Source organism: Oribacterium asaccharolyticum ACB7 (assembly GCF_000238075.1).
Lineage (GTDB): Bacteria > Bacillota > Clostridia > Lachnospirales > Lachnospiraceae > Oribacterium > Oribacterium asaccharolyticum.
The window spans coordinates 49,927-107,597 of sequence record NZ_JH414504.1 but is presented as its reverse complement, the minus strand read 5'-3'; the positions used below and the strand labels follow the sequence as shown (position 1 = coordinate 107,597).

Below are 57,671 nucleotides of genomic sequence, written 5' to 3'. Positions count from 1 at the left end.
CACTCTCGGTACCGCCCCGGAAAGAGCCAAGGTCTGTAAAATGGATACGGAAGCCGCGGAGGACTGAATCAGCCCGGTGACAACCGCTCCGGTAAGAATACCCAGAATCGGATTTCCTCCCATAATCTGAAATGCCCTGGAAAAAACGGGGGAATTGGCATAAGGCGATACGGCGGAACTCATAAATTCAAGTCCAATAAAAATAAGCCCCACACCGACGCAGAAGTCCGCAAGAAGATCATCGTTTCCTTTTTTTCCGAAAAGCAGGCGAAAAGAGCCGAACCCCACGAGTAGCGGAGCAAAAAACTCCGGCTTGAAAATACTCAAGGCGGAACCGGACACCTGTGTCAAAGATACCATCCATGCAGTAATGGTCGTTCCGATATTGGCGCCCATAATAATACCAACGGATTGAGAAAGATTGAGAATACCGGCATTAACAAAGCCGACCACCATAACGGTAGTTGCAGAAGAAGACTGCACCAGGGCTGTAATGCCAGCTCCCAAAATAACCGCCATAACGCGATTTTCCGTTACAATATTTAAGAATTTGGACATTTTGGAACTGGCCGCCTTCTGCATACCGTCGCTCATCACGGTCATGCCGTACAAAAACATACCCAAGCCCCCAAAGAGGCTGAATAAACTAGAAAGATAACTCATAAACCTTCCTCACCCTTCTCCACAGGATAGACTCTTTTCTCCCAAAAAAATAAGCCCTGCTGTCTAATGACACCTTGGCTTAGTATACAAACGCTTTTTTGAAAATACAAGAACTAGTTCCGAAAAAGAAAAAAGCGAATTCTCTAAAAGAAAAAAAGCTGCCCTTTATGGCATAGAGCATACTATTCCTATAGCACTACCCTATATCCATCCTTGGATAATGGTCCCTTCATGGTCCCTCCACAAAAGCCAGCTTTTTACAATAGAAGGAGAAATATCACTTTGAGCGCGGCTTTCCATCCTTTCGAAATACCGAAGCGTCTTGCTATCCTCCTTTTAGAAAGAATAAATGAAAGCAAAATCTTACAAGATTTTGGGACGATCTTCTCTAAACAAAAATCGATTAGCTTTTTCCGTTCTTTTGTCTTTCGACACAGTTCTGAAAAAATATAAGAAAAAGAGCCTCAAAGAAGTTTTCTTCAAGGCTCTTAAGAATTTCCTTTTCAAAAAGCTTAAGATGTAAAGCCGTAATACTTATTGACTCCGTCCACCAAAGCATCTCCAAGAAGATTCAGCTGCTTTTCGCTGTGATCCGAAATCTTATCTCCAAGTTCAATGTCAACGGAAGGAACCGTCGAATAGGAGGTCTGTGTTAAATCCATATCCATACTGCCGCTTGAGAAAATCTTTACCCCTTTTCCCTTTAAGCCGGCAATTAAACTTTCTCCCAGCTTTTCATGACTTTCCCAGTGAGAAGCAACCGGCTCCATCTTCTTTAAGGAGTCGGGAACGGACATAAAAAATGCGCCTTTATCTTTTTCCGTGGAATCCCAGTGTAAGGCAATGTGTGCATCCGCCTTATTGTTAGCTAAAACGGTTCTGGCAACATTATCCAGCTGTACATCATCACCGTCACGAATGAGTAAAACATCATATCCGGCATCCAAGAGTTTTTTCGCAAAAATATGCCCCATCTGGCCGGTAACCGTAGCTTCTTTGGTGCCGTCCTTAAAGGTCATCCCGGAAGATACCGCCAAAGCCGTCGTAGAGCCTGCAGCATTGGTTCCGCCCGTAACCTTCCTTGTTCCATCCGGGTGGCAAAGGGTTCTGACCTTCTCTCCTCCCTTTGTTCCGTGTCCGGCATTTACGGCAATCGTAATCTTCTTCGGATTCTTACTGTCCGATGTATAAAGAATTGCCTTTCCTGTATTGATTTTCGCATTCTTTGCATATTTCCAATTTAAATTCAAGCCTATCTCCGTCGCTGCAAAACTTTGTATTGAAAGCACTGCAGAAAGCATAAGACCGACTACTATCGCTCTTCCCTTCATTTTATCCCTCTTTCCTATGGTTATGTTTTCCTTATTCTTCTTTATAAAGATACCGATTCCCCAAAAGAGATACAAGCCCCTTTCCATTACAGTGCTATTACGGTTTTCTTACAGGAGAAAACGGGAAACCAAAAACCACATCAGCATAATGCCGCCAAAGATAATCCGATAGTAGCCGAAAATTTTAAAGTCATGACTTCGAATATAACGAAGCAGGAATCGAATGCAGTACAAGCTGACAAGATATGCCAAAACCATGGAAAGCAGAAGTGTAAACCACTCCATTCCCGAAAAATGACCGCCGTGCTTTATGAGTTTCAAGAGGCTTGCTCCTGCCATAACGGGAACACTTAAGAAAAAGGAAAACTCCGTTGCCGCAACTCTCCCTACCGATAACAGCATGGCTCCGATAATGGTTGCCCCTGAACGGGAAGTACCGGGAATTAGGGCCAGACACTGAAAAAGACCGATTTCGAGACAAAGTGTCCAGGGTAAATCTTCAACCCTGTTGAACGCAAATTTGCGGCTTGCATTTCTCTGCTCCAAAACAATAAAAAATACGCCGTAGAGAATCAGCATCAGAGATACGACAAAACCGTTGTAGAGATATTGATCCAGAAAATCATCCAAGAGTAGACCGAAAACAGCCGCCGGAAGGCAAGCCAAAAGAACTTTTCCAATCAGAATCACCTTTTCTTCCTTCAGGTAGATTCCTCCACTCTTCTTTCTCTTTCCGAAGGGCCAGAGACGGAAGAAGAATTCCTGTACAACAGCCATAACAGCGCCTAGCTGTATTAAAACTTCAAAGGTGGAAAAAAACTCCTTTGTCCCTGCCAGAGGAATGATATTCTGTAAAAGAATCAAGTGCCCCGTAGAAGAAATCGGAAGCCACTCGGTAAAGCCCTCTACCAAGGAAAATACAATAACTTTTAAAAATTCAACAATATTCATAAAACTCCTTAAAACAAAATCTTCCGTATCAAACCGTAAAACACGGACTACCGTATAATCCTGCAAAATTGAAAATGCTTCCCTCGGCACTACTCATCCGATAAACGCCAATCTATCGGACTAAGCCCCTCCTGTTCCAGATAGGCATTGCATTTTGAAAAAGGCCTGGAGCCGAAAAATCCGCGATATGCACTCAATGGGCTGGGATGCGGCGCTGTTAAAATCAGCCTTTTCTTCTGGTGAATCATAGCTCTCTTCTTTTGCGCGGGGCTTCCCCAAAGAATATAGACCACCGGCTCTTCCTTTTCCTCTATTGCTCTTATCGTGGCATCGGTAAACTCCTCCCAGCCTATTCCTCTATGAGAAAAAGCCTGATGGGCACGTACCGTGAGGACGGTATTTAACAGCAGAACGCCCTGCTCAGCCCAGTGACTCAAGTCTCCGCTCTTTGGAATCGGATAAGAAAGGTCATCCTGCAGCTCTTTGAAAATATTTTGTAAGGAAGGGGGAAGAGCAATCCCTTTCTGTACGGAAAAGGACAATCCCTGCGCCTGTCCTACATTGTGATAAGGATCCTGCCCAAGAATAACAACCTTCAGCTTGTGAAAGGGGCAAAGATCATAGGCTTTGAAAATATCTCCGCTTTTCGGAAAAACCTGTTGTTCCTTATATTCCCTTACGACCGTATTGTATAGCTTTCGGTAATAAGGCTTTTTGTACTCTCCCTGCAGCTTTTCCGCCCAATCATTTTCAATCATAGCTTACTTTACTCCTTCTTTCCCTTCATTTGCTTGTATAAATCATAGAGAAGGGAACCTGTCTTTCCCTCCCTCGGATACTCGTGCTCTTCGATATCCAATACAAACTTATCATAAGCATTGATGATCCTCGTCCCGCTACTGTGCTGAAGCTCCCGCTTAAAAGCACTGCCGTAATTCCCGTGAACATGCCCGTGAATCATATATTTGGGTTTGTACTTCTGCAATAATTCTTCAAAAGCACAAAAACCCCTATGAGCAGGATCTTCCATATCTCCGTAACCTCGTACCGGCGAATGGGTAAGCAGAATATCAAAGCCGTTTTTTAACAAAATGTCCTTTTTCACTTTGTTAATCCGCCTTTTCATCTCATCTTCCGAATACATAAAGCTTCCCGGTTTATACCATGGAGCACCTCCCAGCCCCAAAATGCGCAAACCTTTAAAATCATATACTCGGTCCTCTACCGACTCGCAACCCAGGGGAGGCTTAAACGAATAGGACTCATCATGATTTCCATGTACATAGAGAAGCGGGGCTCGCCCCATGGTAACCAAAAACTGCAGATAGTCCGAACTCAAATCTCCTGCAGAGAGAATCAGGTCAATTCCCTCCAGTTTTTCTTTCTGAAAATGGTCCCAAAGGCCTCTGTTCTCTTCATCCGCTATGCAAAGAATTTTCATAATAGGAATCCTCCTGAAAGTATAGCTTCCTGTGATTCCTTCGTAAAAGATTCCAAAGGAGGAATTTCTCCCAAAACATTGTCATTTAACCAACGCATATCCACAATTTCTTCCATTTCCAGACTCTCTGTCCCCTCGCTATGGATTTTTTCCCGCTGACTGTGAATTTCTCCGGAAAATGGCAAGAGGCTTCCTTCCTTAATTTCTTTTTCCAAGATAGACACCAGTTTCTTCGAAGAGTAGCTCAGGTTTCGAGAAAGAATCACATCGATTACCCCCTCTTTTAAACCGTAATAATAGTTTAGCGCACTATAACTTTTTGCCAGATTGTTACTATGGTAGGAGCCTTCCAAGAAGGAATGTAAAATCAATTCATAATACCTTCCCCAGTTGTAGATAGAAACCGCAATATTGGATTGTACTTCCCCGTCTAAATTTAAATACAAGCCGAACTCTCTACTACGCTCGGAAGGCTTTGCGAACTCCGGCCCCGAAATCACGTGAATGCCCTTAGACTGAAAGACAGCCTTCCAATCCGCATTCTGTAAACCGCTCCAGGACAGGTGAACTCTGCTCCAGGGATTAATAAATTGCGCTCCGATGGCAAAGGCGTTGACATTCGCCAGTGTACCGTAAAGAGGGAACTGTTCCACATAGCCTAAATCATTTCCATCCGAAACGGAGGCGGCAAGCGCCCCCATAAGGAACTTGGCCTCATACATTCTGCCATAATAGGTCCTGATAGAATTATAAGAAGTATTAACCGAACAATTTAAGATAGAAACATCCGGATACTTAAGTGCCATTTTAATACTCTCCTGCGCCATAAAAGGAGCGGTCGTAAAAATGAGTCTGGCTCCCCAAGTGACAGCCTCTTCAATTGCCGCACGGACCTCTTCATCCGTACTGCAGTTTTCCATGGCTCTACTCTCTACCTGTTCTTTAAATCGATCCTGGATATAGTTTCTTCCGAGTTCATGTGCATAAGCCCAGGTAGAGCTTGCTACACTTCTTTCGTATAAAAAGGCTATTTTTAACTCTTTTTTCGCACCGGATAAACTTCCTCCCGAAAAAACGGTGAAGAAATTGCTTTCCTTCTTCATTTCCTCCGGATTTTGTATCAAAACCACTTCTCCGGCCGATTTCTTAAATTCGTTCCAGATCTTTTCCAGATTTTCTCGAATTTTATCCGTAGCATTTTCCAAAATGGAATGAATTCCATATACCGAAATATAAAGAAAAAAGGCATCCCCCACCGTGTTTTCCAGCCTTCTTCCCCCCATCGCAAAGTATAAATCCGAAAAACGGGAGAATGCCGCACGCACATCCTTGCAGAGTTCGGAAGACCAAATTTCTCCATTTTTCATTCCCAAAAACTGAGAAAAACGCTCATAAGCTCCCGGCTCCGAAAAGTAAATGCCGTAGAGTCCGGAAGATTTATAAAAATCCACAAACTCATAATACAGCTTATTCTCCTTCTCTTCCGTTCGCTTCGGCAAGATTCGAATAACCTTTGCCGGAATGGAAACCGCCTTATTGTACCGGCTTACGGAAACACGCTTATTTCCTTCCTGTACATAAAACCGATACATATACTCATAGACCAGAATAGGTTCCCGAACCCCTTCCTCCGTAATGGAATCGAAAAGATTGGCCCACTTCGAAGCAAATTCCGTTTTAGGACTGAGTATCGGCATAAAATTTCTGGCAAAGGATTGCTGTCTGGCCTTGGTTTTCGTGCCGGCTATATCTTGCAAGGGAATTTCCAACAGCCCCAAGACATTTTCGCCCTGTATATCCTCTTTTCCCAGTTTCTCGTCCAAGGCCTCCAGATACGGCGCCTGTCCGAAAAGAAGAGCATTTCTGTAAGCTCGATCTCCCAATTTTTTTGCTTCCATATAATCGTCCAGCATATGCAGTTCCTCCCAGCTTCTCTGTACCCTTTATGTGAAGAAATTTTATTACATAGAAAAAAAGAGGGCAAGCCTCTTTTTTCTCTAAAGCATATTTATTGCGGTCCGGTAGTACTTCCCGGCTGTATTGTTCCGCCGGAAGAAGCGTTGGGACTCGTTCCGGACGGTCCCTGCGCACTCGGTCCATCAGAACTGCTCTGGTTTGCGCTTGGGTTCGGACTCGTATTTGATTCGGTACTGCTGTTTCCTCCGGGACCGGTCACGCCGGGTCCTGCCGCTCCTGGCCCCTGACTGTTGTTGCTATTGCTGTTGTTATTGTTGTTATTCTGGGTATTTGCCTCTGTAAAGTTCAGATTGGAAGTATCCGAAGTACATACACCGTATTCATTAAAGCTGAAACTGCGTCCGTCCAAGGTTACCGTGGTGTTTGCCAGCATCTTGCCGTCTTCCAGATAGTAATAATGACCCTTCTCTTTCAGCCAACCTTTTACCATCTTTCCGTTATTTAAGAAATAATACCAAGCATTCTCTATCTGCTTCCAGCCGGTAGACATCTTTCCGTTTCCTAAATCCATGTAGTACTTGTTTCCGTCGGTATCGGTCTTCCAACCGGTTTCCATATTGCCATTCGCCGAGGAAAGATAGTAGTACTCTCCATTCAGATTCAACCAACCGCTCTGCATTGCACCGTCAGAACCGAAGTAATACCACTTATCGGAAATCTTAAGCCATTTCTGCATCACTAAAGAACCGTCTTCCGGATTAAAGTAATACCATTTGTCGGAAATCTTTCTCCAGCCCGTTGCCATCGCTCCGGAAGCCTTCAGATAATACCAGACATCCTTCCCGTCCTTCTGTAATTTTAACCAACCGGTCTGCATGGTTCCATCGGACTTCAGATAATACCACAGCTTGTCCACCTCTCTCCAGCCGGTCACCATCAGTCCCGACGGGCGAAAATAATGCCAAGAATTATTGATCTTCTTCCAGCCGGTCACCATATAGGTATCTGCACCGATATAATAGTACCCGGAGGAAGTGTGGATCCACTTTCCGCTAACCTTTTCATTATTCTTCGGATCAATGAAATAATATTTTCCTTTTTCCTGTCCCCAACCTGCGGCTAAAGCCGTCATCGAAAGACTGGCGATGCAAAGTCCTAACGCCAATGCTTTCAAACCGAATCTTTTTCCTAAATTCATATTTTCCTCCCTTTAAAGCGGATTCATTACAAGGCTATGAAAAAAGCAGCTCTCTTTTTCCTTAGAAAACTGCCCATTTTCGTCTTTTCTAAACTATAGCATAGCTTGCTTTCAAATTTCTATACTAAGCTCTTACTTTTCCTTAACAATTATACGAATTTTTTCTCCTTTTAATGCTTTTTTCTATTTTCAAGTTCTTTCCTTCCAAAAATGTTTCAAGAAAAAATGCTCAGACGTAAAGAGTCTGAGCATTTTTAGGTATAGTATATTTATAAAAAATACCGCGAATTATTTTTTCTTTCAGCACAATGGGAATCTTAGCCCTTTAAGCCCAACTCTTTATTAAGCCACTGCAAGCCTGCCATGGTTACATAGTTATACGGCTGATTAAAGTGCGGCATAAAGAACAGATCCACCAAGGGAAGCTCCGGCATGGTCAATCCCTTCTGAATAGCCAGAGAGAAGAAATGAATAATGGCAGTTGCATCGTAGCTGGATCCTAACTGGCAGCCCACAATCTTCTTATCATCCTTCTTGTAGACGATTCGAATCTTGACCTTCGGATTCTCCACTTCCATGAAGGCAGGGAACTGCGTGTCCTCATAATCCTCATAGGATACAGACATGCCTTCTCTCTCCGCCGCCGCTAAGGAAAGTCCGGTGCAGGAGAGCTTATAGCCGTAGATTCCCAAAGCACTGGAGCCCTGAACACCTAAGCTTTCTACAGGTGTTCCGCAAATGTTATGTCCTGCCACAACGCCGGAACGTACAGCATTGGTCGCCAAGGCTATATAGTTTTCTCTGCCTCTTGCATTGTCATAAAGGCTTGCACAGTCTCCGATGGCATAAACGGAAGGATCGCTGGTCTGCTGCTTTCTGTTTACCAGATAAGCGCCGTTTGCATACAGCTTTAAGTGGTCCGCTCCTAAGCTTGCATTCGGTCTGAAGCCCACAGCACAGATTACCATATCCGCATCATATACGCCCTTATCGGTCTTAACGCCGGATACCTTACCTTCTCCTAAGAACTCTTCTACCTTCTCACCCAAAGCAAGCTTAATGCCGTGCTCTTCCATTCTGTTCTTTAACTCATCGGAGAAGGGAGCATCAAAATAGCCTGCAAGAATACGATCCACCATATCGATTAAGGTTACTTCCAAGCCAAGACGCTGGAAGGCTTCTGCAAGCTCCACACCGATATAGCCTCCTCCCAGGACACATACCTTCTTGAACTCGCCCTTGTTCTTCAGTTTTTCAATGACTTCCTCGGCATTTTGATAAAGCTTTACCATCTGCACATTCTCCAAGTCAAAGCCCTTTACCGGGATTCTGTTGGGGATAGATCCTGTAGCAAAAACCAAATTGTCGTAGTGATCTTCAATCACCTGTCCGTCTTTAAGCTGTACCTTCACAGTCTTCTTGTCGTAATCCACGGAAAGGACCTGTGATTCCATGTTTACCTTTGCTCCCTTTGCCAGGAAATTCTCGGGCTTTGCATAAAACAAACCGTCTCCCGAATGAATCTGCTCTCCAATCCAGAGTGCCATTCCACATCCCAAAAAGGAAATGTTGCTGTTTTGGTCATAAATGGTAAGCTCCTGATTGGGATAAGACAGAATGGTGTTGGCGCAGGCCGTTCCTGCGTGATTTGCTCCTACTAAAATTGTTTTTGCCATGGGAATCCTCCTTGAATTTTAATCGCTCTTAAGCATTTCTGCTCTTATAATCTATTTTACTTCTTTTCCAAAGAAAAACAAGATAAATAATTGTTCTTAATTTTGCTTTTAGTAAATAGAATTCTCTTTTTCATCGACCTTTTTCAGCCTTACTATAAGCTTCTAAAGTTTGCAAAACGAGATATCGTGCGCCTATACACGATATCCCGTTTTACATAAAAAATCTTTTACAGTCCCAAAGTTTTCTTTGCCTCCTTAAAGTAACGAAGCATTTTCAAGCTGTATTCTCCGAATTCCTGCCCCTTTCGCATCTTATAGGCGCACCACAGGCTCCAAAGGAGACCGGAAAGCCCCATGTAAGCAACGAGAAGTTTTTCCAGTTGTTCTTTCGTTCTGCCGTGAAGAAGCAGAGGTTCTGCCACTTTCGCCTCTTCTGCCGCTAAGAGATAGTCCTCCAGCAAGCTCTTCGCTTCTTGAAAGTCCATATAGGAATAAATTGCTCCCATCGCAATATCCAGTAAAGGATCCGCCATACCTGCATATTCCCAGTCAATCATTTTCACGCCCTCTTTTGTGAAAATGAAGTTGTCCTGTACCGCGTCAATATGACAAAGACAAAGAGGCGGATTGGATTTCTCCGTAAACGAAAGCATTTTTTCTCTATCCGGCTTTATTTTTTCGTAATCCTGATAGGGAATTTCTCCCCCTCCTTCCAAACAAATCGCTTCATAATACGCTAATCTTTCCCTTAAAGAGAAGGGATGACCCACTGTTTTCTTTCCCTCATGAAGTTTCAGTAACTGCTTCATGCAGGCTCTTCTCTCTTCCTGCTTTGAAAAGTCCGCATTTCTTGCCTCTTCATAGTAGCGAGAAATTTTATAACCGTTTTCCGGATTAAAGTAGAGGAGCTCCTCGGTAATATGCAAATCCTTCACAATGCGGTAAATTTCTTCCTCTTCTTTTCGATTAATGAGCTTCCCCGTTCCCACTCCCGGGATGCGGCAGATAAAGTCCTTTCCGGCATAGTCCTTATTCCTACTCTCTTTATGGATCCGAAAAAGGAAGGATTGATTGGTCATACCGGCCTTCAGACAGCGAAGCTTCACAATTTCGCACTCAGGAATATGGAAAACGGCAGATATCAGTTCCATGGCTTCCGAACCGGAACTGTGATTGTATTTCTCATCGAAGGCACGTAACTCTTCCAGATTTTCAAATTCGTAAATCTGTCCATCCTTCTGCTCATTCCGATAAATCGGAGGTAAATGTTTTAAGGCCAGGCGAAGGACATCTTCCCAGTAAAAGTCTTCCGTTCCCGGTTTATGGTAGTATTCCTCCAGGTAAGGCAGGAAGGCGGAAAAGAATTCTTTCTTCAGAAATACCGGGCCGTACATACAATAGGCATTTTCTCCTCCAACCTCTACACTTTTAATTTGTCCGTCCTTCGCGCAATGTAAAACCCACTCCTTGGTCTCTCCCTCCATAAAGCTCGCCGCATACCAGGAAAGGGGTTCCACGCTATGGTACATATTTTCCCGCATCCAGTTATCGGAAGAAAGGATATAAAAGTTCTTCCCCTCCATGGCTTTTCTCGCATGATAAAGTGTCCCGAGCGTATTCTTCACAGAATACTCCGGATTATACAAAAGCTTTACTCCGTAGGCATCAATTAAGTAGTCGAATTTTTCCTTCAGATAGCCAACAACAATGGTAATGTCGTAAATTCCTACCTCATGAAGCTGCTTAATCTGCCGCTCTACCATTCTTTCGCCGAAGACCTCCAGGAGTCCCTTCGGGCATTCATAAGTTAAGGGCACAAAGCGGGAACCGAAGCCTGCCGCCAGGATAAGAGCCGCATCTACCTTATTCGCCTCTAAAAAAGCCTTTCCTTTTTCCGTAAGCATTCGTGACTGCCCCTTTTTAATTCGGTTTTCTGCATGGCTCTGTTTTTCGGTGGCATTTTGCTTTACGGAACGGCCTTCTACTTTGGATTCATTTGCTTTTTTTAAATAGCCTTGTTCTTCCCAATCTTTCAGACAACGATTCACTTTCCCGAGCGACATTCCTGTTCTCTCTGCCAACTGTCTTTGGCTAAAATCAGGATTTTCCATAATATTTCGCAATAAAATAGCACAGGAATTCATCTCTTCTCCTTTTCTATGTCCTAAACCATTCTGTTCATTTTCAAACAACAATAATATTTCATGAACAATATGATAACAAAAAAGAAGGCTTTTGTCCTGTACTACTTTCATTTTCTGCGTTTACGCATAGCAAAACAGCATGCTAAAACACAAGATAGCTCATTTTTTCAAAATCCCGTTTTCAGGTTATGGCTTCTAAATTTCAGACACCTCATACAAGAGGTCTCCATAACTCGGGAAGGGCCAAAGGCTCTTATCCATAATGGTTTCCAGAATATCACAAGGCTTTCTGAGTGCCTGCATAGCCGGAACAATCGTCTCATAGGCATAAAAAGCCTTTTCTTTCTCTGAAACACCTTCTCCGGAGTTTTCCAATTTGCTTAAAAGTTCTTCCCGCCGTCTATCTATCTCCTCCAAAAGAGAGGAAGTCTCATTCAACAATCGCTCTTCCGCATAAGTCGATGCAGTCTTCGAAACCTCTCGCACAAGCTTAAGGGCGGAGGCCAACTTCTCCACATATTGAACCGCTGCAGGAATAATCTGTTTCCCGCTGATGTTCACCATGGCTCTCGCCTCAATATGAATCACCTTCGTATAATGTTCATACTCAACCCGCTCTCTACTCAGAAGTTCAGACTCGGTATAAATGGAAAACTTGGAAAAAAGCGCAATAGCCTCTTTCTTACTGAGAGCGGAAAAAGCCTGTACCGTCGAGGAAAGGTTCGGAAGGCCTCTTCTTTCGGCCTCTTCTATCCACTCCTTCGCATAGCCGTTTCCATTGAAAATAATTCTTTCATGCTTGGTGAGAAGCTCCTTAATATAATCATGCACCGCAAGCTGGAAATTTTCCTGCTTCTCCAGAAAGTCTGCAGCCTTTTGGAACTGCTCTGCCGTAATCGTGTTTAAGATAATATTGGCACTTGCAATGGAATCGGAGGAGCCCAGCATACGGAATTCAAACTTGTTTCCGGTAAAAGCAAAGGGAGAGGTTCTGTTTCGGTCCGTATCATCAGCGAGAACATTCGGAAGCGCCCGCACTCCCATCGTTAAACTTCTCCCCTTTTGAGACGCCGTCGCATAACCTGTTCCAATGAGTTGCTCCACCACACCCTGCAACTGGCTTCCGATAAAGCAGGAAATAATCGCGGGCGGTGCTTCATCAGCTCCCAGACGATGATCGTTTCCGACATTGGCAGCAGACATACGAAGAAGCTCACTGTGTGTATCCACTGCAGCAAGTACACAAGCGAGTACCAGAAGGAACTGTATATTTTCGTGGGGACTTTCCCCCGGATTCATCAGATTGATGCCGTCATCCGTGGTAAGGGACCAATTGTTATGTTTTCCGGATCCATTCACACCGGAAAACGGTTTTTCGTGCAGAAGACACTCCAGACCATGTCGGGAAGCTACCTTTTTCAGGCTTTCCATAACCAGTTGATTGTGATCGAGAGAAATATTGGCCTCTTCATAAACCACAGCCAGCTCATGCTGGGAAGGTGCAACCTCATTATGTTCCGTCTTTACCGGTACTCCGAGGCTCCAAAGTTCCTCATCCAAGTCCCGCATAAATTCAGCTACTCTCTTTCGGATAATGCCGTAGTAATGATCATCGAGCTCCTGGCCCTTTGCCGGCATACTGCCGAAAAGTGTTCTTCCGGTATAAACCAGATCCTTCCTTTTCAAGTATTTTTCCCGATCTATGAGAAAATACTCCTGTTCCGCCCCTACAGAGGGCTTTACATAGCGACTTCCGGTATTGCCGAACAGGCGTAAAATACGTAGTGCCTCCCGATTAATCGCTTCCATAGAGCGAAGTAAAGGCGTTTTTTTATCCAATGCTTCTCCGGTATAAGAGCAGAAAGCAGTGGGAATACAAAGTGTAACCGTCTCTCCCTCTCTTCTTAAAAAGGCCGGACTCGTACAATCCCAAACCGTATAGCCTCTTGCTTCAAAAGTGGCCCGAAGACCTCCTGATGGAAAAGAGGAGGCATCGGCTTCCGAACGAACCAGCTCCTTACCGGAAAATTCAAGCATCACCTTTCCTTCCCCCACAGGGCTTAAGAAGGCTTCATGTTTTTCCGCCGTAATACCCGTCAAAGGCTGAAACCAATGCGTATAATGCGTAGCTCCCTGCTCAATTGCCCACTCCTTCATACCCTGTGCTACGGCGTCCGCAAGCTCAAGACTTAAGGAATTTCCCTCTTGAATAGCCTTTTTCAATTTCACATAGACATTTTTCGGAAGTCTCTCCCGCATCATTCCGTCATGAAAAACATTTTTTGAAAAATTATCCATGCCTTTTCCTTCCTTTTCCTGTCAGTATCTTTATAAAGGAGATGCCGTACGCTTCGCGCACGGCATGCAATAAGAATGAATATTTTGCAATATGAAAACAGATTTTTTCAACACCGCAAAAAATCAAAGATAAAATCATGATTTCGTATAAAATAACGCTTACGCCTTATTTGCACATCCGAAAAGGGCAATCTTCGCCTTACACTCTTCGATAATTGCATCAAAACCGGGCTTTAAAAGCTTTCTGGGATCGTATCCCTTACCCTTCTTGTCGGAACCTGCTTCAATATATTCTCTTGTTGCCTTGGCAAAGACAAGCTGCAACTCTGTATTGACATTGATTTTTGACACACCTAAAGAAATGGCTTTCTTAATCTGGTCATCCGGAATGCCGGAACCGCCATGCAGAACCAAGGGTAAGTTCTCTCCGATAGCCGCCTTAATGGCTGCCAAAGTTTCGAAGGAAAGCCCCTGCCAGTTCTCCGGATAAATCCCGTGAATATTTCCGATTCCTGCAGCCAGGAAGTCTACGCCCAAATCTGCAATCTTCTTACATTCCTGCGGATCGGCACATTCTCCCATGCCGACAACGCCGTCTTCCTCTCCGCCGATAGCACCGACCTCAGCCTCAATGGACATTCCCGCCTTATGCGCCGTAGCAACCAGTTCCTTTGTCTTTTCAACATTCTCTTCGATTCCGAAATGAGATCCGTCAAACATGATGGAAGTAAATCCTGCCTTAATACAAGCCAAACATCCGTCATAGCTACCGTGATCCAAATGCAAAGCTACAGGAACGGTAATTCCCAAACTCTTATCCATTGCCTTTACCATGGCGGTAACGGTTTCAAAGCCGCACATATACTTTCCGGCACCTTCCGACACACCGAGAATAACGGGAGACTTCACCTCTTCACAAGCCAGAAGAACAGCCTTGGTCCACTCCAAGTTATTGATATTGAAATGAGGTACTGCATAATGTCCCTCTAACGCCTTATCCAACATCTCTTTTGCATTTACCAGCATTTTTTCCCTCCTTAAACGGAAAACTAATCCGCTCTCTCCTTTATCTTTCCAATACGGAGTGAGTGTAGCACAATTTTGATTCTTAGGAAAGTAAGAAATGTGAAATCGTCAGCTTCATATCCTTCACCATACAAACCGTATTGTGTCTGACTTCCCCTTCCATAACTTCTAACACTGCATCCGGAATTTTCTCTCCCGAAAGTTCAGAAACGGCACGAATAGCGGAGAATACATCTTCCGGAACCGGCTCCTTCAAAGCCTTCAGCACGGTCTGAGCGAATTTATAGGGACTTGCCGTAGAAACAATAAGCGTTTTCCCCTGTTTTCCTCTTTTATAGCTATAATTGTCCGCCACAAACTTTGCAACTGCCGTATGCGGATCCAAGATATAAGCGCAATCTTTAAAACACTGAAAAATAGTTACACTGGCTTCGCCATCCCTTGCCGAACCGCTGTAAAACTCTCCATCCAGCTTCTGTTCAATATTTTCGGAAACCTGATACCTGCCTCTTTCCCGTAAGTCCTCCATGTAGGAAGCAACATCCTTTTCATCCGCATGAACCGTATAAAGCAGTCTCTCCAAATTGGAAGAAATCAAAATATCCATAGAAGGAGAACTTGTCACATGGAACGGGCGATTCTTATCATATACTCCGGTATGGAAAAAGTCTGTCAGAACCCGATTTTCATTGGACGCACAAATCAATGTTCCAAGCGGAAGCCCCATCTTCTTTGCAAAATAAGCCGCTAAAATATTCCCGAAATTCCCCGTCGGAACGGAAATGGCGAGCTCCTCTCCGGAAGAAAGCTCTCCACGCTTTAAGAGTTGCCCGTAAGCATAGACATAGTACACAATCTGCGGGACCAAACGTCCAATATTAATCGAGTTTGCAGAAGACAAACGATAGCCCTGTTTTAAAAGCTCCGCCTTATACTCTTCATCTGCAAAAATCTGCTTAACACCGCTTTGCGCATCATCAAAATTCCCTAAAATAGCAGCCACATGCGTATTTTTTCCTCTTTGCACCTTCATTTGCTGCTCCTGGAAACTGGAAACACCGTCTTTCGGGTAAAATACGATAATTTCCGTATTTTCCACATCGGAGAAGCCCTCCAGCGCAGCCTTACCGGTATCTCCGGAGGTTGCTGTTAAAATCACAATTTTTTCCCGAATATCATTTTTTTGTGTACTGACCTTCAAAAGATAAGGCAGGATAGAAAGCGCCATATCTTTAAATGCCAGCGTTCTTCCATGGAAAAGTTCCAGATAATAGTACTCCCCCTTCTTTACCACCGGAGCAATCTCTTCCGTATCAAATTTTGTATCATAGGCACTACTTATACAGTATCGAAGCTCCTCCTCGGTAAAATCGGTAAAATACAACTTCATAATCTCATAGGCCAGGTCCTGATAACTCAACTCCGAAAGTTCTCTAACAGACAAGGGAAGAGAGGGGATCTCACTTGGAACAAACAGTCCTCCGTCTTTCGCAAGTCCCTTTACAATAGCCAAGGAGGGACTCACTCCTCTTTCTCCGCCTCTGGTAGATTGATAATTCATTCTTCTCTCCTTTACTCTAAACTTCCCTTATATAGCAGGGTTTCTGTCTTCCCCTTCTTTTCATTTTGAAAAAAGAATAGCTTAATTCATTCCCTTTGTAAACTATAGATTTCTTCCGTTATAGCGCTTGTCCAAAGTTTTTCTCCCTATGGTGAGGCAGAGCAGACTCAACAAGCCCAAAAGAATGAAAGAAAGGATGGTCGCATAAATGAAATAACTGTTCTTTTGCAGACTGAAAAGCCCGTAAAAAAGCAATCCATACAGCAAAAAACTGATTCCGTAAGCAAAAATCGTTGCATATACACTGTTTTTTGCCAGGCCGCTGCAGGCAATGCCCAACGAACTTAAAAAGACACAGGATATCCCGTATCCGAGAAAATACAGGCATAAATAATAATTCGACACACCTCCGTAAATAAATACGGTTGCCAGAAAAGGTAAGGTGGACAAAAGCAGCGTTCCCAAAGTACTTAACTCGGAAAAGAGCTTCCCGAAAATGATGCTTCTACTGTCCAAATCCGTTTCCAAAAGAAGTTCCAGCATATGTTCTTCCTCTTCTGTGCTCAAACTGGATACGGTAATCGCTGGGGCTAAGAGCAAAAGAAAAAGAAAAAGCCCTGCTGCCACCAAATAATAAATCTGCAGAAAACCGGCATACCGAATCTCGCCGGTTTGCAATCCGTTTAAAGAGATATAGTAGAGATTTGCAATAAACAAAATCAGTAAAACCAGATTGGTAAAAGAAATCAGCATCGGCATAAACAGACTTCGATCGGAAAGCATATTATCTTTCGTCCAAATCGGATTTTCATTCATATGAAAACAGGCTCCTTTCTCCCTTATCTTCCTTTCCGAGGATATTTTCCATATTGCCCGCCTCCCTGTAGAAGGAATGCAATAAAATGCCGGCATCCACTATCTTTTTCAGGAGCTCCGCCTCTTCCCTGGCATCCCCTTTAAATTGAATATGAATCTCATTTTCCATAAGGCTGATCGACTTCACCCGATGATCTTCCTTTAAGAGACTCAGTAAAGCTGTACGCTTTCCCTCTACCTGAATCACAATCGGATTTTGAGCACTGATTTCCTGAAATATTCTGGATACCGCCCCTTTTCTGATTACCCTTCCTTGATGCAAAAAGCTAAGATGTGTACAGAGGTCCGAAAAGTCTCCCAGTGCCGAACCGGTCAAAAATACCGTCCTTCCGTCCTCGGCATAGTCCAAAAGAATTTCCTTGATTTCCGCTACGGTCCGTAGATCCAAAGACATCATCGGATCGTCCAAAACCAGAATCTTCGGCTCGTGTAACATGGCACGCACAATGGATAGTTTCTGCATCACGGCACGCGGAAGGACCTCCATAGGACTATTCTCCCAGGAACGAATTCCCGCAAGTTCCAAGAGCATATGAATCCTTCCCCTTATTTTACTTTCCTCCAGATGATAGCAGGATGCAAAAAAATGTAAAAATTCAAAAACAGTCATTTTAGGATAAGAGCCCATGACCTGCGGAACATATCCCAAGCGTCTTTTTAATCGTCTGACGCCGGTACCCGCTTTCATATCATCCACCAGAATCTCTCCGGAATCCAAAGCCAAAAGCCCCGTAAGAAGCTTACATACCGTAGTTTTCCCTGAGTCGGAGAGTCCCAAAAGTCCAAAAACCTGTCCCGTTTCCACTTCCAGTGAGAAATCTTCCAAAACAAGGTAGTTTCCGAAGCTCTTCTTTACATTTGTAAATCGAATCATTCGCTCCCCTCCCTTGCGCTGACGGTTATCATGGGAAGCAATTGTCTGATTTCAGGAGATGCCGTTGACTCTTTGGCAACAAAGCGAAGTTTCAATTCATTTTTTTCTGTCAAATATTTCTTTAGTCGATCTCCGCTTAAAACTCCCTCCTTTCTTCCTATACTGTCGTAACCTCCCGTGCTGTTGTTATAAATCGCCATATCTCCCTGAAAATTCGCTAACAGGCTATTCCCGGAAATGTCCATGATTTCAAAGGAAATTCCGCTGATTTGCTCCTCTTCCCCCAAATTATAACGGATTTCCAAAGGGATCATGGGATTCATGGTATTGGTTGCCATATCAAACTCTCCACTATCAACAGAAGGATCTCTCGAAAGTGCGCTATACTCTATAATACCGTCTTTCTCCCTACTAAGCTCAAGGGACGCATTCACAATGCTGAAACCGTATTTTTCAAAATTCTTCCTGTCTATTTTTTTGTCCCCTTCTCCGTTTTCTGTAAAGCTGACTCCGTCTTCTCTTGCTAAAGCATAAAAACGTGCATCCGGAAAATAAGAATGAATCTGCTCCGACAAAATAAAACGAATAAAGTTTTTGCTGTTTCCGGTAAAAAGGGCATTACTCAGATAATCAAAATCTCCCACCGGCATAGGCATGGATTCGGCAATGCTGACATCAATGGACTGTCCCTTTTCCAGTTTCCCCAGCTTGATTACCCTTCCATACAAGAGAATAAAAGCATCGGAAAGAACATAGTTCGTATTATTTATAATTTTACCGGACAACTCTCCCGAAAAATAACTTACTTTCCCTTCGATTTGTCCGATATCATTCGGTATCTTTTTGTTCAAAAGGAAATAGTGCGGACTGAACGCGCTACCTTTATGAATGACAATAGCAGACTTGTCTCTCTCCTGTAAAACTTCCGTACGAGTCACTCCCGAATCCTTCACCAAGCCGCTTAAGTCCCCTGTATAATCCACGCCTTTCAAGATAGGATTTACGGTATACTCAGGCTGAATCTCCATGGAGAAGTTACGCTCTTTCGGGGAGCGGAAGTTGATATAATTTTCCTCATCCACACTGTCTTTCGTCAGTTGCAGTAACTTTACATAAGAAATAAAGCTGTCGTTAATCCGGGTTCCCATTCCAAGCACCCAAATAAACAGCACCATAAAAAGAGAAATTAGGGCAATGCTCGGTCTATAGACACGAAGTGAATTTTGAGAACGCAGAAAAAAATACAGTCCGGGCCCCACTACGATAAGGTAGAGTAGCAGAATACAAAAATACAGCGGAATGGAGGGAAGCTTAGATAAATCCGAAAGGTTCATCAATTCTTCCAAGTCCCAGTACTGTTTCAGGCTTCTTTCCGATGCGGAAATAGAAAGTGTATTTAAACGATTCTGGCCATAGATTTCCAGAAAAAGCTTTCCTACATAATCACTATCTTCCGTAGCGTAACGCTCCAATTTTAATACATCATAGCCCAGCACGGCCAAAAGTCCGTTCCCCATCGGATAAACCGAAAGATAGGCTTTTCCCTCTGAAAAGGCTCCTTCTCTTCCTCCTTTTAAATAAACCGGAGAAGCCAGCAAGGATTCCCCCTCTTCCTCTCCGCCTTCATTTTCCTTGGCGAGAAAAAGGGTTCGCTCTTGAAAATCCAGAGGTGTTTCCAAATAGGATGAAAAATCTTCGGAAAGCGTCTGCATGCCGTTTTCCGACAAAGAAAACAAAAGCACTCCGCCATGCTCAACATAATGCTTTAAACTGTCTCGTTGCTGTTTATCCAAATTAAAAAGATCAAAATCACGAATCAGAAGTAAGTCCAGGAGATAAAGGTCCGTTTCCTCCTTGGGAAAGCTGTCTCCGGTAAAGCTGATTACTCTGGTTTTTAGAAGTCCTTCGTTGACTCTGGCATTCTGTAAAAAGCTGATGGTATCTCCGTTTTGCGACAGGGAGCCAATCAGAAGCTCCGCATCCGACCCGGAAATATCCAATCCCACACGTCTATAGGCAATTTGTTCGGAAGAAAGGTTCTCTACCGTTAAGAGCAGCTGATTCACCCCCGTGGGTAACATAAAGCTTTTCTCAATTTCTTTTACGCTTTTCCCCTCCACTACGAGCGGAAAAGAGAACTCCACAATATGCTTTCCCGATTCAGCGAGAATCATCTTTAAACTTCCGGAAAAGGTGCTTTCCTCCGCATTTTCAACCGTAATCTGCAAGGGCAGACTCCGTCCCGCTTTTGCGGTATTTTGAATCCCGTATTGCAGACTTAAATTCAGATTCTCACTATAGCTTTTTATCGAAAAAAGAAAAAACAAACAAAAAAAGATAAATAGAAAACTACGATTTTTCAAAAGCATCTTCCTCTCTTCCGCCTCTTTTTTTCTTCCGCTTTCGCTTGTCCTGTAAAACTTTGGAATAGCCCTTTTCCATTCCTCCTTGTCCTTCAGACGCCTTTTTCTTCTCTTTGTCTTCCGGATTCTTTCCCCCCTCAAAGGGGACCTTTTCATCCCGATACTCGAGTGGCAGGGTAACAATAAACCGCGTACCGGAAAGGTCTGACTTCGCTTCCACATAGCCATGATGCATTTCCGCAATATTCTTTACAATTGCCAGCCCGAGTCCCGTTCCGCCGGTACTAAGGGAACGAGAGGACTCCACACGGTAAAATTTATCAAAAAGCAAGGGCAGTTCTTTTTCCGGAATGATGTAGCCGAAATTCAAGACCGTAACCCGTACAAATTGCTTTTCTTTTCTAAGTCGAAGCTTGATCATCTTTCCTTCGGCACCGTACTTGATGGCATTACTGATTAAATTGTCAAACAAACGGAAAAGAAGATCCCCGTCTCCATCAATGTACAGCGACTTTACATTGGAGCTGAAATCACAGCTCAAATCATTTTTTTCAAAATTCGGATAGTTTTCCTCCAAGAGCTGAGAGAGAAGCTGTACCAAGTCCAAGGTAATGAGCTTCATATTCATTTTTCCATAGGATAGTTTGGTAAAGCCAAAAAGCTCTTCGATTAACTTTTGTAAGCGAAGAGCCTTATTGTAAACAATTTCCAGGTAATGCGCTTTCATCTCGTCATTCGCGGATTGATTGTTTTTGATTAAATCAAGATATCCCAAAATAGAAGTCAGCGGGGTTCGCAAATCATGCGCAATATTGGTAATTAAATCCGTCTTCGACTGCTCATTACTCTTTTCCATTTCAATATGACGCGAAAGTTCTTCTTCCATCATACGAATGCTCTCCGCAATATGGGCTATTTCTCCCTCTCCGGAAATGGAAATGTCCGTATTGAAATCTCCCGCGGAAATCTGCTTTACCGCCTGCGCCAAAGTTTCAATATCTCTTGCCGTCTTCCTTTGCAGAAAAAGAAAGCAGAGCGTAAAAATAACGATGCCCAAAAGTACAAAAAGCAGGATGCTTACCACACTGGCAAAAGCAAAGCTCTGTACCATGGGATGATCATTTCCCATTTGATAAAGATAGCTGGTATAGGAACTGATGTTAAAAACCAGAAAACATTCCACTACACCCGCAAAAATAGCAGACATTCCCACATGGAGAAGAACCTGCATCATATACCCTCTACCGAAATGGTGAGGTGCTCTTTCCTGATTCACCTCACACACTCCTATTTCTCAATCTTATAGCCTACGCCCCAAACCGTAGTAATAATCTTATCTTCCCTCTGGTCTTCCTTCATCTTTCCGCGAAGCCTCCGGATATGCACCATAACGGTATTGTTGGCTTCATAGACCTTCTCGTTCCATACCTTTTCAAAGATTTCATCCGTAGAGAAAACCTTACCGGGGTGAGAAGCCAAGAGGAAAAGAATATCAAATTCAATCGGTGTCAATTTAATTTCTTCCTCATCAATAATCACCTTATGGTTATCCTTATTGATATGCATATTCCGAATATTGATTTCGTTATTGATATAGTTCGTGCCGGCATTCGGATTCAGTTGTGTATAGCGGCGAAGCTGAGACTTGACTCTTGCCGTAAGCTCCAGGGGATTAAACGGCTTTGTAACATAATCGTCCGCACCGCCGGTAAGACCGACAATCTTATCCAAATCCTCGGACTTCGCAGATAACATAATCACCGGAATATTGGAGCTTTCCCGGATCTTTCTGCACATTTCAAGACCACTCATTCCCGGCATCATGACATCCAGAAGAACCAGATGAATCTCTTCCTCCGAAAGAATTTTCAACCCCTCTTCCGCATTATAAGCTTTAAAAACCTTATAGCCGTCAGAAACCAAATAGATTTCTACCAGCTCGGCAATCTCTTTTTCATCATCAACAACCAATATATTAATCTGTGGCATAAGAGTCCTCCTCGTCTGTCTGACTTTCTATGGATCGCTTCAGTTTACCTAATTTTTGACTGAAATGGCAAGTCTTTCCCGTTTAATTCACGAATTCTTTACTTTACAGGGTAAGTAATTCCCCAGTATCCTGAATTGTACTCCCTCTTCTTTCAACGCACTTAAGGCATTTTCCATCTCCGGCTCGGAAAGATTTCCGCTTACATCCACAAAGAAAAGGTAGGAAAAGGCTTTGTCTCCCACAGGTCTGCTTTGAATCATACTGAGAGACAAACCGTTCCAGGTGAAATCCCCCAGCACATGATAAAGACTTCCCGCCTGATTCGCCGCCCAGAGAATCATCGTCAATTTATCGGCATCCTTCGTGTAAATCTTCTCTTTTCCTATCAGGAAAAATCGGGTGGTATTTTCTTTACTGCTCACTCCGTCTTGCAGGATTCGAAGACCATAATACTCTGCTGCCGGTCTGCTGCATAAGACGGCGGCGTACTCCTCTTTTGTCTCTGCAAGTTTCTTTGCGGCAATCGCCGTATTCAAGTCCGCTATTTTTTCCATAAAAGGATATTCTTTGAAAAATTCCCTGCACTGGGCAAGGGCCTGTGGGTGAGAGTAGACCTTCCTGATTTCTTCCGTCCTGTAGTCCCCGGCGCTGCAAAGACAATGCGAAACGGGGTAATTAATTTCTTTTAATACGGAAAGCTCTTCATAGCGACTTAAAAGGTCATAGTTGTCCTGCACCATGCCATAGGTGGAATTGTCCATGGGGAGGATTCCGTAATCCGCCTTTCCTGATTGGACAGCCTCCAACACGTCCTGAAAATGCTCTACAAATTCTATGGAATCCTCTTGGAAAAATACTCTTCCGGCAAGATAAGAATAAGACCATTTCACGCCCTGTGCGGCTAATTTTTTCCCCGAAAAAGAAAGTTCCCCGACTTCCCGAAAGGAAAAATCCGACTTGTGTCCAATTTCGGAAAGGTATTGAAGCTGTCTTCTTCTGGAAAGAGTCATTAAGCCCCGGAACAGTTCTCTGGCCGGCGTTTTTAATAGCGGATCTCCTACCATATCCGAAATACTGTTTAATTTTTCTTCCTCTCTTTTTCCGTCGAAGACTGCCTTTCCCGTCTTTGCCTTATCTTTAGCAACTTCTATGGAAAGATCCATTCTTTTCTGAAAAAGTTGAACGATTTCCCGGTCGATCGTATCCAGTTCCTTCCGAATCTCTTCCAGTCCCATTGATTCCTCCATATCCCCTTATTGCTCGTTACTTTCCAGCTCTTTCCGCTCTATCTCTTTCAAATCCCGGATCATGGAAAGAACTTGCTCTTCCGCATATTTGTCGATGTGCGTTTTCTCTTCCTCGGATAGCGCTGAAAGAAGAATAGGCTCCCCGAATCGCACATAAACCTTCGTGCTTTTCAGAAGCGGAAATTGCTCTTCGAAAATCTTTCTGGTATTAATCATGGCTACGGGAATAATTTTACAGCCGGTTTTCTCGGCAAGCTTAAAGGATCCCTTCTTAAAGGGAAGCATATCCTCTTCACTCTCTCCCTTTGTCCTTGTCCCCTCAGGATAAATCCAAAAGGAGATTCCGCGTTTTATTTCCTGAATCGCTTCAATAATCACCTTCAAATTCTGCTTCAGATTATCCCTGTCCAGGAAAAGACAGTGAAGCTCTTCCATCCAAAGTTTCAAGTTCGGGATCCTCGTTAAGTCATCCTTGGAAATAAAACCGGTCACATTGTTTAAAAGGCTGTAACCGACGACAATATCAAAGTAGGAACGATGATTTCCTACAAAAAGCACGGCCTCGTCCTTTGGAATATTTTCCAAGCCTTCGGCATGGACTTCCACCTTGCATATCTTTAAAATGGCCTTCAGCCTTCCCTGCACGATAGAAAGGCACTCCAGGTCTCTTTCTCTCGTCCTCTCCTTTTTTCGGATAAAAAGTAAACGAAGACTTCCCAGCCCTAAAAATCCAAAGAGCAAAAGTCCCACTCGAATAAGCGCTATCATGATTTCCTCCTATAAAACATCTGAAAAGTGAGGGCGCAGCTTTCGGAAGAACCGCAATCCCACGAATAAAAGAAAGAGCGTTACCAGCCAAAAATAAAGAGTCAGTCCCGGCCTTTCAAAGAAATAATTTCCCGTAATCATCGAATCACGATACCCCGCCACAATATAGTAAAAAGGATTGATTTTAAAGAATATCTTTAGCCAGGGCGCCTTATTGGTAAAAAGAAGCTCATCGTACATAATCGGCACCATCCAGATACCGAACTGCAATACAATTGCCACAATCTGCTGCATATCCTTAAAAAACACGGAAATCGCGGAAGTAAAGTAACTGAGCCCCAGGCCAAACATTGCTGCAGCAAAAGAATAATAGAGAACCTGTAGCCAAGTCAGCTGCAGCATTTTTCCGCTGAAGAGATAAAATAAAAACATCACCAGAAGGAAGAAGCCATGCACCAGAGTACAGCTTAAAAGCTTAATCACGGGTAAAAGCTCTATCGGAAAAACCACCTTTTTTACCAGATAATGGTACTCCTGCAGAATTCCCGTGTTCATATTCATCACTTCGGAGAAGAAAAACCAGGGAACGATACCCGGAATCAGCCAAAGAGTATAGCTTACATTCGGAACCGGCGGACTGGACTTAAAGCCGTAGGGGCCGAAGATAAAGGCGTATATCGCAATAGTCACGAGTGGCTGAATCAGCATCCAAACCACGCCAAAGTAGGAGCCCACAAAGCGCTTTTTAAAGTCGGCTCTTGCCAGGTCTAAAATCATCTTTCGCTTTCGTTTTATTTCTTTTAAGAGACTAATCAAATCTTATCCTTTCCGGTTCACGGATAGAGTGCCTATCTTCTTCGCCCTCTATCGTTCTCTATCGCCTTTTATCGCCTTCCATCACCTTTTATCGTATTATCTTTATCGTATTATCTTTTATCGTATTCTACCGTCCTCTATCGTCTTCGTCTTCCATCACTCTCCGTAACTTACGACTTCTCTTCCTTTTTTTCAAAATACTGAGGATTTAAAGTAATGGCATTTCTTAAAATTCGCGGCAGTACCGGATATTTCTTTCCTGCCTTATAGCCGAGAAAACGTGCTCCCGTCCTGAAAAAGAGAGGAACAAGAAGAAGGGCCTTCCCCTCGGAAACAAGCGTTTTTGCATTTTGCCTGAACATCTTCATCCCTTCCTTCTCAGGCGGCACAAGAGAAAAAATCTCCGGAAAATCCCTATGAGACACCCCCAGGTCAAAGTTTCTTCTAAACTGCTGTCCTGCCGAGTAATGATGAGAATGGTAAACCCTTGCCAAAGGATTATAAGCGACCTTATACCCTGCCTTTTCCGCCCTTGCCGCAAAAATCATATCCTCGTTAAAGATGGTAGGCGATTGGAAGCCTTGAAGTTCCCGAAACACCGCTTTTTTATACATACAGCAGACATTGGAAGCAAAAAAACACTTAATACCGAGTCTTTTCACATCCTCTATTCCCTTTATTTCCACTTTATCCCCATAGTTAAAGCTTCTGGAGAGCACTTCATCAAAGGAACTGTCCTTCGTACAAAGCTGTCTTGCGTATACCTCGGCGATACGATTGTCCCAAGAAAAAGCCGTAAGCAGTTCTTTTGTGAGCTTTTTATCCGCCGGCACCGCATCATCGGTCATCGATAAAAAATACTCCGCATCGGAAAAGGAGGCCGCGAGATTTCTCGCATAGGCATGATCAAAGTCCTCTCTTTTTATGTGATGGAGCGAGACTTCCACTTTCCTTCCTTCTAAAAGCTCTTTTGGGAAATATCGTTCCTCGGTATTCACAATAATGATCTTTGCCGGAGGGAACTCCTGCTCTTCCAACGCCGAAAGCAGGGCACGAAATTTCTCTCCCGGCTTATAGGTCGGAATCAAGACATCAAAAGAGGGGAGCGTTTCTCTCCCTCCCTGCCGCCTTTCGTTCTCCTTCTCTCTTCTATTTTCTTCTCTAAGGACAGCCTCTTCCGGACTGTCCTGCCTAAAACAATCTGTCATCCGCCTACACTATTCCAATTCCCTATTGCATAACAATGCAAAATCTATATTCAAAATGCAAGTTCAGTGTCCTTTCTGAGTAGGACACTCTCTCAACTATTAAGGCCCTATCTGACTTGATAAAAAATCAATGAGCCTATTTTACCATGCCTAAGCCGGAATGAAAAGAAAGACTCCACTTTCTACCCCTACAGACTCCACTTTCTAGCCCTTTCCTGTTTTTTCAGAGAGGAAGAAAAAAAGGAAGAGAAAGAGCATCATCCCCGCAAATTGCAATGAACCGAAGAAAAATCCTCCGCTCTCAAGCATATAATCCGCTGTGAGAAAAGAGAGAACGGAAGCGATAAGATAGCCTGCAAAAATCTTCTTCTGCCTTCTCTTTGTCACAAGAAGATAGTACTCAAGATTCGCAAGGGCATAGAAACAGCCTCCCAAAATGAGGAGGCAGAAAGAAAAGCGCTCTGCCGTCATTTTCCCGTAAAAAGTCTCTCCGAGAAGTCTCTCCAGAATCCAAAGTGCAAGAGGAGAGAGAAGTACCGCTAAGATAAGAAGAACAAAGGAAAGCAGGAGTACCTTCTTCATAAGACTGCCTTCTTCTTTCCTGAAATCCCCGGTCTTTCCTTCCTGCCAAAGCGCGGCGAGTCTCGGAAGAGCCGGCCGAATGATGAAATTTGCCAGCAGATAGATGAAATTACTGGGCATAAAGAGGAGGTTGTAAATCCCGGAAAACGAGGAACCCATTACCGCATCTACGGCATACTTGGAGGACGAAAACACATAGAAGTCCAAAAAAACCGAAATAAAGAGAAAAAAGCTCTCCATAATGAGTCTCTTTCCCGCTTCAAAGCTAAAACGCCTCTCCTCTCCTATCGCAACAGTTTTCTTTAGCGGAGAAAGACAGAAGAAATAAAAGCAAAAAAGCTGGCAAAGATTCATAAGAATCACGCCGAGAAACAGATTTTTTGTGAGTAGCAGTGTAATGAGTAGAAGAACTACGGCAAAGAGAGTTCTGAAGAAGAGAGACTGTCCTGTCTTGTAAAGCTTTCCTCTTCTTTGCAGTTCCGACTCATAAACATCTACGTAGCCGTCTAAGATTTTGTACAGGCAAAGAAAAAACAGGATAGCACTCTTCTCTGCCGTATAATTCCCCTCCAGATACTGATAAAGAAGAAAGAGTAAAGCAATGAAAACGGAAAGTGCTGTGCTTAGGTTCCGAAATCCCAGATATTCCCGAAAGGAAAATTCTCCCCGCATATCCGTAATATGAAAAGGACGAATGCCGAAATAAGCCAGAATAAAAAACTGCTGTCCCAGGGTGGAATAGCCGAATCCGAAGATGCCTCCCTCCTTTTCCCCGAGAAGACGCAGAACAAAAAAAGCCAAAATCATGGAAGCAAGCGCATACATCATGCTCCCGAGCGCATTCCAAAGTACATCATTTTCCATAAAGGAAATCCGCTTTTGTTCCATGAATTTCTATTGTTCCTTTCCTCACCGTAAAGATTGTTCAATTTTATAGTAAGCGCAGGAAAATGTAAATGCCGGAAAAATTGGAAGCATCTTACAAATAGGTAATAAGGAGATGTAAAAAGGATGGGAAAAAGGATGGGAAAAAGTGGAGAAGCATTGACCGGAGTAATCCGAAATGTCGACTGGCACTTTTCTCCGATTTGTGATAAGGTTTTTTACGTTTAATGCGCTTTTGATTTCTTAAGATAAAATAGCAATCTATCGAGGTATTTGAAGATATGAAAACAGTAGTGATTATCCCCAATTACAACGGAAAGCATTTTCTGGAAAAGTGTATGCAGGCGTTAGAACGGCAAAGCACGAAAGACTTTTCTATTCTCTTTGTGGACAATGCGTCTTCGGATGGAAGTATCCCCGTAATAAAAGAATACATCGAAAAGGAGCCCGAGCGAATTTTCCTTTTGGAAAACAAAGAAAACTACGGCTTTGCCAAGGCTGTAAACCAAGGTATTCTATATGCGAAGGAGCATGGAGCGGACTATGCCCTTCTTTTAAACAACGACACCGAGGTGGACCCCCGTTTCGTGGAAAATCTTGTCCGTTTTATGGCGGAAAAAGAAGCGAAGGGAGAGAAGGTTTTTGCCCTTTCTTCCAAGATGATAAAAATGCATGACGAGAGGCTCATGGACGATGCCGGTGACGAGCTTTGTCTCCTCGGCTTTCCCTTTCAGAGAGGCTTGGAAGACCGCGTAGAAAACTGGAACAAGACGGAAAAGGTTTTCTCCGCCTGTGCGGGAGCTGCACTCTACTCTATCTCCGCACTGGATAAGACCGGGCTTTTTGATGAAAAGCACTTCGCCTATCTGGAAGATGTCGATATCTCCTTTCGCGCGCAGCTTTACGGCTACAGCATTTACTACTGCCCGAGTGCAATCTGTAAGCATGTAGGCTCCGGTACCAGCGGCGGAAAATATAGTGACTTTAAAGTAGAGCTTTCCGCAAGAAATTCTATCTTCCTCTTATATAAGAACTTTCCGTTTCTCCTAAAAATCGTAAACTTTCTCCCCTTCCTTCTTGGCTTTTTGATTAAGGCTCTCTACTTCCAAAAAAAGGGCTACGGAAAAGCCTATAGAAGGGGGATTATGCGCGGTCTTAAAGAGAGAAAAGGCATGAAAAAAGCAGATTTCCGAGGAATCCCCTTCACGCGATATATCGCCTTGGAGTGGAGACTCCTGAAAAACTGCTTTGTATACCTTTCTGAACGAAACAGACGGAGACAAGTAAGAGTTTAAGAAAATCATATAAGCAAAACATCTGTAAGGCTTTAAACAGGTAGTAATGGGATTCAAAGCTCATTGCTCAGTCAGGCGAAGCTAGCGAGAACGTGCCACCGTTTGAAGCCTTACAAATATTTAATAGATATTTTACTGTATCTCACAAAAGCTCTTTTAATAGTACAGTCTGTTTATTGCACTGAACAGGGCACGGACGGAGGAACGGGTAATGTTAGAGGAAATTCCCACGCCGTAAGTCATCTTTCCGGACGCTTTATCCTGTAAATGGATGTAAGAAACCGCCTTCGCGGAGGATGCGGAGCTCAAAGCATGCTCACTGTAGTCAATAACCTCAAACTCCTTTTTCAGTTCTTTCTGTAAGGCGTTCGCCACCGCATCAATCGGTCCTGATCCGCTTGCGGAGATTTCTTTCAATATTCCCTTATTTTCAAAGCTTAACTGCACAAAGCTGACATAGTGCTCTTTCTCATTTTCCATGTCCATGGAACGAAGGTTTTTAAAAAGAAGCGGTTCCTTCGCCTCTACATATTCCGCTAAGAAAACCTCCAAAATCCGTTCGGGGCTAACCTCCCCTTCTTTTTCGGAAATGCTCTGGATATAGTCCGCAAACTCTCTCTGCATCCCCTTCGGAAGCTTATAGCCGTACTGGAAATCCAAAATAAAGGCCACACCGCCCTTACCGGACTGGGAGTTGATACGGACAACCGGCTCATATTCTCTTCCGATATCCGCCGGATCAATCGGAAGATAAGGTACTTCCCAGATTAGAGACTTTCTCTCCTTCATGGCCTGAAGCCCCTTATTAATCGCATCCTGATGAGAACCGGAGAATGCGGTAAAAACCAATTTCCCCGCATAAGGATGTCTCTCCGGGATATGCATCTTCGTGCAACGCTCGTAGACCTCTTGAATCTCCCGAATATTTTCCAGATTCAGCTTGGGGTCGATGCCGTGGGAGAAAAGGTTATAAGCCAGGGTTAAAATATCGACATTTCCGGTTCTTTCTCCATTTCCAAAAAGGGTTCCCTCGACTCTTTGTGCTCCGGCAAGAAGGGCCAGCTCTGCGGAGGCAATGCCCTCTCCTCTATCATTATGGGGATGCACGGAAAGAATCACATGCTCCCTTTCCTTCATATTTTTGGACATAAACTCAATCTGATCCGCATAGACATTGGGGCTATGCATCTCTACGGTATTAGGCAGGTTAATGATAATCTCCCTTCCCGCCTTAGTACCCCAGGCGGAAATCACCGCATTACAGATTTCCAAAGCATAATCCATCTCCGTTCCGGTAAAGCTTTCCGGAGAATACTCCAGACGAAGCTCTCCGGAAAAATCCTTCTCGTGACGCTTCACCATCTCTACAGCGGAAAGGGCAATGGCGGTAATCTCCTCTCTGGACTTTCCGAAAACCACATCTCTTTGCAATACGGAGGTAGAATTATAAATATGGACAATGGCCTTCTTTACTCCTTGAAGAGCCTGGAAGCTTCTTTCCAAAAGTTCTTCTCTACACTGTACCAAAACCTGAACCGTAACATCATCCGGAATCAGATTCTTCTCCACCAAAGTCCGTAAATAATCAAATTCTATCTGGGAGGCGGCAGGAAAGCCTACTTCAATCTCCTTAAAACCAAGCTTGCAAAGAAGCTGGAAAAATTCCACCTTTTCTTCTACGGTCATGGGATCCACAAGGGCCTGGTTTCCATCCCTTAAATCCACAGAACACCAAATCGGTGCTTTAGTGATTTCCTGATCCATCCAAGTTCTTTCCGGATAACGGAAAATCGGAAATTTTCTGTAACGTTTTACCTGATCCATTCTTACCTCCTATTGTATTTTTCCACTACTACTCTTACTTACTTCTTATTTTGAGTCTACCCTGTACTGCCAAACAAGCTTTTCCAGGCTCTGCAGGACTTCCTTTTACTCTATCAATAAACTTAGGAAAGGACTAGTCCTGCCTTTTTCATAACAGCTATAACTTCCTCTACATACTTCTCACAAAGCTCTTCCTTGGAGGCCTCCACCATGACACGAATCAAAGGCTCTGTTCCGGAAGCACGGAGGAGAATTCTTCCATCCTCTCCCAGGCTTTCCTCCACCTTCTTCACTGCCTCCTGTACGGTTTCATTCTGCTCCACCAAAAGCTTATCCTTCACCCGTACATTCTTTAAAACCTGTGGAAAGCGCTGATAGTCTGCCAAAGCTTCCTTCAGGCTCTTCTTTTCCTCTAAAAGCACTTCCATCAGCTTAATACTGGTAAGAATTCCATCTCCGGTAGTGGCATGTCTCATAAAGATGATGTGTCCGGACTGCTCTCCTCCCAGAGAATAACCGTTTTCTGCCATATTCTCATAGACATAACGGTCCCCTACCTTGGTCTTTTCATAAGAAAGTCCTACCGCATCCAAAGCCTTGTAAAGACCAAAATTGGACATAATGGTGGTAACAATCTTATTGTCCTTTAACTGTCCCTTATCCCGCATATTCTTTCCGCAAAGATAGAGAATCTGATCTCCATCCACCAATTCTCCGTCACTGTCTACGCAGAGGCAACGATCCGCATCACCGTCATAGGCAAAGCCGATTTCACAATCACTGTTCCTTACGTAATTCTGTAAGGCTTCCATGTGGGTGGAACCGCAGTTCTCATTAATGTTATAGCCGTTGGGATTGTTGGAAAGCACATGGGTATCCGCCCCCAGAGCATCAAACACCGCCTTGGCGCAGGAGGATGCGGAACCGTTGGCACAGTCCAAAGCAATCTTCTTTCCCTTAAAGGAACGGGTAGCCAAGGAAATCAGATAGCCGATATAGCGGTTTCTTCCTGCGGCAAAATCCACGGTTCTTCCAATCTTATCCCCGGTAGCTAAAGGAACTTCCTTGGTTTCTCCATCCAGATAGGCTTCAATTTCCGCAATAAAATCATCGGAAACCTTTTCTCCATTTTCATTGATGACCTTAAGACCGTTGTCATAGAAAGGATTATGGGAGGCGGAAATCATGACTCCGCAGGAAAAATCTTCGGAACGAACAATATAGCTTACGGAAGGCGTGGTGGTGACATGCATCAGATACGCGTCAGCCCCTGCAGCGGTAATTCCTGCAGAAAGTGCATACTCAAACATATAGCTGGAGCGTCTGGTATCCTTACCGATGACAATACGGCACTCCTTTGTGCCTTTGTTCGAAAAATAATAGGCCAAGAACTTTCCCACCTTAAAGGCGTCATCCGCCGTCAAATCCACGTTAGCCTCTCCACGATAACCGTCTGTTCCAAAATATTTTCCCATCTTTTCCCTCCTGCCTCTGTTTTCACACAGAACTTTTATCCACATCATTCCAGTAGCGAGCCGCCAAGCATTTTGAACAGACTCGATTCTTTCTAAAATACTTTCTAAAATAAAAAGCCTCTCTTTTTTATAACTCCATTTTGTGTCGCTTTTATGTCTTTCTTTCCGATAAACTTTTCCCATAAAAAAATTCGGGATTTCTCCCGAATCTCTTTATAATGCAATTTTTCTCCCGGGATAGCTGTTTCTTCAAAGTCTTAGCTTAGCAAAACACCGCTATGCCATCTCTAGCATCCTTCTTCCGTGGCTAAGGCCTTTAAATAACGAGATAAAGCATCCTTCCAATCGGGAAGCGGTGTAAAGCCCTGCTCCTTAAGCTTTGTCTTATCCAGTCGAGAGTTCTTCGGACGCCTTGCCTTACTCAGTCCGTATTCTTCGGTGCTGACCGGAAGGACTTTCGTGCTTAAGCCTGCCTGTCTATAGATTTCCTTTGTAAAATCATACCAGGAAATATACTCTCCTTCATTGGTTGCGTGATAGTTGCCATACTTTTCCGTGCAAATCATGTCCACCAAAAGTTCCGCTAAATCCAGAGTATAAGTCGGATTCCCGATCTGGTCGTTCACTACGCGGACTTCCTCATGGCTTTTTCCGACATTCAACATTGTCTTAATAAAATTCTTTCCGTTCAAGCCGAAAACCCAGGCAATCCGAATAATGAAGTATTTTTCTAAAACTTCCCGAATCCTTTCCTCGCCCATAAGCTTCGTCTTTCCGTAGACATTGATGGGATTAAAATCTTTCTCATCCGGCTTCCAGGGCTCTGTTCCTTCTCCTGAAAAAACATAATCCGTGGAAAGGTAGAGCATTTTTCCGTCTCGTTCCTTCATGATCTTGGCAAGCAATCCCGGAACTTCACCGTTTATTTTCTCCACAATAGCCCGATTTTCAATATCCTCCGCAGCATCCACTGCCGTCCAAGCCGCACAGTGAATCATCGCGTCGATTTCCAGCTCGGAAATCACCTTTCTCGTCTTTTCCTCATCACAGAGGTCCAGACCGATATAAGGCATCGTGCAGGCGGGACTGCCGTCCTCCACCCCGCAGTAGTTCTCCTTGATATCCGATCCAATTGCGGATATTCCTCTTCGATATAGCGTATTCATCACATCATGGCCGAGCTGTCCGTTTACACCGGTGACAAAAATCTTCATTTTATCCCTCTTCTCCGTACTGCTTCTTATAATACTCCTGATACTCTCCGGAAATGATATGTTCCCACCAGTCCTTATTCTTCAGGTACCAGTCAATCGTTACGGGAATTCCTGTATCAAAGGTATACTCCGGTTTCCAACCTAGTTCCGTCTCAAGCTTCGTCGGATCAATGGCGTAACGCATATCATGACCGGGTCTGTCCGTCACATACGTAATCAAAGATTCAGGCTTATTGAGTGCCTTTAAAATGGTTTTTACCACTTCGAGATTCGTTCTCTCGTTGTGTCCGCCCACGTTGTAAACTTCTCCAACCTTTCCCTTTCTTACGATAAGGTCGATTGCCTTACAATGATCCGTCACATAGAGCCAGTCACGAACATTTTCTCCCTTACCGTAAACCGGAATGCTTTCGTCATTTAAGGCTCTGGAAATCACAAGCGGAATCAGCTTCTCCGGGAAATGATAGGGACCGTAGTTGTTCGAGCAACGGGAAATGGTAACCGGAAGCCCGAAGGTTCTGTGATACGCCAAAACAAAGAGGTCTGCACTTCCCTTGGAAGAAGAATAAGGAGAAGAAGTCTTAATAGGATAGTTCTCATTGAAGAAGAGATCTGTTCTGTCAAGCGGTAAATCTCCGTAAACCTCATCCGTAGAAACCTGATGATAACGCTCGATACCGAACTCTCTGCAAGCATCCATAAGGCAAACGGTGCCTAATACATTCGTGCGCAGGAAAAGCTCCGGATCCTTTAAGGAGCGGTCCACATGGGATTCCGCAGCAAAGTTAATCACTCTGTCCGGCTTTTCCGTACGAAATAAGTCAAAGATAAATTCTCTATCCGCAATGTCCCCCTTTACAAACTTGTAGTTCTTCTTTCCTTCCAGGGGCTTAAGCGTTTCCAGATTTCCTGCATAAGTCAGCTTATCCAGGCAGATCCACTCTTCCTCCGGATAGGCATTGACAACAAAATGCATAAAGTTTCCGCCGATAAATCCGGCTCCGCCGGTCACGATTGTTTTCATCTTTCCTCCTTAGATTCACGCTATTATTCTTCCGTAAATCAATTTCTTTATTCTATGTATTTTCCGTCTAAAACGTCCTTAAGATATTTACCGTACTCATTTTTCTTATAAAGCTCGTAAGCCTCCAATACCTTTTCTCTGCTGATCCAGCCGTTCTTATAGGCTATCTCTTCGAGGCAGGCAATTTTTCTGTGCTCGTGGGTTTCCACGGTGTAAACGAAATTGGTCGCATCCACAAGAGACTCCTGCGTTCCGGTATCTAACCAGGTGAAACCCTTCCCGAGAAGAGCCACATCCAGTTCTCCATTTTCCAGATAAATGCGGTTTAAGTCGGTAATTTCCAGTTCTCCTCTCTTAGAGGGCTTTAAATTCTTCGCATAGTCCACTACACGGTTATCATAGAAATACAGGCCTGTCACGCAATAGTTCGACTTCGGCTTCTCCGGTTTTTCCTCAATAGAGATAGCCTTTCCGCTCCCGTCAAACTCCACGATACCGAAACGCTCCGGATCGTCCACATAGTAACCGAAAACGGTCGCACCGCTTTCCTTCGCCACCGCCTTCTTCAGAATCTCCTTAAAGCCGTATCCGGAGAAGATATTGTCTCCCAAAATCATGGCTACCTTATCATTTCCGATGAATTCCTCTCCAATAATAAAAGCCTGCGCCAATCCGTCCGGACTTTCCTGTACGGCATAATCCAGGTTCATACCAAGGGAAGAACCGTCCCCGAGAAGCTCCTTAAAACGCGGCGTATCCACCGGTGTGGAAATAATCAAAACATCCCGAATTCCGGCATCCATCAGCACGGAAAGCGGATAATAAATCATGGGTTTATCATAAATCGGTAGAAGTTGCTTGGAAGTCACTCTGGTTAATGGATAGAGTCTGGTTCCCGAACCTCCTGCAAGAATAATTCCTTTCATCATTTCCCCCTTTTTAAGAGATTTTATTGCACACTGCCTTGAATTTTAACATAGTGAGAAGGGATATACAAAGTTTTTCTGTGAAAAGATTCGATTTTCAAAATCTTGTAAAGATCTTTTATAAAAGCTAGAATAAGGAGAAACAACGGAAGATAAAGGAAAGAATTATGAAAAAGGCATTAATCGCCATGAGCGGCGGGGTAGACAGCTCGGTTGCCGCCCTGCTTATGAAAGAAAAAGGCTATGACTGTATCGGCATAACCATGAAATTATATGACAGTGAAACGGGACAGGCTTGTAGAAGCCGGACCTGCTGTACCTTAGAGGATGTGGAAGATGCCAGACAGGTGGCTTCCACTCTTTCCATCCCTTACTATGTCCTGAATTTCAAAGATGACTTTCAGAAGAAGGTCATTCTCCCCTTTGTGGAGACTTATGAAAATGGAGGCACTCCCAACCCCTGTATTCGCTGCAATCGTTTTATGAAGCATGAAAAATTGTACAAAAAAGGGGAAGAACTGGGTTGTGATGTTATCGTGACCGGACATTACGCCAGAATTCGCTATGACGAAGAAAAAAAGCGCTATCTTCTTTTAAAAGCAAAGGATGAAAAAAAGGATCAAAGCTACGTGCTTTACTTCTTAAATCAGGAGCAGCTTAAGCACAGTATGTTTCCGCTGGGAGAATTTGAAACGAAAGAAGAAGTTCGCGCCATTGCGGAAAAAAACGGTTTCTACAATGCCGATAAGCCGGATTCTCAAGACATCTGTTTTGTAACAAGCGGCGATTACGGAGATTTCCTCGAAAAATTCCGTGGAAAACCCTATCCGAAAGGACACTTCGTAGATGAAGAAGGAAATAAACTCGGAAAGCACAAAGGCATCGTCCGTTATACTATAGGACAGAGAAAGGGCCTCGGTCTGGCCCTAAAACACCCCATGTATGTTGCCGGAAAAGATTTGAAAAAAAATCAAGTCATCCTGACTACCGGAGAAGGTCTCTATTCCGAGGCCTTAGAAGCGAATGACTTTAACTGGATCAGTATGGATGCGCCGAAGGAAGAATATGCCGTTACCGTAAAAACCCGTTATAACGCAAAGCCTGTGCCGGCTTTCGTTTCCGTGAAAGAAGACGGAACCGTTCTCGTTCGCTTTGCAGCCCCGGAACGTGCCGTGGCCACAGGGCAGGCTGTCGTACTCTATGACGGAGAGCTCGTAGTCGGAGGCGGTACAATCACAAAAGCAATCAAAAGAATGAGGAGCGATTAGACGTACATTCGCTCCCCTTCCAATTTCGCCTTATGAATCAACTTGATTCCGCCTCTTTCTTTCGATTTAACTTGATAAAGAGCGGTGTCAGCCGAGAAAGTATAGTCCCAAACCCTGTTCTTCTTGGACGGAATCGAGTTTCGAATTCCCTGGGAAATCGTCACTACGCCTCCCTCTTTTTCAGAGTGTTGCAGATTTAATGCTTTAACTCCATCTCCCAGCTCCTTAGCATAACGGAGAACTTCTTCATCCTGCATGTTTTCGTAGATAAGGACAAATTCATCTCCTCCGTAACGGGCGGCATAAATGCCGGGATGCTTTTGACAAAGCTTCTTAATCTCTCCCGCTACGAGCTTCAGGCACTCATCTCCCTTTTGGTGTCCGTAAAAATCATTATATTGTTTAAAGTAATCCACATCCACCATTTCGAGTGCAAAGGGCGTCCTCCCATTATAGGCTCTTTCAAAGGCCGCGTCGGAAAAATCGCTTAAATGGTAGCGGTTAGGCAGACCTGTAAGTTCATCATATTCCGCCTTCTTTGTAAGACGAACATTTTCTTCCTCCATAAAGGCATTCTGCTCTTTTAAATCCTCCAGGTCTTGTCTGATTCCCAGTGCAAAAAGAAAGGCGGATATCTTTTCCATCTCCTGCTGTTTCATCAGCGAATAGAAATGGTAAGAGGTTTCGTTTCTTTTTTCCAAATCTCCGCATTTTTCAAAATATCGAATTTTAGATTCTATGAAACGTTTCTCAATCTCCGGAAGATTAATTTCGGAGAGTTTTGCTTCCAAAAGCTCCAGAACCTTCCTGCTCTCTTCCACCTTATCAATTTCCAGGAAAAAATCCGCCAAATCGCATACATCTTCCATCATATTGGTCCGAAGTGCGGATAGCAATTCTTTGTCGGAGAAACGGCGAATCAGCATATCTCTTTCCGTTATTTTATTCCCGTAATGGGCAAGACGAATGGAAAAGGTCAGAATATCCACACTGCTTAAGAGTTCCCGCTCATATCCGGAATTTCTGGCGATTTCCATGAGGGATTCCATACAAGCCTGGGCGGCATGCACATCTCTGTTTCTACTAAGGTAAATGTTACCCAAGAAGGTATAGATGCTGATCATATTCGAAACATAACTGCTGTCTACGATATTTCCGCTGATTTCATACAGCGCTTCTTCCGCATAAAATCTTCCGTGATCATAATCATTCAGCATAAAAAACAGTCGGGCGATGTTGGAATTGATGATGCCGAGGAGACCGCTGTCTTTGGTAGTCAAAGACTTACAATAGTCCAGGGCGGACATATAGTAATCAAATGCCAGGCCGAAGTTTCCCCGTAAAAATTCCGTAATACCGAGGAGATTGTAGGACTTGGCCAGAAGGGTAAAATCTTGTGCTTCCTGCTGTACCTTGATGCCCAGGGACAGGTACTTCTGCATTCCTTCCACATCAAAATGAAAACTATAATAAGCATCGGCAAGTTGATAATAAACATAGCCTGCCAATGCATCGTCTTCGAGCTCTTCCGCAATCCCTAAAAGCAAGCCCAAGTTGTGAAAAATTTCTTCATCAAATAAGGTATATTGCTTTTCTACAAGCTCGATTATTTCCTGTATTTTTTTGTCATACCCTTTAAAATCCATGGTGTTCACTTTCTGCAGTAGTTTTTTTATTTCCTTTAAGCAATTTACGAAACCGATTTGCACTGAAAAACAGGTACATCCCGCTTTCGCTTTTACTGCGGATCCTCCGCATCAATAGCGCCGGCTATATTGCCTGCACTTTCCTTTGTAGACTTCTCTGCCGTTTTACTTTCCGTCGCTATGCCTGGATTCTCTACAATATTTCCGCTTTCCTTCGTGGCTTCCGTATTGCTCTTACTTTCCGTACTCTTACTTGCAGTCTTTGTGCTCTTTGTTTCTTTTTTCGTTTCGCTCGACTTACTGCTCTCTTTTACACTCTGCAAACTGCTCTGCACACTTGTTTCCTTGACTGTTTCCGATACACTGCTTGCCGTGCTGCTCTCCGCCGCCGCTGTTTCAATAGGCGGAAAGTTCTTGTACTGTACTCCGTTTCCGCCTTGCACATTCTGTCCGCGGAAATGGATCAGCTCGGAAACCGTAACGAGCTGATACCCTCTGGCATGCAACTCCGGAATAACCGTCTTGCAAGCCTGTGCCGTGGAAAGGTACAAGGCGTGCATCAGCACGATATCTCCGTCCTTAACTTGAGAAAGAATACTGTTTTGTGTCTTCACCGCATCCCGAGAGCGCCAGTCTTCCGTATCGATAGACCAGAAAATAAGAGGTTTCTTGACAACTGCCTTGACATCATTACTGATATTTCCTCCCGGAAGTCGAACCAAAGCCGGGCGCACACCGGCAGCCTTCTCTACCGCATCATCCGTTTTATCGAACTCATTTCGGATATAATCCTGACCCTTACTGCTCAAATGAATATCATGGTCATAGGAATGATTTCCGATTTCATGCCCGCGCTCTACCGTGTTTTTTATATCTTCCGGAAATTTCTCAACTCTCTGCCCCACTACAAAGAAAGTGGCTCTTCCGTTCACCTTTTCTAACTCATCCATGAGGACCCCGTCTACTTGCACATCGGGACCGTCATCAAAGGTAAGTGCAACCATCGGCTTACTCGGATCAATATAACGTCCTCCGGAGAAAACCATTCCCTCTGCATTTGTCTCTCCTTCACTCGGACTTTCCTCTTCCGTGCTCTCCTCGGTAGACTCTGCCGGACTGCTTTCCACACTGCTCTCTACAACGGTTACCGATTCTTCTTTCTGGGCTTTCCGACTTTTCTCAATAAAACGAAAAGCCATGGCAAAAACCTGGAAAACAACAAAAAGACAAAACACAAGAGCAAGAGCAAAGATGATTCTCGCCTTCTTTTGCTCCGCCTGCCTTTTCCTTCTTGCTCTCCTCCGCATCAGAATCCGCTTTTCTTCTTCTGTCAGAACTCTTTTTCTCTTTATATTGGAATGTACATTTCTACTGGATTTATAATTTTGACTTCTATCTCGAAACTTTTTCTCTCCGCTACCCAACTTACGTTTATCCGCCATGCTTAAAGTCCTTCTATTTCTTGCAATGATACTTCCCTACTATAGCACATTTTTTCCGACTTTTCAGAATGAGTTTTAAAATATATACAAATTATTTTCTTGTAGCCCTCTTTCGTTTTTATTACAATACTATCCATGCAAGGAAAAAACAGACTGATAAGTAGGAAGAAAAGAGATAGGAAGGAACAGCATGGACAAAAAAGGGATCAATGAAATCAAAAAATGTTTTAAAAAGGAAGACTGCCGGATTGACCGAATAAGAACTTGTTTTATCAATGAAGAGGGAGAAGTCCTCTCCCGTTTTTCCGATTCCTTTTATGCTCTGGAAGATAATGAAGTATTTAAGTACTGCGAGCTCTTTAAGCGTTCGCTCTCCGGAAAATTCGGTCGCGAGCTTTATACCCTGGAATTTCCTCTAAAGGAAGAGGAGGAAGGCGGAAAGCAGGATGCACTCTTTCGTTTAAATGAATCGGAGCTCAAAGAAGAAGCGCTTTCTGAAAGTTTCTTTCAAAAAATAAATGAAATCTACTCTGTTCCGGGTAAAAAACTCCTGATTCTTGCGCATGGAATTTATGACGTCCCTAAAAAAACCTCGGACGGCTTAAGTTTGGAAGATGCTTCCGATACCGTATATCGTTTTACTCTTTTTCTCCTCTGCCCGGTCAATCTATTAAAAGAAGGGCTGTGCTTTGATAAGGAGAAAGACAGTTTTATTGCCCGGTCGGAAGATTTCGTGGTGCAAAAACCGGAGATTTCCTTCCTCTATCCTGCTTTTCATGAGAGAGGAGCCGACATCCACTCTCTCCTATATCGAACAAAAAAACGGGAAGAGGGGCTGGACTCTATCACAGAGGAGCTCTTCGGTATCGGACTTCCTTACGGTGAAAAAGAGCAGAAAATGCAGTTTTCCACACTGGTACAGGAGGTTTTAAAAAAGGATTGTAATTTTGAAAATATTCGCCTTTTGCAAGAAGAATTACAGGAGATAAAGGAGCAAAGCAAAGAAGAGGAAAAGGAACAAAGCCTTTCCAAATCCCGGGTAAAGCAACTTTTGGAAAATGCCGGCGCAAGCGAAGAAGGACTGGCCAATTTTTCCGCACTCTATGACAACTGTCTCGGAGAAAACGATTCCGCCTTTTACGCTGAAAATTTAGTCGATAAGAATTTAGAGTTAAAATCGGAAAATCTGCAATTTAAAATCAAAAATGAAATCTCCGCTATTTTGGAAAGCCGGATGATTGACGGGAAAGAATACCTGCTTCTGCCCATCTCCGACAATCTGGAAGTGAACGGAATCCCCATTCGTAGAAAGCTTGAGGAGGGTGAAGTATGCGACTAGACAAATATTTATCCGATATGGGGCTTGCAAGCCGCTCGGATATCAAAAAAGAGATTCGCAAAGGGCTTGTCCGTGTAAACGGTGAAATCATCCGAGACTCCAGTTTCTCCGTACCTTTACATGCCTCTGTTTCCTATCGTGAAGAAGAAGTTTGTTATGAAGAGTTTTCCTATTATATGATGAATAAACCGATTGGCGTCCTGTCTTCCACCGAAGATCGAAAGCAGAAAACCGTATTGGATCTGATTACGGAAAAACACAGAAAAGATCTTTTTCCTGTGGGAAGACTGGATAAAGACAGTGAAGGGCTGATTCTCATCATGAACGACGGACAGCTGGCCCACACGCTGCTTTCTCCTAAAAACCACATAGAAAAAAGGTACTATATCGAAATTCCCGTTCTTCTGGAAGATTCAGATATAGCACCTCTACGTTTCGGCATACAATATGACAAGGATTTGATTGCGGAGCCGGCTAAGGTAAGAATCCTTAGCGCGGAGAAAGAAAAAACCGCCATAGAGATCATTATCACCGAAGGAAAGTTCCATCAAATCAAAAAAATGTTCCTTGCTCTTTCCGAAAACTATGTCGTGACGAAGTTAAAGCGTCTCTCTATGGGCAAGGTAGTGCTGGATGAAAACCTTGCTCCGGGCGATTACAGAAGGCTCAGCGCCGAGGAAATTGAAGCCTTGCAAAGAGCCTTGGAGTAAAACAGCTTTATCCTTTTTTTCACTGCTTTATCCTTTTTTCAGTCTGTACATAACCAGTACATCTCCGACTTGAATCAAGGTATCCCCGCGGGGGATGAGGACTTCCTCTCCCCTTTCTATCAGCATCACGCGTTCAGAATCATCTCTTGGAATCTCCGCAATTCTCTTTTCGGCATAGATACTGCCGTAATCCACCTCAAGCTCTATAATCTCCAGGTCGGAACTGAGTGCCGGTTTTGCCGAAGCTATCACCACTCTGTCTCCTACCAGGATTTCGGTATCTCCATTCGGAATGTCCTTTTTTCCGTCTCTCTCCAAAAGAATCACCATTGTTTCAGGCGGCATACGAATATCCTTTATTTTCTCCCCTGCCCAGGAATGCCCTTTCGGAACCTGAAATTCAATAAACTGTACTTCTTTTTCCTCCGTATAATCCGTGAAGGTCTTCATAACATCCCCTTCCGCATCAATCATATCTAACTTCTCGGAAACCTTGGGAAGAAAGGAACCCTGCAGTAAGATAGACAGTAAAACGATGAGGAAAATCAAGTGATAGATATAATCTCCTCTTCCCACCGTTTCTACCGCCAATATTGCAAAAACGATGGAGGCCGCTCCCCTTAATCCCGCAAAAGAAAGAAGAAGCTTCTTATTTCCGGAGGCAGGAAAGAAATGCATCAGAGTAAAGACAACCATCGGTCTTCCGACAAAGGTTAGGAAAAGAAAAATTCCTATTGCATTGAAGGCCACTCCCGGAAGACGGGAAGGAGTCGAAAGCAAGCCCAAAAGAAAAAAGAGCAGCATTTGCATGATTCCCGTTAAAGCATCAAAAAACTGTACCATCTCTTTCTTCTGCTTGATTTTCTGATTTCCCAAAATGATGCCGGTAAGATAGACGGCAAGATAACCGTTTCCTCCAAGCGAAGTGGAAAGCGCGTAAGAAAGAAGTACTGCGCCCAGTACAAAAATCAGTTCAAATCCATCCGTCAAAACCGCAACCTTCTTCATCATATATATAGCGAAGAAAGCGATAACTCCTCCAATCAAAAGCCCAAGGACAATTTGCAAGAAAAGCATACTGAGCATCTCGGAGATTTTCACGGTTCCCTGTACAAGTTCCAGGGAAAGAAGCGTCATCATATAAGCCATCGGGTCATTGCTCCCTGATTCAAATTCCAGCAGGGATGCCGTCCTGTCCTTTAAGCTCAGTCTTCTGGAACGAAGGATAGAGAAGACGGATGCCGCATCGGTTGAGGCGATGAGCGAGCCGAGAAGCAGTCCCCAGGAGAACTCCATATGAAGAAGCAGAGTACAAAAAGCGGCTACCGATAAGGCGGTAAATACTACGCCAAGACTCGATAAAAGAACAGCCTCTCCAGCCACAAACTTTGCTTCCTTCCAGTTTGTGCCGAAGCCTCCCGAAAACATGATAAAGATCAGTCCGAAGCTACAGACAGAACCCGAAAGTTCAAAATTTTCAAAATGAATCTTAAAAACGCCATCTATCCCAAACACAATTCCCAGTAAAAGAAAGGCGAGCAAAACCGGTACACCCATCTTCATGGAAAGCTTATGTAAAAATACGCTGAGAATAATGACAACTCCCGAAAGTAAAAGTATCTGGTTCACTATTTCTCCTCTCCCACTCTATCAACACTTTGCAGCAATCTATCCCTTCCTTCTCTTTCCTTCCTTCTCTTTCCTCCCCTCTCTTCGGACTGCTCATTCTACATTTCCATCTATTCCGTAAGACTTTCCAATCCGAGTTCTTCCGGAAGATAACGGGGATTCACATTCTCGGAAGTGCCAACGACGGAAGCTGCAAGCTTGGTTCCGATTTCACAGGCCTCCATTAAGTTCTTCCCATAAGTCAATCCCATGGCCACTCCGGCAAAAAAGGCATCTCCCGCACCCGCAGTATCGATTACATGCACCTTCTTGGCCTTACAGTGCCCGGCATTCCCGTTTTGTTCCGCATAGATTGCCCCCTCGGAACCCAAAGTCATAATCATCTGCGGAAATTGTGCTTTCACCACCAGCGAAGAGAGTGAAGAAAGTTTCTCTTCGAGGCCCATATTCTCAAATTCCTCCGAAAAGAGCATTCCCGCTTCCTGTTGATTGCAAACAATACAAGCCGTTGTTTTCAACAAGTCTCTTCTCTCCAGTGCAATAGACATATTGGATACCGCCGCATACACCTTTTTATGATATTTTTCAGCCAGGTTAAAAATCAGTTTCAGAAGCTTGGAATCCATATCAATTTCTATTATGACACTGTCACAGCGGGAAAATAAATAATCTCCTTCTTCTCGGATTACCTCTTCGAGACTGGATAGATCGGGGCGTTGCGAAATGGAGCCCATCAGTTCTCCTTCCGTATCAAAAATAGCAAGCCAAGTCCCAAGCCCTCCACTAATCCGCTTGATGAAGCGGGTATTTACCTTGTGGCGAGTCAGTTTCTGAACGACTTCCTCCCCTATCCCGTCCTCATCCACAACAGAAATAAAGGTCGGTCTCAATTCCACATTGGCAATGTCCTCTACAATATTTCGGCTGACTCCGCCGTGAACTTTAACGACTTTGCCCGCATTTCTTCCATCCGCTCTGTATAAAGAAAAGGGATAGCCCTTAATATCCACAAAAACTGCTCCAAATACCAAGATTCCTATACGTTCTTCCATGATTTTCCCTTTCATAATCCTACTTTTGCATTTTTTCTTTTCATTCTACTGAAGAATGAAATATCTGACAAGAAAGAAGAGGCAAAGACCGTTTTCGCCTCGCCTCTTCTCTCTTTTTCTCCAAAAGAATCCTTCGAAAATCATCCTTCCCCGTTATCCACCGGATAAAAGCTGTCCCATTTGTGAGCCAAAACTTTCTTCAAAGGAATAGTTTTTTCCGTGAATCTCCTGATTCTTCGTAAGCATGACGCCGATGTCCGCCCCTTCCTCTTCGGAGAAATAATACCGATTCCCCGCTTCTTCAAACCAGCCGGTCTGCATCATCCCGTTTTCATCAAAATGATACCATGCATAAGGCAGACCGTTCGTTTTTTCCGTTACACTGTGCCGGAAAACCAAAACCCAAGCATTTTTATAAAATTCTCCTTCTTGGTTTACAAGCATATAACGATGGTTACGGAAGTTCATAACCCAAATCGGATCCACAACTTGGGAAGGAACTCTTTTTCCATAGAGCAGCTTTACTTCTCCTTGGTAATTCTTCGGTAAGGTATCCGCAGACGATGCTTCGGATAAGTCTTTTGCCACTCCCAATACCTGCGGAACCTTCCCGTTTCCTCCGCTGCTTCCGGATGCATTAGACGATCTCCCCGCACTACCGGATCCTCGAGAGGGTCTTCCGGCAGTACCGGACGGCTTATCTTTGGAATCCTTCTTCTCTTCTTTCTGTGAGTCTTCTTTCTTGCCTTCCGAATCTTCTTTTTTCTCCAGACTTAAGAGAGTACCGTCGGAACGCAGTACATCATACGTCTTTGTTGCCGTAATGCCCTCCGCATCCGTTTTTAGGGTCGGCAGTCCGCCCCGATTTCCGAGAAATGCCGTGTCATCCACTGTTTTAATGCTTTTTCCCAGCTCAACTTCCTTTATGGCATTGTTGGCAAAGACAGCTTCTTCGAGATGGCTCACCCCTTCCATATCTTCTTTCGCATTTTGCGGCTCAAGGAATTGTACGGAAGTAAGTTCATTGTTCATAAAGGCTTCTCTCCCCAGTTCCTCTATGTTACCCAGAATGGAAATGGTTTTGATTTTGTTGTTCTTAAAAGCGGCTTCCCCAACGTGCCCCAGATATTTACTAAGCACCAGCTTTTCCAAGGCATTGTTTTCAAAGGCCTTTTTCTGAATAACGTGCGTCAGTTCCGGAAGAGCCTCAATAGACTGCAGTTTGTTGTTTTTAAAAGCATATTCCTTAATGATGCGAAGTGCAGCCAAATTAACATTTTCCGCCGCAAAGCTAAAGCTGTGCAAACCGCTATTCATAAAAGCACCCGCGCCGATAGTATTTACCTTCACCGGAATTTCCACCGTATCCAGGCTCTTCTCATAAAAGGCAAAGTCGCCAATCTCCGTTATATCTCCCGCAGTACTGAAGGAGGTCGGAATCTGCAATGCCTTCTCTTCTCCGAGATAACGAAGCAGCTTTCCTTTTTCTACGACGTACTTTTTGTTCGGGGTCTTCTCTACTACATATTCGGATGGCTTTTTACCGTTTACGGACAGAATGATTTTGTCTCCTTCCGATAAGGCAGGGAGCGGCAGGGCAAAGAATCCATCCTCATTTGCCTTAACCTCATCCTGTGTAACGGTACCGCCCTCATTCTTCTCTTGAATCAACTTTACTTTTCCGGAGGGTAGGGTAAAGCCGGGAAGATTCCGATCCGAATCCAGAATCGGAAGGCGAAGCTGCATAGACAAAAGGTAGTATTGGAAGCTAAGACTGTTTTGCTTGCCTAGCGTCATTTCTTTCGCTTCTTCCACGCTGGTATAGTCTTGTCCTCCCTTTTTAAAATCTTCCGCTTCTATCCTGGCTGTTTCTCCCATCCGATAAAATGCCTTTACCTCTTGATTTCGTCCGTAGCCTGTACTATTTCCCGGACCGTACACTACGCTTCTCCTTAATACTTTTTCCGAATCCTTGGCGTCTATCGCAGTGAGATTCACAAAGGTAGGATTAATCAGATATTCTCCATCTTTGGACTGTAAAGCGCTGTCTTCTTTGGTAAAAACTTTTGCATAAGAGAAAATCGCCCTTTTATCCACGCCAAAGGCACCTTCCTCTATTTCTTGCAGCTTGTCTGCATGAATCTCCACCTCTTTATTGTAAGAAAAAGCATCTTTTTCAATTTTTTCCAGCCCATCCGCTGAGGTCACTAAAAGAGGACTTCCCGCTGAAGAAAAAGTATTTTTGTGAATGGCTTTCACACCCTTTGGAATATTGATTGAAAAGTCTGTTTTATCCGTTCCGCTGTCTTTATATTGAAATTGAAAAGCAGCTTCTCCGATTTCACTTAAGCTTTCCGGAAGTCTGACTTTTTCCAGACGATTATTTTTAAATGCATCCTTTCCGATTGTCTCAACACCCTCCGGGACAATCAGCGATTTGATCTTTGTCTCATATTCCTGATTGATTTTGTTAAAGGCTCCCTCTCCGATGTGTTTTACCGCAACACCCCGAATGGTTTTCGGAATGAGCACCTCCGGATTCTTTCCGTTGTATTTTATAATGGTCTGTGTCGCATCATCAAAGTCAAAATCTTCTTCTACGATGGGATGAATATCTCCTCCGGTATTGTTTGAGCTGTCATCCACCTCCGTTTCCGGATTCTTCTCTGCACCTTCCGGATAAGTCCAAGTTGCTTTTATGGCAAACGCACCGACTCCCTGCAACGCGGAAGTCTCGGTAAAAGCGCCGTCATAAACATAGCTTCTCTTCTTTGCCTCTTCTTTGGCATTTACATCATAATACAGTCCCAAACTGTCCGACAAAGCGGTTTTATAGCTTGTTGCAATGTAAAGAGGCTCATTCCGCTTAATCTGATATTCACTGAGATCAATTTCGTTCCAGGCATTCTTGCTATAATTCCCATAGTCTCTAAAGGGGGCAAGTTCCCGTAAACGTTTTTCCGTATCATATCCTAAAACGCCGATTTCGATATGGTTTCCGTTGTAATAGCTGTTATTGACCAGGAAAAGCTTTGCAGACTTTAAGACAGCACCCTTAAAGGGGGCCTGAAAACGTACAGCACTGCCCTTCATTCCGTTTAGAAAATGAATTGTATCATATGCTCCGTTCTTTTCTTCCACTTGAAAACCGTAATCCGTTTCCGCTTCTTTCCCATCTTTCGATTCTTCATTAAGAACAATACTTGGGAGTTCCAAAGCCTCCTCTCCAAGCTGAATGCTTATTTCTTTCGGAAGGTATCCTTTCTTATAGACCTTCAGAGTATAGGCTCCGGTATAGGCCTGCTGAATGAGGAATGTCCCTTCTTCATTCGTTTCCGCGCGCGGAAGACGGGAATCCTCCAATAACTGTAGGCTGACTCCTTTCAAGGAATGTCCGTCCTTATCCAGTACCTTTCCGCGAATTTCGGACCTTTTCTTTTCTTTTAAAAGGAAGTTGTACTCCTGCACCGGATTCTTGCTTAAATCTATTTTTTTCACTTCCGTCTCATAGCCATAGGCGGAAACCTCCACAGTAAAGGGCTCTTCCGGATTGTTTACCGCATGCTCCAGCGAATAGCTTCCGTCCAGAACACTGGCCATGGTATATTTGCCGCTTTCCAGGACCTCAATTTTTGCCTCCAGCGGAATTCCCTGCTGTTCTTTTTCAGCATACCCCTCTACATTGTCAATGGAGCTTTCCTCATCGGAAGCAAAAAGACCTTCGTTTTCAGCGGAAAAACCGGCCGAATCCGTATCTGAGGCAGCATTAATTTCGTCTTTTTCCGACTCTGTTATTGTAGTGTTTGTTGCAATATTACTATTCTCTGTGGAGTTCTTTTTTTCTCCCACATAGACATTGTCAATATACCAACCAACGTTATACTCATCTCGGAGCCCTCCGTCAGCCTGCACTCTGAAACGAACCTGCACCGTTTCCCCCACGTAGGAATCAAGACTTTGGGATAAGGTATGCCACTGCTGCGGTGCAGAAAAGCCCTGTATCTTTTCTTTACTGAACAGTGTGGCAAAGCTGTCCTCTCCCTCCTTTTGTATTTCCACCGTGAAACTGATGTTCTGGTCGATATTGCTACGAACGGAGAAACTGTCAAAGTAAAAATAATCCCCTTTTTCCACTGTAAAGGAAGGCATCAAAAGAACCGCATCCTGCTTCACTGTAAAACCGTGACTCATCGGACCGTTCAGGACCGTCCCCCATACGCCGGTCTGATTAACCATAAGACCTTCGTAAACATTCCGATATAATAGGGTCTTCTCCATCCAATCGGCAGGAAGCGCTATCTTGCCATGCTCCCAATCATTGATATTGTACTGCAGGGTCTCCGGCTGAAAACCGCCATCCTCATCATCAAAATTATAGGAAACATTGCTTCTTAAGCTTCCGTATTTTACCTTAAGCGTCTTGGAGCTTTCACTTTCATTTCCCGACAAATCTCTTGCAATAATCCGATAGCTATAGCTTTCTCCTTCCAAAACATCTTCATCCAAATAAGACATTTCATAGTGTGTTTTTACGCCCTTCTCATCTATAAATTTCTTCTTAAAGCCCTGCGGAAGAATTGCAATTTCCCGAAATTCCTCCTCTCCCGAAGCCTTTTTCTCTATGGCGTATTCTTTCATATCCGTCTCTTCGTTCATGGTGAAACGGAGACGAATCCCCCTTTCCTCCATTTCAGCCTTCAGCCCTTCCACCTTTTTCGGAGGAAGGGTATCTCCAAGCCCGATATGCAGATTATCCAAATACCATCCTGCGCCTTCTCCTCTTCCCAGGAAATAAAAGCGCAGCAATACGGGTTCTCCCGCTCCGGCATATTCCGCCAAAGAATAGCTGTTTCTTTCCCAGGATCTTTCCGTAATATCCGGTCTTAAAACCGTTTGGTAAACCGTCTTCCATTCCTTTTCGGAAGCCAATCTTGCCTGAATTTCCGCACGACAAATTCCTTGGAAAGAATTGTACACATCCGCCGTAAGACATAAGTTATCTCCTTTGGAAAATGCACTGAAATCCATTGGCGGTAATTCCAGGGAGCTTTCTACGCTTGCTGTAAAGATGGGAGAGCCTCCGTCGATTCCGATATATTGGGTACTGCCATCCGGAAGTGTCGGTTCTTTCGAGGATTCTCTCTTGGAAAGCGCCCAATTTCCCTTCAGAAGGAAGCCGGACAAATCCTTTTCAAAATCAAAGTCCCACGGAAGACTTGCCCCCGGATGCACGGAAACCTCCTGTCTGATTTCCGTAACATTACCGGCGAAGTCCGTGGCTGCAATGCGAAGATGCATGACTCCCTCTTTCAGAAGTTCCGCTTGAATTTCTCCCGTATAGATTCCGTCATTTTGAATGCCGCTCTGTAAGTTTAACGCAATGCTTTGTTCTTCCGTCTCATCATTAAAGCTAAAATAAGCCTTAGCTTCACGAATCGAAACATCGTCCTTAAGCAGTGCACTCACCCGATAATCTCTTCCCAGATAAGCTTCTTTCTCCGACTCCGCTTCACCTGTTGCGGCAGTATGGTCCTGCCCCTCTTTTAAAATCTTTCCATAGATTTTTCCGATAGCTTTTCCTTTGATCTTAGAGACGGCATCATAGGCATTGACCAGGCCGTAGCCGTAAGCCATATTAGGACTGTCTTTATATTGTGCATCGGAAAGCGGTTCTGCCGTAGATTCCAACAGAGAAATAATCTCTTCCACAGAAAGATTCGGATTTGCTTCCCTAAGCAAAGCAACGACGCCGACTACATGGGGTGTTGCCATACTGGTACCATTCCAGGAAACATAATTTCCGGTAGCGTCCAAAGAACGCACCTGTACTCCCGGTGCAACCAACTCCGGTTTAATGATTTTCTTCGTATCATCAAAGGCTGAGGGGCCTTTCTTCGAGAAAGTCCCCAATTTCTTATGGATATCTACCGCTCCTACCGTAAGGACATTTAACATATTGCCCGGATTTGCCACTGTGCCAAGTCCGGGAACGCCTTCCCTTCCGCTTTGATTTCCGGCAGCAAAAACGCCTACAATTCCGGCTTCCTTCCAGGCTTCGGCAATATCATAGAACCAGCGATTGTCGTCGCTGTCCCCTCCCCAGGAATTGTTAATCACATCTGGCTTTTGCTCCAGCATCCATTCCGCCGCAGCAAGCAGATTACTGGTTTCACCGCCCTGATCATTAATTGCTCTTGCACTGATGAATTTTGCCCCCGGCGCTACACCTATGCGGTTCAAATTTTCTCCTTCCGCACCGGTAATGGTTCCGGCTACATGCGTACCGTGATCGTTGACGTGATCCGCCATAGGCTCCGGCAGACCATCCACAAAATCTTTATAGTAGGATTTGTCAAACTTTCCGCTTGTTTCATCGTAACCCTTGTAATTTTTCTTGATTGCCGGTAGCTTATAATTCACCCCCGTATCAATGATTCCTACGGTAACCCCCTTCCCGGTAATCTGATATTCTTCCCAGACTTTATCTCCATGCACCATGGAAACGCCCCACTCAATTCTTCTTTCATCCGGCTCAAAGATTTCCCTCTTCTTCCTGGATTTTTTTTCCTCTTCCACAGGTCGAATGAGTTTTATTCTTTGATTGGGCGTAACGGCAATGACATTTTCCTGCTTTGCAATTTCATATAAGACCTCCGCCTTTTCCACAACGGCATGTACGCCGTTAGCAATATAAAAGGCCTCATATTTTTCAACGTTGCCGTTCTCTTTTTCTTCCGATAAATAAGCTAAAAGCTCTTTCTGTGCTCTTTCCGCCTTTTCTTTTCTGCTTAAAGCATCTTTGTCCGCGCCAAAATAATCGAGACGAATCATGACATCATAGGGGCCTTTCTGCTCTCCTATAATCTTTGCGATTTCACTTTCTTCTATCGCCGCATAGGAAGAGAATGCCCCCGTATAAGCCACATTCCCCAATATAAGCAGCATTACCAGAATGCCGCTTATCCATTTTCTGAAAATATTTCTCATAGCTTCCCCTTTTCAAGAATTAAAAAGCGCTATTCCTTTTCATAACTAATGGTGAAGGGCGCAATCTTGTAGCCGCCTCCCTCTCCATAGATCCTGATCTGATTGTCTTGCAGCTTTTCTTGCACTGTCGAAAACGGCAAGACGAGAATCGCCTCGTACCCGTCCTCGGGCACATCCTCGTTAGCATATCCCTTGAACAACTTAAGCCCTGTCAATTCTTCCTTGCTACCATCTACATAGAATCGAATCTGCCCGATTTTCCCAAAATCCAATGATTCGTAATTCCCATGATAGAAGGGGAATCGCAGATCTTCTCTTCTTTGCGTAAAGGAAGTCACACCTCCGCCCGGATGTGCCTCTATCAAATTCTCTTTCTTAGAATCCTCTTTCTCATCCTTTTTCTCTGCATGGCGATACGTAAAATGTAAGGCGTAAGAACTTAAGCCGATTTGCCCCTTCTTTTTTCTGCTGATATCCAAATAGACTTTTTTCGATCCGGAAAGCTTTCCGTCCTTATACACGGAAGAATATAGTTTTTTCAGTAAGGCATCGGAATGCAAAATAACGCTGTTATTCTCATAATCCGTTTCATACTCCCTGCCCTCCGTAAGCTCCTTGTAGTAATAGTCCTCCTCCGACTTACCTGCTTCAAGATGGATCGTATCTCCCTCTTCCAATTGATCTTCATGGAACTGCAAGACTACATCCTCTGAAACATCATATTCCTCTTTTTCTAAAGTAAAATTGCTCTTTTTCCGTACAATGAAGCGTAGCGATACTTCCGGTTTTTCTCCTTCTACACCTTCCGGAAGGTTGTAGTTCACTTTTAAAAGATATTCTCCGGGCTGCCAGGTTTTTACATTTTGCTTATCGATGGAAAGAATGGAAACTTCTACCTTCTTACCATTGCTGAGATTTAATTCCAGCTTTGTCGGTAACTCATTGTCATAATAGCTTCTTCCCTGTTCAATAGAGACAGCGGCAAGTTCCGTAACAGAAGTCACTGTAAGCTTGGAAAGCTCGCTCTCTTTTCCGCCTTCATTTTCCTTCGAGTTCTCTTTCTTCTCCTCCGGCTTTTTCTCTTCCTTCGGTGGCTCTGCAGGATTTTCTTTCTTATTGGACTCTTCCTGCGCATTCCCCATCTCTTTCTTCTCCTCTTTTGGCACAGCAGGACTTACCGCAGAAGCTCCTCCCAGACCGCCTCCCCCGGAACCGGAGCCTCCCCGTCTTCCTTGCGAGCCGCTCCCTCCGGGAACTGCTCTGGAAGCTCCCGCAACCACCGGATTTTTATTTTCCTCTTCCACTGCCTTAGTAGAGTATCCCTTTCCTTCTATATGGATTGCTTTTCCGTCTTCCGAAACCCACTGTCCTAATTCATTTACCTGATAACCATCCGGAGTAATCGCAGACAGGAGGAGCTCCCCATCCTCTTTTAGAAAATAGCAGTAGCCGTCAACCCACTGCCAGCCGCTAAGCATTTTTCCGCGGCTCCCGTCAGACTGCGGATTTAAGAAGTACCATTTCCCCTGATAAAAAAGCCATTTATCCTTCAATACACCGGTATTTTCATCCAAAAAGTACCAAGTTCCGCTATCCAAAAGCCAGCCTTTTTGTGCGTCTCCGCTCTCTGCCAAATATTGCCAATTCTTCCCGGTATTTTTCCATGTTCCGGCATAGCCCATGGTACTCAAAGCACAGGACAAGAAGAGAAAAGCTCCCAAACAACTTTTCCCCTTCACTCTTTTTCTTTTCATGATTTCCTCCTCATACAAAATAATTTTCAAGAATAATACATAGTTAGTATATACTAACTATAAATTAGATTCAATAAACTATTTATATATGAAGGTCATTATAACGAATTATAATCCCGGCGGATTCCGGATACTATTTATCTAGCTGTAGAGCGGTTTTTATCAACACGTTTTGTCCTATAATCCCGGTTTTCATCAACACGTTTTGTCCTATAAACCGCATTTCCGACATAATACCGCAATGCTCCGCAAGCGTTCCTCGTTAAGAACACAAAAAAGACGTCAGATCCAAATCGTATTGAATCTGACGTCTTATCGTTTTTCCGGTCTCCTTACAGGAAGACCCGCAAGTTTCTCTTTTTCATTCTATCTTACTTTTATGCTTTCTTTTTCTTATCGTTATAAAGATAGCCTACCAATCCGCAAGCCGATACGGCAAAGAGTAAGAGATACTGTAAAGCTCTACTCTGATCGGAGGTCTTTGTATCTCTCTCCACTTCCGGTTCTTTACTCTCCGGATCTCTTCCCTCACCTTTTACCTGACCTTTTACCTGGGCTTTGGCATCCGGAGTCGTCGTGGAAGCATTACGAGAGTCTCCTAATACGGAAGACGGATTCTTACTGCCCGGTTTAACCGAAGGACTTGTACCTCCATTGTTTCCACCGTTGTTTCCGCCACCGTTGTTTCCGCCGCCGTTATTTCCACCGCCATTTCCTCCGTTTCCGGAATTTCCCGGGTCGTTTGGCTTAAGCTTTGTATTGGTGAATACAAAACCGTATCCGGAATTGGCATCACCGGAAATGCTGCTACTAAATCCCGGAACAGCATCCTCCGTTACAGTGTATTGAATCGGCTGTCCGTCCTTGCTTCTCTCCAGATTCACAAAAGTGTATTGCCAATTGTTGGCATCGGAAAGAAGTTGAGATGCTATTTCCTTTCCATTTGCAAGCAAACGCACCTTGACGGAAGCGGGATGGTCTCCCTTTCCGTTCCAAACCTTGGTAACAGGAATGGAAATCTTCGTATTGATGGTATTCGTCACGGTAAAGCCGAGTCCCTGTGTTCCGGAAACAGCCGGGCTGTAGCCCTCTACCGCCTTTTCGCGAATACTATAGTTGAATAACTTACTATTGTCATCGTACTTGGGCAAATCCGTAAAAGCAGCCTTCCAAGCATTATCCTGGCTTAAATCAAGTGTATCTCCGGTAGCCTCTCCGTTACGAAGCAATTCTACGGTTACTTTATTGGGTCTTAACTGTGCTTTGTTGCCGGCATCAACCCACTTTTTCGTGACTTCCACACTTCTCTTTTGTCCGGATTTTACATTGGTAACCTTAAGAAGTGCTGTATTGGATGCATCAAAGCTATCCGCCGACACGGTATATTTTTCATTGGAAAGAATATATCCCTGTGGAGCAGCAATCTCCTGCACCGTATAATTATCCTTTAAAAGATCTCCAACACTGGCTTCTCCGTTCTCATTGGTCGTCACCTGTGCAACCAAAAGGTTCTCACTGTTGGCAATGGCAAATTTTGCACCCTTCAGGGCTTCTCCGTCCTCATTTACCTTCTTGATATTGAGAACATAATTCTCACCGCTGCCGGAACCGCCGGAGTTCTTTACATACAAATCATACTTAGCTCTCTTCGGCCCGCCGGAAGTTCCGTCGGAATTCACTTCAATATTATTCTTATAATCAAAATTCGTCTTGGGAATACCGTCAAACTTCGCGTAGTAGAAAATCTCATAGCCTTCTTCGGCCTTCACATTGCCAAGATGAAGCTGAAAACTCTTCTTTCCGGGAGCGGACTGCTTAAATTCCTTCTCAATTGCCGTAATATGAGGCGCCCCGTCTGTCTTTGTATCATTCCTTAAATCCCAATGCTTTCCGTTAATGGGATCGGGATTCCACTTTGTTCCCGAAAAACTTCCTCTTTCCCATACACCTTTCCGAACCGATACAGGATGAGAATCGTCTACATAATAAGAAAATGCACCGTCTCCCAAAGCATCCGTTAAGGTCAGATTGGTTCTTGCTTCTCCAAGATTTATTAAAATACGGTACCGAACCAGCTTGATCTTATTGCCTGTCTGTGGATCCGTAGCCTCATCCAAAGTCTGATTGGCATCCTTTACCAACTCAAAATCGCTATCTTTCTCAATCCCGGTGTAATGGACTTTTCCGGAAATTGCAAAAGTATTGCTTCCATTTATGGTAAGATTTCCCGTGATATCCTTCGGATTGGGCTCCACGGCAGAGTTAACCTGCACGGAAAGACGGAAATTCACCTTGATATTGCTCTTTCTCTCTACAAATGAACTGTAGGTTAAAACCATGGTATTGCTCTGTGCATCATAATGAGCCGTCGCAACCAACTCTCCTCCGTCCGTGATGGGGAAGTCTTCCGACTGTAATCCCGTAAAGGAATCCGGGAACTTAATACTTGTTTTATCCCCGGCCTTGGGACTCTCACCATCCGGAATCGAATAAGCTACCTTGATTCCGAGAAAACTATGGTTGTGTACTCCTGAACCGTTGTAAGGATTTCCGTCCTTATCGGTATAAGATGCATCAGTAATATTGACTGCAATCGATTTACTGTTTTCCGTTGCAGTTGCACCTTGTGCGTTTAGCGCCATAGTCTGAGCTTCTCCGGCTTCCTGTACCTTGGCTTCCTCGCTTTTTGCCTGAGCAGCCCTTATATCTTCCTCAGAAGGAACACCGCTGCTCTCAGAGGTTGAGGGAAGGGTACTCTCCGATGCGACGCCGGAACTTCCCAGCTCCTCCGCCTGTGCAAGGGATAAACCCTGCCAAGCCATAGCTACGGCCATCAAGATGGCTAGCAATTTTCTTTTTCGCTTCATCTTTCTACTCCTTCTTGCTTTCATTAAAAAGCAATTAAAATCCAACAGTATGTTCTTCTTCTCCAATTCAATTCTTAATCATTAAGAATTCGCTTATCCAGTCTAGCACAATTTAAGAATATTTCAATTAAATGCTACTTTATTCTCTTAATAAAATCAAAGTGCATAATAATATTCTTTTATTTTCTATTTTTTTGTGCAATATATAGTATTAAGTCGATAAAGCGATATTCCATTTTTAATATTTTAAGATATCTCTGTCGCAAGTACCGGACCGCCAAAAAGATAGCCCTGTATTCTGTCACATCCGTACTCTACCAACTTTTCGTACTGCCACTCTTCCTCTACTCCCTCTACAATAACAACCATTCCCAGATCATGGACAATGCTGATTAAATTTCGAACCACATCCCCATTGGAGGAAAGAAAGTTATCCACAATAGACTTATCCATTTTTACTGTATTTAAAGGAATATAGGGAAGATAGGCAAAGCTGCTATAGCCCGTTCCGAAGTCATCCAGATGTAACTCTATTCCCTCTTCTACCAGTCTTTTAAAAACCGCTTTGGTCTGTTTGGATTCTTCGAAGAGAATGCTCTCCGTAATCTCCAAAACCACATATTCATGAGGAATCCCGTGTCTCTCCATTTGATAGAGAAGGAAGTCCACAAAATCATCATCATAAATCTGATAGCTGCTGAAATTAATCGAAATGGGGCAAAGTGTCCTGCCTTCATCCTTCCATCTGGCCAATTGTCTTACAACCTGTTCCACTGCAATCTTTCCAAGTTTGGTAATATAACCGTATTGCTCTGCAACCGGAATAAACTGGTCCGGAGAGCACGCCTCATTCCGAATGCGAAGAAGTGACTCAAATCCCACAATTTTTCTTCCCTTACACTCTACCTGCGGTTGATAAACCATATAAAAGGCATTTTGTTGAATCGCTCTTTCAACCATTTTTAAAATTTGATTGATCTTTTCTTTTCTGTATCGTAACTCGTCCGTATAGAAGACAAAATGATTCTTACCCTTTGTGATGGAGTAAACTTACTGTCAGTTAACGAGCTTCAAAAATACACCTTGATATAGGTCCTCAACTTTTCAATTATCTTATTATCATTTTTATGTCATGTCAAAATTTTATAATAAACGGAGGTGGTTCCGTATGGAGAAAGTCTTCTTAACCGTTTCTCCCGGAATTGATGCATGGAGCCCATCTATATATTTCTTTGACGCATCATAGTGCTCTTTTAACACATCTCTAAGTCTTATTTCCTTTACACTTATCCCTTCTGTTCCGGTCGCTTCCAGCTTTCTTTCTTCTCGACCTATCCGCACCAACTGAAGAAGCTTCTCTCTTCCATAGTTTCTCTCATAACACCTTAGCTTACTCATCTTGTC

At 43.8% G+C, this 57,671-nt stretch carries 39 protein-coding genes and 1 pseudogene (1 of these 40 running past the window's edge); 4 read left to right on the top strand and 36 right to left on the bottom strand.

Features of this window, described 5'->3' with window-relative positions; translation table 11 throughout:
- The 22 genes from HMPREF9624_RS00405 to HMPREF9624_RS00300 form a co-directional block, all read right to left on the bottom strand.
- Positions 1–663 carry the start of a Na/Pi cotransporter family protein gene (locus HMPREF9624_RS00405; protein WP_009536024.1) on the bottom strand. It extends 1,023 nt beyond the left edge of the window, so the window shows 663 of its 1,686 coding nt (coding positions 1–663); its start codon is at positions 661–663; the stop codon falls past the left edge of the window.
- Between the two features lie 512 nt (positions 664–1,175).
- A complete protein-coding gene (locus tag HMPREF9624_RS00400; RefSeq protein WP_009536023.1) occupies positions 1,176–1,994 on the bottom strand; it encodes an N-acetylmuramoyl-L-alanine amidase in 819 nt (272 codons plus the stop codon).
- Between the two features lie 108 nt (positions 1,995–2,102).
- Positions 2,103–2,945: an undecaprenyl-diphosphate phosphatase gene (locus HMPREF9624_RS00395; protein ID WP_009536022.1), complete on the bottom strand. Its 843-nt coding sequence runs from the start codon at positions 2,943–2,945 to the stop codon at positions 2,103–2,105.
- A gap of 89 nt (positions 2,946–3,034) precedes the next feature.
- Positions 3,035–3,703, bottom strand: coding sequence for a uracil-DNA glycosylase (locus tag HMPREF9624_RS00390; RefSeq protein WP_009536021.1), 669 nt, complete (start codon positions 3,701–3,703; stop codon positions 3,035–3,037).
- Between the two features lie 8 nt (positions 3,704–3,711).
- Positions 3,712–4,386 carry a metallophosphoesterase family protein gene (locus HMPREF9624_RS00385; RefSeq protein ID WP_009536020.1) on the bottom strand — a complete coding sequence of 225 codons (675 nt, stop codon included), beginning with the start codon at positions 4,384–4,386 and terminating at the stop codon, positions 3,712–3,714.
- Positions 4,383–6,299, bottom strand: coding sequence for a BMP family ABC transporter substrate-binding protein (locus tag HMPREF9624_RS00380; protein WP_009536019.1), 1,917 nt, complete (start codon positions 6,297–6,299; stop codon positions 4,383–4,385). Before HMPREF9624_RS00380 ends, HMPREF9624_RS00385 begins: the two co-directional genes overlap by 4 nt.
- Positions 6,300–6,394: 95 nt before the next feature.
- Positions 6,395–7,501, bottom strand: coding sequence for a cell wall-binding protein (locus HMPREF9624_RS00375; RefSeq protein ID WP_009536018.1), 1,107 nt, complete (start codon positions 7,499–7,501; stop codon positions 6,395–6,397).
- A gap of 317 nt (positions 7,502–7,818) precedes the next feature.
- The gene (nox, locus tag HMPREF9624_RS00370) at positions 7,819–9,177 is read right to left on the bottom strand and encodes a H2O-forming NADH oxidase (protein ID WP_009536017.1); all 1,359 of its coding nucleotides are present in this window, start codon (positions 9,175–9,177) and stop codon (positions 7,819–7,821) included.
- A 227-nt stretch (positions 9,178–9,404) separates the two neighbouring features.
- Entirely contained in the window at positions 9,405–11,321 is a 1,917-nt protein-coding gene (locus HMPREF9624_RS00365) for a sugar phosphate nucleotidyltransferase (protein ID WP_009536016.1), read from the bottom strand.
- A 195-nt stretch (positions 11,322–11,516) separates the two neighbouring features.
- Entirely contained in the window at positions 11,517–13,619 is a 2,103-nt protein-coding gene (locus HMPREF9624_RS00360) for a glutamine synthetase III family protein (protein WP_009536015.1), read from the bottom strand.
- Between the two features lie 159 nt (positions 13,620–13,778).
- Positions 13,779–14,645, bottom strand: a complete 867-nt coding sequence (fba, locus tag HMPREF9624_RS00355) for a class II fructose-1,6-bisphosphate aldolase (protein WP_009429654.1) — start codon at positions 14,643–14,645, stop codon at positions 13,779–13,781.
- Between the two features lie 82 nt (positions 14,646–14,727).
- A complete protein-coding gene (gene thrC, locus HMPREF9624_RS00350) occupies positions 14,728–16,206 on the bottom strand; it encodes a threonine synthase (protein WP_009536014.1) in 1,479 nt (492 codons plus the stop codon).
- 102 nt (positions 16,207–16,308) lie between these two features.
- Entirely contained in the window at positions 16,309–17,022 is a 714-nt protein-coding gene (locus HMPREF9624_RS00345; RefSeq protein WP_009536013.1) for an ABC transporter permease, read from the bottom strand.
- A complete protein-coding gene (locus tag HMPREF9624_RS00340) occupies positions 17,015–17,956 on the bottom strand; it encodes an ABC transporter ATP-binding protein (protein ID WP_009536012.1) in 942 nt (313 codons plus the stop codon). Before HMPREF9624_RS00340 ends, HMPREF9624_RS00345 begins: the two co-directional genes overlap by 8 nt.
- Positions 17,953–20,325, bottom strand: coding sequence for a hypothetical protein (locus HMPREF9624_RS00335; protein WP_009536011.1), 2,373 nt, complete (start codon positions 20,323–20,325; stop codon positions 17,953–17,955). The genes HMPREF9624_RS00340 and HMPREF9624_RS00335 overlap by 4 nt, the downstream gene beginning before the upstream one ends.
- Positions 20,306–21,595, bottom strand: a complete 1,290-nt coding sequence (locus tag HMPREF9624_RS00330) for a sensor histidine kinase (RefSeq protein ID WP_009536010.1) — start codon at positions 21,593–21,595, stop codon at positions 20,306–20,308. Before HMPREF9624_RS00330 ends, HMPREF9624_RS00335 begins: the two co-directional genes overlap by 20 nt.
- Positions 21,596–21,606: 11 nt before the next feature.
- Positions 21,607–22,308, bottom strand: a complete 702-nt coding sequence (locus HMPREF9624_RS00325; protein ID WP_009428225.1) for a response regulator transcription factor — start codon at positions 22,306–22,308, stop codon at positions 21,607–21,609.
- Between the two features lie 87 nt (positions 22,309–22,395).
- Positions 22,396–23,544, bottom strand: a complete 1,149-nt coding sequence (locus tag HMPREF9624_RS00320) for a bifunctional chorismate mutase/prephenate dehydratase (protein ID WP_009536009.1) — start codon at positions 23,542–23,544, stop codon at positions 22,396–22,398.
- An 18-nt stretch (positions 23,545–23,562) separates the two neighbouring features.
- The gene (locus HMPREF9624_RS00315; protein WP_009536008.1) at positions 23,563–24,324 is read right to left on the bottom strand and encodes a lysophospholipid acyltransferase family protein; all 762 of its coding nucleotides are present in this window, start codon (positions 24,322–24,324) and stop codon (positions 23,563–23,565) included.
- A gap of 9 nt (positions 24,325–24,333) precedes the next feature.
- The gene (locus HMPREF9624_RS00310) at positions 24,334–25,101 is read right to left on the bottom strand and encodes an ABC transporter permease (protein WP_050801548.1); all 768 of its coding nucleotides are present in this window, start codon (positions 25,099–25,101) and stop codon (positions 24,334–24,336) included.
- A gap of 209 nt (positions 25,102–25,310) precedes the next feature.
- Positions 25,311–26,348 (bottom strand): glycosyltransferase family 2 protein, encoded by a 1,038-nt coding sequence (locus tag HMPREF9624_RS00305; RefSeq protein WP_009536006.1) that lies wholly within the window; start codon positions 26,346–26,348, stop codon positions 25,311–25,313.
- A 204-nt stretch (positions 26,349–26,552) separates the two neighbouring features.
- Entirely contained in the window at positions 26,553–27,818 is a 1,266-nt protein-coding gene (locus tag HMPREF9624_RS00300; protein ID WP_036594495.1) for a lipopolysaccharide biosynthesis protein, read from the bottom strand.
- Between the two features lie 278 nt (positions 27,819–28,096).
- On the opposite strand from HMPREF9624_RS00300, the gene HMPREF9624_RS00295 reads away from it, so the two are divergent.
- Positions 28,097–29,110, top strand: a complete 1,014-nt coding sequence (locus HMPREF9624_RS00295) for a glycosyltransferase family 2 protein (RefSeq protein ID WP_009536003.1) — start codon at positions 28,097–28,099, stop codon at positions 29,108–29,110.
- A gap of 156 nt (positions 29,111–29,266) precedes the next feature.
- Here HMPREF9624_RS00295 and leuA read toward each other — a convergent pair whose 3' ends face one another.
- From leuA to rfbA, 5 genes are all read right to left on the bottom strand, one after another.
- Positions 29,267–30,934 carry a 2-isopropylmalate synthase gene (gene leuA, locus HMPREF9624_RS00290; protein WP_009536002.1) on the bottom strand — a complete coding sequence of 556 codons (1,668 nt, stop codon included), beginning with the start codon at positions 30,932–30,934 and terminating at the stop codon, positions 29,267–29,269.
- Between the two features lie 122 nt (positions 30,935–31,056).
- Positions 31,057–32,409, bottom strand: coding sequence for a phosphoglucosamine mutase (gene glmM / locus HMPREF9624_RS00285; RefSeq protein ID WP_009536001.1), 1,353 nt, complete (start codon positions 32,407–32,409; stop codon positions 31,057–31,059).
- Between the two features lie 287 nt (positions 32,410–32,696).
- The gene (gene rfbD / locus HMPREF9624_RS00280) at positions 32,697–33,623 is read right to left on the bottom strand and encodes a dTDP-4-dehydrorhamnose reductase (protein ID WP_009536000.1); all 927 of its coding nucleotides are present in this window, start codon (positions 33,621–33,623) and stop codon (positions 32,697–32,699) included.
- A 1-nt stretch (position 33,624) separates the two neighbouring features.
- A complete protein-coding gene (gene rfbB, locus HMPREF9624_RS00275) occupies positions 33,625–34,647 on the bottom strand; it encodes a dTDP-glucose 4,6-dehydratase (RefSeq protein ID WP_009535999.1) in 1,023 nt (340 codons plus the stop codon).
- A gap of 47 nt (positions 34,648–34,694) precedes the next feature.
- Positions 34,695–35,573 carry a glucose-1-phosphate thymidylyltransferase RfbA gene (gene rfbA / locus HMPREF9624_RS00270; RefSeq protein WP_009535998.1) on the bottom strand — a complete coding sequence of 293 codons (879 nt, stop codon included), beginning with the start codon at positions 35,571–35,573 and terminating at the stop codon, positions 34,695–34,697.
- Between the two features lie 167 nt (positions 35,574–35,740).
- Here rfbA and mnmA point away from each other — a divergent pair, with 167 nt between their 5' ends.
- On the top strand, positions 35,741–36,841 hold the full coding sequence (mnmA, locus tag HMPREF9624_RS00265; protein WP_009535997.1) for a tRNA 2-thiouridine(34) synthase MnmA: 1,101 nt from the start codon (positions 35,741–35,743) through the stop codon (positions 36,839–36,841).
- Here mnmA and HMPREF9624_RS00260 read toward each other — a convergent pair.
- Positions 36,838–38,487 (bottom strand): tetratricopeptide repeat-containing diguanylate cyclase, encoded by a 1,650-nt coding sequence (locus tag HMPREF9624_RS00260; protein ID WP_036594492.1) that lies wholly within the window; start codon positions 38,485–38,487, stop codon positions 36,838–36,840. The two genes, mnmA and HMPREF9624_RS00260, sit on opposite strands and share 4 nt — an antisense overlap.
- A 92-nt stretch (positions 38,488–38,579) precedes the next feature.
- Complete coding sequence (locus HMPREF9624_RS00255; RefSeq protein WP_009535995.1) at positions 38,580–39,929, bottom strand: polysaccharide deacetylase family protein; 1,350 nt, start codon at positions 39,927–39,929, stop codon at positions 38,580–38,582.
- A 190-nt stretch (positions 39,930–40,119) separates the two neighbouring features.
- Here HMPREF9624_RS00255 and HMPREF9624_RS00250 point away from each other — a divergent pair, with 190 nt between their 5' ends.
- A complete protein-coding gene (locus tag HMPREF9624_RS00250) occupies positions 40,120–41,268 on the top strand; it encodes a DUF4317 domain-containing protein (RefSeq protein ID WP_009535994.1) in 1,149 nt (382 codons plus the stop codon).
- Positions 41,259–41,978 (top strand): pseudouridine synthase, encoded by a 720-nt coding sequence (locus HMPREF9624_RS00245; protein ID WP_009535993.1) that lies wholly within the window; start codon positions 41,259–41,261, stop codon positions 41,976–41,978. The genes HMPREF9624_RS00250 and HMPREF9624_RS00245 overlap by 10 nt, the downstream gene beginning before the upstream one ends.
- A gap of 27 nt (positions 41,979–42,005) precedes the next feature.
- On the opposite strand, the gene HMPREF9624_RS00240 is transcribed toward HMPREF9624_RS00245, so the two are convergent.
- From HMPREF9624_RS00240 to HMPREF9624_RS00210, 7 genes and pseudogenes are all read right to left on the bottom strand, one after another.
- On the bottom strand, positions 42,006–43,607 hold the full coding sequence (locus tag HMPREF9624_RS00240; RefSeq protein ID WP_009535992.1) for a potassium/proton antiporter: 1,602 nt from the start codon (positions 43,605–43,607) through the stop codon (positions 42,006–42,008).
- Positions 43,608–43,717: 110 nt separating this feature from the next.
- A complete protein-coding gene (locus HMPREF9624_RS00235; protein WP_009535991.1) occupies positions 43,718–44,659 on the bottom strand; it encodes a carbohydrate kinase family protein in 942 nt (313 codons plus the stop codon).
- A gap of 153 nt (positions 44,660–44,812) precedes the next feature.
- Positions 44,813–51,646 (bottom strand): S8 family serine peptidase, encoded by a 6,834-nt coding sequence (locus HMPREF9624_RS00230; protein WP_009535990.1) that lies wholly within the window; start codon positions 51,644–51,646, stop codon positions 44,813–44,815.
- A gap of 29 nt (positions 51,647–51,675) precedes the next feature.
- The gene (locus HMPREF9624_RS00225) at positions 51,676–53,400 is read right to left on the bottom strand and encodes an N-acetylmuramoyl-L-alanine amidase family protein (protein ID WP_009535989.1); all 1,725 of its coding nucleotides are present in this window, start codon (positions 53,398–53,400) and stop codon (positions 51,676–51,678) included.
- A gap of 377 nt (positions 53,401–53,777) precedes the next feature.
- Positions 53,778–56,267, bottom strand: a complete 2,490-nt coding sequence (locus HMPREF9624_RS00220; RefSeq protein WP_009535988.1) for a Cna B-type domain-containing protein — start codon at positions 56,265–56,267, stop codon at positions 53,778–53,780.
- A gap of 246 nt (positions 56,268–56,513) precedes the next feature.
- A complete protein-coding gene (locus HMPREF9624_RS00215; protein ID WP_009535987.1) occupies positions 56,514–57,227 on the bottom strand; it encodes an EAL domain-containing protein in 714 nt (237 codons plus the stop codon).
- A gap of 183 nt (positions 57,228–57,410) precedes the next feature.
- Positions 57,411–57,671 (bottom strand): annotated as a pseudogene (locus HMPREF9624_RS00210) (ISLre2 family transposase); the annotation flags it as partial.

Bases quoted from the DNA above. Each gene is read 5' to 3' on its own strand.
- nox (WP_009536017.1), bottom strand. From the start codon at position 9,177: ATGGCAAAAACAATTTTAGTAGGAGCAAATCACGCAGGAACGGCCTGC.
- thrC (WP_009536014.1), bottom strand. From the start codon at position 16,206: ATGAATTATCAATCTACCAGAGGCGGAGAAAGAGGAGTGAGTCCCTCC.
- HMPREF9624_RS00245 (WP_009535993.1), top strand. From the start codon at position 41,259: ATGCGACTAGACAAATATTTATCCGATATGGGGCTTGCAAGCCGCTCG.
- HMPREF9624_RS00325 (WP_009428225.1), bottom strand. From the start codon at position 22,308: ATGCCACAGATTAATATATTGGTTGTTGATGATGAAAAAGAGATTGCC.
- HMPREF9624_RS00300 (WP_036594495.1), bottom strand. From the start codon at position 27,818: ATGGAACAAAAGCGGATTTCCTTTATGGAAAATGATGTACTTTGGAAT.
- HMPREF9624_RS00220 (WP_009535988.1), bottom strand. From the start codon at position 56,267: ATGAAGCGAAAAAGAAAATTGCTAGCCATCTTGATGGCCGTAGCTATG.
- HMPREF9624_RS00230 (WP_009535990.1), bottom strand. From the start codon at position 51,646: ATGAGAAATATTTTCAGAAAATGGATAAGCGGCATTCTGGTAATGCTG.
- HMPREF9624_RS00315 (WP_009536008.1), bottom strand. From the start codon at position 24,324: ATGATAGCGCTTATTCGAGTGGGACTTTTGCTCTTTGGATTTTTAGGG.
- HMPREF9624_RS00340 (WP_009536012.1), bottom strand. From the start codon at position 17,956: ATGATTCGATTTACAAATGTAAAGAAGAGCTTCGGAAACTACCTTGTT.
- HMPREF9624_RS00295 (WP_009536003.1), top strand. From the start codon at position 28,097: ATGAAAACAGTAGTGATTATCCCCAATTACAACGGAAAGCATTTTCTG.
- fba (WP_009429654.1), bottom strand. From the start codon at position 14,645: ATGCTGGTAAATGCAAAAGAGATGTTGGATAAGGCGTTAGAGGGACAT.
- mnmA (WP_009535997.1), top strand. From the start codon at position 35,741: ATGAAAAAGGCATTAATCGCCATGAGCGGCGGGGTAGACAGCTCGGTT.
- HMPREF9624_RS00215 (WP_009535987.1), bottom strand. From the start codon at position 57,227: ATGGTTGAAAGAGCGATTCAACAAAATGCCTTTTATATGGTTTATCAA.
- HMPREF9624_RS00345 (WP_009536013.1), bottom strand. From the start codon at position 17,022: ATGAATGAAAATCCGATTTGGACGAAAGATAATATGCTTTCCGATCGA.
- HMPREF9624_RS00375 (WP_009536018.1), bottom strand. From the start codon at position 7,501: ATGAATTTAGGAAAAAGATTCGGTTTGAAAGCATTGGCGTTAGGACTT.
- glmM (WP_009536001.1), bottom strand. From the start codon at position 32,409: ATGGGAAAATATTTTGGAACAGACGGTTATCGTGGAGAGGCTAACGTG.
- rfbD (WP_009536000.1), bottom strand. From the start codon at position 33,623: ATGAAGATTTTTGTCACCGGTGTAAACGGACAGCTCGGCCATGATGTG.
- HMPREF9624_RS00255 (WP_009535995.1), bottom strand. From the start codon at position 39,929: ATGGCGGATAAACGTAAGTTGGGTAGCGGAGAGAAAAAGTTTCGAGAT.
- HMPREF9624_RS00380 (WP_009536019.1), bottom strand. From the start codon at position 6,299: ATGCTGGACGATTATATGGAAGCAAAAAAATTGGGAGATCGAGCTTAC.
- HMPREF9624_RS00235 (WP_009535991.1), bottom strand. From the start codon at position 44,659: ATGGAAGAACGTATAGGAATCTTGGTATTTGGAGCAGTTTTTGTGGAT.
- HMPREF9624_RS00310 (WP_050801548.1), bottom strand. From the start codon at position 25,101: ATGATTTTAGACCTGGCAAGAGCCGACTTTAAAAAGCGCTTTGTGGGC.
- HMPREF9624_RS00320 (WP_009536009.1), bottom strand. From the start codon at position 23,544: ATGGGACTGGAAGAGATTCGGAAGGAACTGGATACGATCGACCGGGAA.
- HMPREF9624_RS00335 (WP_009536011.1), bottom strand. From the start codon at position 20,325: ATGCTTTTGAAAAATCGTAGTTTTCTATTTATCTTTTTTTGTTTGTTT.
- HMPREF9624_RS00260 (WP_036594492.1), bottom strand. From the start codon at position 38,487: ATGGATTTTAAAGGGTATGACAAAAAAATACAGGAAATAATCGAGCTT.
- HMPREF9624_RS00360 (WP_009536015.1), bottom strand. From the start codon at position 13,619: ATGGATAATTTTTCAAAAAATGTTTTTCATGACGGAATGATGCGGGAG.
- rfbB (WP_009535999.1), bottom strand. From the start codon at position 34,647: ATGAAAACAATCGTGACCGGCGGAGCCGGATTTATCGGCGGAAACTTT.
- HMPREF9624_RS00385 (WP_009536020.1), bottom strand. From the start codon at position 4,386: ATGAAAATTCTTTGCATAGCGGATGAAGAGAACAGAGGCCTTTGGGAC.
- HMPREF9624_RS00250 (WP_009535994.1), top strand. From the start codon at position 40,120: ATGGACAAAAAAGGGATCAATGAAATCAAAAAATGTTTTAAAAAGGAA.
- HMPREF9624_RS00400 (WP_009536023.1), bottom strand. From the start codon at position 1,994: ATGAAGGGAAGAGCGATAGTAGTCGGTCTTATGCTTTCTGCAGTGCTT.
- leuA (WP_009536002.1), bottom strand. From the start codon at position 30,934: ATGGATCAGGTAAAACGTTACAGAAAATTTCCGATTTTCCGTTATCCG.
- HMPREF9624_RS00390 (WP_009536021.1), bottom strand. From the start codon at position 3,703: ATGATTGAAAATGATTGGGCGGAAAAGCTGCAGGGAGAGTACAAAAAG.
- HMPREF9624_RS00395 (WP_009536022.1), bottom strand. From the start codon at position 2,945: ATGAATATTGTTGAATTTTTAAAAGTTATTGTATTTTCCTTGGTAGAG.
- rfbA (WP_009535998.1), bottom strand. From the start codon at position 35,573: ATGAAAGGAATTATTCTTGCAGGAGGTTCGGGAACCAGACTCTATCCA.
- HMPREF9624_RS00365 (WP_009536016.1), bottom strand. From the start codon at position 11,321: ATGAATTCCTGTGCTATTTTATTGCGAAATATTATGGAAAATCCTGAT.
- HMPREF9624_RS00305 (WP_009536006.1), bottom strand. From the start codon at position 26,348: ATGACAGATTGTTTTAGGCAGGACAGTCCGGAAGAGGCTGTCCTTAGA.
- HMPREF9624_RS00225 (WP_009535989.1), bottom strand. From the start codon at position 53,400: ATGAAAAGAAAAAGAGTGAAGGGGAAAAGTTGTTTGGGAGCTTTTCTC.